Source organism: Parabacteroides sp. AF17-3, from assembly GCF_003635445.1.
GTDB lineage: Bacteria > Bacteroidota > Bacteroidia > Bacteroidales > Tannerellaceae > Parabacteroides > Parabacteroides goldsteinii.
The window spans coordinates 171,305-223,542 of the sequence record NZ_QTMM01000008.1; the positions used below are offsets into that span (position 1 = coordinate 171,305).

The following is a 52,238-nucleotide window of genomic DNA, read 5'->3' on the forward strand; positions in this document are numbered from 1 at the left end:
AGTCAGCGGAACAATGTCTTCCGGACGTTCGCGGAGGGACGGTATTTCTACATGTATTGTGTTGATACGATACAAAAGGTCCTCACGGAACTGCTCTTTCTGTACCATCTCCTGCAAATCGCGGTTGGTGGCACAGACCAGGCGGATATTTACCGGGATAGGGGTGTTGCTTCCTACCCGGACGATGCTGCGGCGCTGGATAGCCGTCAGTAGCTTTGCCTGTAAATGATAGGAGAGGTTCCCGATTTCGTCCAGGAACAGGGTTCCGTTGTTGGCTGCCTCGAACTTACCGGGGCGGTCGGCGCGTGCATCGGTAAAGGCACCTTTCATATGGCCGAACAGTTCGCTTTCAAACAATGTCTCGGTGATGGCGCCCATATCTACAGGGACCATAGCCTCTTTTTTGCGGTTCGACAACATATGTATTTCCCTTGCCAGCATTTCCTTACCAGTTCCGTTCTCTCCGGTGATCAGGATATTGGCATCGGTTTTGGCAACCTTTTCGATCAGGTTGCGGAGTTGCTGCATGGCGTTGCTTTCGCCCCAGAACATACCGCTTTCCTTGGAGATAACCTGCTTGCTGCTTTCATGCGGAACTCCTTTCCGGTTTGCCATCCGGATATCGTAAGCCGTTTTCAGTGTTTCCAGCAGCTTCGCATTATTCCACGGTTTGACAACGAAGTCGGTGGCGCCTTCCTTGATGCCCCTTACTGCCAGGTCTATATCTGCATAGGCGGTGAAGAGTACGACCTGTACGGCTGGGTCTTCCTTCTTTATTTCGGACAGCCAGAAAAGTCCCTCGTTACCGGTGTTGATTCCGGCACTGAAATTCATATCCAGCAGGACTACGTCCACATTCTCGTTATGTAGTGTCGTCTTTATTTTGTTTGGAGTAGAGATGGTTATCACTTTCTCGAAGCAGGTGCCTAACAGCATCTGTACTGCGGTGAGAATCCCCTTGTTATCGTCTACGACCAGTATGGTGCCTTGTTTAGCCATTGTGATATTTAATGTATTTATAATGCAAAGATAGGGCTTCGGTTTTATACTACCTAACCTGTGTCTAAAATTTAGACAGATAAAATATGCGTACAAAACGGATAAATGCAGGTTGTCTAATAATTATACACCACTGTCTAATTTCTTTACACTTCTGAAAAAGAACGGTTTTTACAATTTATTGATAAATAGTGTTTTATCAGGTTTGGCACGCTCTTTGCCCTTTTGTTGGCAGAAAATAACACAAAAATGAAACAGATAATAGTTACATCGATTCTTTCGCTTAGCCTGGCAACAGTTGCCATGGCCCAGGAAAAACGCTGGACAATGGACGAGTGCATGCATTATGCCGTTGAAAACAGTCCGAAAGTCAAGAAACAAACCCATACGAGCGATTCTTATAAAGCAGAGTTGAATTCAGCAGTAGCTTCTTTCTTCCCTTCCATGAGTGCAAGTGTGGGAGCACAGTATAGTTTCGGACGTTCCATTGACCCGGAAACCAACGTCTATAACAATACATCTACATTTAATAACGGATATGGCCTGAGTGTTTCCATACCTATATTTAATGGGGGACAACTGATCAACCAATGGCGTATGGCAAAAGCGAACCGTCAATTGGGTATGAATGATATCCAGAAGGAAAAGGATGATCTGGCAATCAATACGATGCAGGCTTTTATGGATGTCGTATATTATCAGGGAACAGTAAAACTGGCTGCCGAGCAACTGGAAGAGAACAGCCGCATCCTGTATAAGACCCGTCGCCAAGAAGAGCTGGGACTGAAAGGTAAAGCCGATGTCGCCCAGATCGAAGCGCAGGTCGCTGCCAACGACTATAACCTGACGCATCAGCAGAATCTGCTGAATACAGCCATATTGACTTTGAAACAAAATATGAACTTCCCGTCGGATATGGAGTTGGACGTAGATACCATGCTCCTGGATAAATCGTATGCAACCATGTTGGAATCGGTGGAGGAAATTTACGATTATGCATCCGATAATAACCCGACAGCTTTGCAGGCACAACTTCAACTGAAGTCATCTAAAATGCAATATCTGATGGCTAAAGGACGCATGTTGCCCTCCATCTCTTTCTCAGCCGGTGTTTCTACCAATTATTATGAGAACCTGAAAGGAGAACAGGCTCCTGCTGCATTCGGAAGCCAGTTTAAGAACAACCGGGGGGAATACATTTCCTTTAACCTGAGTTTCCCGCTTTTTAATGGCCTGGACCGTCTGACAAATCTGCGCAAGGCCCGCAACAATATGCGTATCGCCCAGGAACAGCAGACCGAGGTGCTCCGCCAGTTGCAGACGGCTATCGAACAGGCTATCCTCGATCGTGAAGGGTACGCCAAGGAAACGATCCAGATGGAAAAGAAAGCCCAGGCGGACGAAATAGCTTACCAGGTGACTCTTCGCAAATTCGAAGAAGGCCTGATGAGCCCGATCGACTTACAGACCAGCGCCAACACTTTACTGCTGTCGAAAGCTGATTTGCTGCAACGGAAGCTGATGTATCTGCTGAAATGCAAGTTGGTTGATTACTATAAAGGTAAACCGTTGATTGAAGGTATAAACTGAGAATAAACAGAAACTGATAATAAAGAAATAAAAACATACAACAATGGATATACAATTAGAAAAGAAAAGAGGCATTCAGAAGAAACATTTACCTTATGTAGGTGGCGGTGTTTTATTCCTGGCATTGGTCGGATGGATCATCTTCGGCGACCATGCATCGACATTGAAAGTGGACGCCCGCGGTATCAGTATCGGTGAGGTTACGAAGGAGCAGTTCAATGATTTCGTTCGTGTAAACGGACAGGTGCAGCCGATAACTGTGGTACAGTTGAGCCCGGAAGAAGGCGGTATCGTTCAGGAGAAAGTAGTGGAAGAAGGTGCCCAGGTGAAGAAGGGCGACGTTATTATCCGCCTTTCCAATTCAAGCCTCGATTTGCAGATATTGGATGCCGAAGCTCAGCTGGCGGAAAAACAAAACTTCCTGCGTAACACACAGGTGGCCATGGAACAGGACAAACTGAACAATCAGTTGGAAAAGGCGCAGCTTGATGTCGACATTGCCCGTTCACGTCGTGCTTATTCACAACAGAAGAAATTGTATGATGAAAACCTGATTGCCAAGGAAGATTATCTGAAAGCTAAAGAAGATTATGAACTGGCAACAAAGAAATATGACCTTGTTGTCGAGCGCCTGCGTCAGGATTCAATTTCCCGTACGATCCAGATGGACGAAATGGAAACCAGTCTGGCCAACATGCGCCGTAACATCCAATTGGTTCATGAACGTAAGGAGCATCTGAATGTCCGTTCACAGATTGACGGCGAACTGGGTTTGCTGGATGTCGTGCTGGGACAGAATGTTTCTGCCGGTTTAAAGATCGGCCAGATCAACGACCTTTCCGACTATAAGGTGGAAGCGATGATCGACGAACATTATATCGACCGTGTTAAGCCGGGACTGGATGCCGACTTCGACCGTCAGGGAACAAGTTTCGCACTGGCTGTACGCAAGGTGTATCCGGAAGTTCGCGACGGTAAATTCCGTACGGACCTGGTGTTTACAGGCGAACGTCCTGACAATATCCGTAGCGGTCAGACTTATTATATCAATCTGGAACTGGGACAGCCGACAGAGAGTATCATCATCCCACGCGGAACATTCTTCCAGAGTACCGGCGGCAGCTGGATCTTCGTACTCGACAAAGATGGCAAGAAAGCCTATCGCCGTAAGATCAAGATCGGCCGTCAGAACCCGCAGTACTATGAAGTAACAGAAGGCCTGGAAGCAGGAGAAAAGGTAATCGTTTCCAGCTATGAAAGCTACAAGGATAACGAGGTGTTGGTTTTGGAATGATATATAGAATAAATGAATCGTGTATAGAAAATAATGTGCCAATGTGGCAATATGCTAATGTGCCAATTTAGAAAAAATTGAGCTATCTGTTTATAGTGACGGGAGTAACTAATTCCCCTCTTGAGAGGGGATAAGGGGTGTGTTAAAGCCAGTTATAGGACGAAACTATAACACCCCCCCTTCCCCCTCTCAAGAGGGGAGCCAGGTACAACCGGTCAATAATCGGATAGTTCACATTTGACAATAATTGAAATAGTTATATCCTAATAATAACTGAATATAAAACATACCACTATGATGAAGAACTTTTACATAGCTATCCGGTCCCTTTCTAAGAAAGGACGGCACAGTGGCATCAAGATATTGTCGTTAGGTGTAGGCCTGGCAATGGGGTTGGTTCTTATCGCGAAAGTATGCTTCGAACTGTCCTACGATGGCTTCTATCCGGCTTCGGACAGGATATATGCCATCCAGGAGAACGTATCGTTCAAAGATAATCCGCTCGATACCTATCCCCATGTCAGCGGAGGCATAGCTCCCGGTATGAAAGCCGAAATTCCCGGAGTAGAAGCCGCCACCCGTGCCCTTAAATTTGGCGACGTTGTGATCCATACGCCCGACAAACGGAAATACGATGCTACCCTGATGTTGGCCGATGATTGCTTTTTTGATGTTCTTCCGCGTGATATGATAGCTGGCAAAGCAAAAGAAACGCTTGGCCGTCCCCTGTATGCACTTGTTTCGGAAAGTGTGGCGAAAAATATCGGTGCTGGTGAAACGGATATTGTCGGTCAGACTTTCGAGATCGAAGCCTATCCCGGTGTCAGCCTGACGATCGGCGGCGTTTTCAAAGACGTTCCGAAGAATACCCATCTTTTCTATGATATGCTGGTTTCGATGGCCTCTTATAAAGAGATTGCCGGATGGACGAACGAAGACGAATGGTTCGGTGGCGACAGCTACAACGCCTATGCCCTTCTGCGACCGGGTGTCAGCATGGAAGATATGGTCAAGCCGATGGACGATATGCTCGACCGCCATGTCGACCCCAATGAACTGAAAGAACAGGGCATTAACTATAAACTGAAACTCTGCCCGCTGGAAGAGGTCTACGGCAAGTCGCCTGAAACGAAGAAGATGGCTGTCATACTGGTCGCCATCGCTTCCGCCATCCTTTTTGCGGCCCTGATGAATTACATACTGCTGGTGATCTCTTCGCTGGTAGTTCGCTCGAAAGATATAGCTATACATAAATGTTACGGAGCATCCGGCTGGAATATCTCCGACATGATATTTTCCGAGACATTCCTTAACCTGCTCATATCTCTGGGCATTTCCGCCCTGTTGATACTGGCTTTCCGCGAGATGGTGGAGGAACTGCTCAACGCTTCCCTGCTGTCGCTCATCTCTTTGGATACGATTCCGATGCTGGTGGCTATTTGCCTTGTCATCTTCCTGCTGGCGGGATTACTGCCGTCGCGCCTGTTTGCCGGTGTACCGGTGGCATCCGTGTTCAGGTCGTATAACGAGTCGAGACGGTCGTGGAAGAAAGTGCTGCTGTTCATCCAGTTTATCGCTGTCGGTTTTCTGATCTGCCTGTTGGTTGTGATCGGGCTGCAATACCAACGGCTGGTGACGGATGATCCCGGCTACTCGTTCGACCGCCTGGCCTATTGTTCTCCGAGTGGTGTGAAAAGCTCGCAACGTCGTGCCCTGATGGATGAACTGGCCAAGCTGCCCGAAGTGGAAGGAGTGGCGTCGTGCGCCAACCTGCCAATCTACAGTGGCTCCGGCGATATGGCTTACCGTCCGGGAACGAATGAAACGATCGTCCACTTCAACGACCTTTACGAGGCGGATGCCGATTATGTGCCCCTGATGGAAATGTCGGTAATCGAAGGAAAAGCTTTCGATCGTTCTTATTCCGATTCTGCGCAGGTGATGATGGTCAGCCGCATGATGGCGGACCAGTTGGCGAAAGCGCTGGACTGGAAAGACGGGGTAATAGGAAAGCTTGTGCCGGTAAGCGGCCATGGTGGAAATTCACAAGATTTTAGGATCGTAGGTGTTTACGATGATATCCGTATCGGTCAGATCGGTCAGGATCTGATGTATCCTTCCGCATTATTCTATGGAAACAGGGCACATCGGAATATCGTCATCAAATTCCATAAGCTGACAGCCGAGAATATGGCGAACGTACATGATGTCATCCAGAAATTCCTGCCGGACAATGAATTTACACTCGCTTCCTACAGTGTCAGCGTGACGAATCTATATAATGCTTCACGCCTCTTCCGCAACTCGGTTATGTGGGGTGGCATCGTGACCCTTATCATTACCCTGATCGGACTGATCGGCTATATCAATGACGAGACGAATCGTCGCGGTAAAGAAATCGCCGTACGTAAGATCAACGGTGCTACCGAGGTGAATATCCTCTCGTTGATGACACGCGATGTGGCCTGGATGGCTCTCCCCGCCATTCTGATCGGAGCCGCCGGGTCTTATTATGCGGGCGAAAAATGGTTACAACAGTTCTCTGAAAAGATACCGATGCATGTCGGCCTGTTCATTCTCTGCTCTGTCTGTATACTGACGGTCATCCTGGCTACGGTTGTCTACCGTTCGTGGATGGTTGCTGTATCGAACCCGGTGGAAAGTTTAAAGTCTGAATAGTAATACATATATAATATGATAAAGAATTTTAGTATGGCATTCCGTTCCCTGTTCAAGAAAGGGAGGAATAATGGAATTAAGATCATTGCTCTGGCTGTCGGATTGGCCATGGGACTAGTATTGATTGCGAAAGTCTGTTTCGAACGGTCGTACGATAACTTTTATCCGGACAACGACCGCATTTACCTGGTCAAGTCAGGCATCAACCGCGAAGGAAAAAAAGATACCTGGGGACAGGTGAGCGGCGCAATCGCCCCCGGCATGAAAGCGGAGATACCCGAAGTGGAGGCAGCCACCCGCTACACCCGTATCGGTTCGCCGGACGAACTGATAATGACGCCCGAAAAACAGTTCTACACGGCAACCCTTTTGCTGACCGATACCAGCTTTTTCGATGTTTTCCCGCGTCCGATACTTATCGGTGACCCGAAAGATGTGCTGGCGCGTCCGAATTATGTCATGATCTCCCGTTCGCTGGCCGAAAAGATGGGCGGCGTTGAAAGCGCAGTCGGCAAAACCTTTGTGCGCGATGTGAACCGTAATTCCGTGCAAACGATCGGCGGCGTGTTTGAAGATATACCTGAAAACAGCCATCTGCAATACGACATGCTGGGTTCGTTGGCGGGTTATTCCGTGCAAAGTACCACCAACTGGGTGGGTAACGACCGTTACGTTGCCTATGTGAAACTACTTCCGGGAACAACTCCCGAGTCGCTCGCCCCCTCTATCCGCCGCATGCAGGAACGCAACCAGGATTTGGAAGGTCTCAAGAAAGCCGGTGTCGATCTGTTTTATACTATATCCCCCTTGCAGGATATCCATAACAACAACGAAGATGTAAAAGATATGAATGCGATGTTGCTTTTTCTGGCTACGATCCTGATCGTCATCGCCGTGCTGAACTATATTCTCGTAGTTATCTCCACCCTGATCGGACGGACAAAAGAGGTGGCGGTACATAAATGCTACGGAGCCTCTGGAAAAGATATTCTCGGAATGATACTTTCCGAATCGTTGCTGCATCTCTTGCTTGCCCTGTTGCTGGGTGCTTTCCTGATCCTTGTTTTCAGAGGTAAGGTGGAAGATTTGCTGTCGGCATCCTTGTCGGCTTTGTTTACGCTGCCCACCGTGACGCTTCTGGCGGGTATCTGCCTGGTTGTATTCGGGGTGACATGCCTTGTCCCGACCTGGCTTTTCCTGCGCATACCGGTTGCATCGGCTTTCCGCAGCGTGAAGGAGTCGAAGCGGTATTGGAAACTGTGCCTGCTTTTCGTGCAGTTTGTCGCCACGGCTTATCTGGTAGCGCTTCTGATCACGATCAGCCGCCAATATGACAAGATGATCACGAGCGATCCGGGGTATGCCTACGAAAACCTGATCTATTGCAATACCACTGGAGTGGGAGCACAGGAACGTGAGCGTGCCATCGACGAACTGCGCCGCCTGCCACAGGTCGATCAAGTCGGATGCAGTACCGAACTGCCTTTCTATTATGCCTCCGGAAATAATGTTTCCCTGCCGGGTGAAGACCGTGAGTTGTTCAATATTGCCGATATGTATTTCGTCTCCGACAATTATTTCAAGATCATGGAAATACCCGTCGTTGAGGGCAAAGCCTTCCAGCTGGGCGAAGCGAATGACGATAAGGTAATGGTCAGCCGTAAGTTTGTCGACCTGATGGAGAAAACGGCCGGCTGGACGGGAAGTCCTCTCGGCAAAGGTGTCATGATTACCGAACATAGCAACGGCACGAAGGTATTCACCATCAGTGGTGTCTACGAAGATTTCCGTATCGGTTCGCTGAAAGGCCCGGATACCCGTGCATCCGTTCTCTTCTACAACACGCCCGACAGTTATAATCCGGCTAAGATCATCCTGATAAATATGCATACCATGTCGTCTGAAAACCTGGCTCAGATAAATGAAATACTGGCCGGTGCCATGCCCGACAAAGTGGTCGAAGCCTCCGTCTATAAGATGGATATTCTCAACCAATACCAGGACGACCGCGACTTCCGCGACTCCATCATGATCAGCGGCCTTGTCACCCTGATCATCGCCCTGATCGGATTGCTGGGATATACAGCCGACGAGACCAACCGCCGCGGCCGCGAGATCGCCATCCGTAAGGTAAATGGCGCGACAGCCATCGATATTCTCCGGATGATCTCAAAGGATATTTCCTATATTGCGATTCCTGCCCTGGCGATAGGAGCCGCCATTGCCTATGTCAGCGCATCTGGCTGGCTGGAAAAATTCGCGGAACGCATCCACCTCAGTGCCTTTATCTTTATCGGTGCCGCCTTGTTCGTCTATGTGATCATCATCGGTTGCGTTTTATTCCGCGCCTGGAGAACGGCCGACGAGAATCCGGTGGAAAGCCTGAAAGCGGATTAAAAACGTAGGAAATGGTAGAAGTAAAACTTCCGGCAACTTGAATCGCTTTCAGGATGCCGGAAGTTTTACATTCGACATATATAAACTTTTCCAACTGCAAAAAAAAGCAAAAAGATAACTCCGTTTGATTATTAATCCTTACATTGCATGCGTTTTATACAAGCAATCATTTTTAAACATAAAATTATGGGTACATTAACTAAGATTCTGGAGTTTTTTCTTGGCAATCTGAATAATTCGGAATATGCTAACTATATGGATCGTTTCAGAGCTCTCTTCCAAGAGGTCGGAAGTGGAGGTGGCGACCGTCCGGAAATCGAATAATATATTTTGGGGTGACAGAGACTCTTTATAGTCACCGATATTAGTTTAAGTTTTAGTTAAACATGTGCATCCGGCCTGTGAAGGTCGGATGTTTTTTCTGCCGCAAAGTGTCTAATAAATAGACATGACTGTCTAAATATTAGACACTGCCGTAAAAAAGACAAAACAGTATAATGTTGAAAACTAGCTTTTTATTAAGTTTGGCACGTAATTTGAATTATATAGAGAAAAGAGAGTGGATTTTAAAGAGGAATATAAAGTATAAATGTAGAATTAAATAAATAACATTATGATTAAGATTGAAGGATTAAGTAAGCACTTCCGTACAGAAGAAGTAGAAACAATCGCATTGAACAATATTTCGATGGAAGTGAAGGATGGTGAATTTGTAGCTATCATGGGACCTTCCGGTTGCGGTAAATCAACCTTGTTGAATATCCTGGGTTTGCTTGATAATCCGACTGGCGGTAATTACTATCTGGTTGATAAAGAAGTGGGCCATCTGAAAGAAAAAGAACGTACACAGGTTCGTAAAGGGAATATCGGTTTCGTATTCCAGAGCTTCAACCTGATCGACGAACTCAATGTATACGAAAATGTGGAACTGCCGCTGACCTACCTGAAGGTAAAGGCTTCCGAACGTAAACAGATGGTAAACGATATTCTGAAACGTATGAACATCAGCCATCGTGCCGCTCACTTCCCACAGCAGTTATCCGGAGGTCAGCAACAGCGTGTTGCCATTGCCCGTGCCGTTGTCTCCAACCCGAAGATCATCCTTGCCGATGAGCCGACCGGTAACCTGGATTCAAAGAACGGTGCCGAAGTAATGCAGCTGCTTACCGAACTGAACAAAGAAGGGACAACCATCGTCATGGTAACCCACTCCAAGCATGACGCAAGTTTTGCACACCGCATCATCAACCTGTTCGACGGTAGCATCGTGTCATCAGTGAGCGAATTTATTTGATGAATTAGATTTTACACATGGACATATAGCTAAATTAAGAATGTAAGCAAACACGAACATATCCTACCTGTGAAGGCGGGATATGTTTTTATTCTCGCCAACTGTAGAACAATTAAACCATTAAAAAGATGAACAACCTATTAAATATAAAGTCTTTCCTGAAATTCCTGGGTAAGAATAAAGCATATACGGTGATCGATGTGTTCGGACTGTCTGTTTCACTGATGTTCGTCATTCTGATCTCTATTTATACGGTACAGGAGTTGTCGGTCGATAAATTTCAGGAACATGGAGACCGCATTTATGCGGTAGCTTATGAAGAAGGAGTAGTGACAGGCGTTCCGGTGGCTTACCGGTTGCAGGAACGTTACCCGGAGATAGAAAGGGTTTGTCCGGTTATCAGCAACAATTTCAATTCGATGATCGTTTGGGCAAATGATAAAAAGATGAATGCCAATTTATGTTTTGCCGATTCTTCCTTCTTCAATTTCTTTTCGTTTAAACTTTTGAGTGGCGACAAGAATCGGGTGTTGCAGGCCCGTAACAATGCTGTCATTTCCCGGACATTTGCCAACAAATTGTTTGGCACGGACGACCCGGTAGGGCAAAGCATCCGTATCAGTGACTCAACATCAGTGATGGTGACAGGTGTGATGGAAGATATCAAAAATTCGGCAATCCCTTATACCGACCTGCTGCTGCGGATCGAAGGCGTCACCGAGTTTAACGGCTCGTTGGGCATGGACCGCTATAATAATGCCGGTGCTACGACCGCTTTTCTGATGATGAAACCGGGGGCCGACCTGCGTCCTAAGACAGATGATATTGCTACCTATATGAAGGAGTTCTTCTGGCCGTATAAGATGGAACTGTGGAAAAAGGTAATACTCATCCCCATGAATGAATTGTATTTTTCACCGATAAAGGGAAACGGAAATTCGGGGGATAGACGTTTTGTCATTGTTCTGATGTCGGTGGGTATACTGATCCTGATATTTGCCGTGTTCAATTATATCAACCTGACGGTGGCACAGGCGGGCCAACGGGCAAAAGAGATGGCTACACGCCGTTTGCTGGGTTCGTCGCGCGGTGAATTGTTCATGCGACTGATGGTGGAATCGACGTCGCTGACGGTTATTTCATTCATACTCGGCTTGCTGTTTGCCATGGCTGTTACCTCTTATGCCAACAACCTGCTGCAATCCGATATAAGTCTGGCCGATGCCTGTACGCCTCTCTGGATCGGTACGGCGATTGTGGTCGTTTTATTGATAGGTGGTTTGTCGGGACTGTTACCGGCCATTATGATTTCTTCGGCCAAGCCGATCGATGTGGTGCGCGGAACTTTCCGCCGACAGACGAAGATGGTGTTCAGTAAGGTTTTTATCACGTTCCAGAATACGATCACGATTGCCATGATCGCAGCTTCTATTGTGATGATTCTCCAGATCAACCATCTGATCAATGCTCCTTTGGGATATAATACAACGAATATATTGGAAACCTCCAATAATTTTGAGAATGTAACGGATCGTACAGCTGCTTTAGACCGGGTGCGTCAGATGCCGTTTGTCAAACGGATAGGGCTGGCGAGCGGGATGCCTTTCAGCGGTAGTAACAATATGACCGGTACGTATGAAGACAAAACACTCAGTTTCCAGCAATTTATTATGGATAGCGTCACATTTAATATCCTGGGACTGGAGATTATCCGCGATAACCACCTGGCCGAAAATAGTTGGTACCTGACCGAAAAAGCAATGATGGATATGGAGTTGCCTATGGATGCGCCGGCTTTTAAATGGGGAGAAAACAGTACCCCGATTGCCGGTGTGATCCGCAACTTCCAGCCCCGCGGCAATATAACCCGTGAGAACCAGCCGTCTATGCTTCGCATCAATAAACCGGAAGAAATGTATCCCTGGTCTATTATCATCGAAATAGATGGAAACCCGTACACGGCTTATGAACAGATCCGTAAGGCCTACGAACAGACATCCGGCCTGAATTTCGAAGGCAAATTCATCGACCAACAGATTCAGGAATCGTTTGAAGCGCAGCAGCGCATGGCAAAGATTGTCTCTATCTTTGCCGGTATCGCCATCCTGATCTCTTTGCTCGGGTTATTGGCTATGTCGACCTACTTTATCCAGCAGCGTTCGCAGGAAGTGGCAGTCCGTAAAGTATTCGGTTCGGACAATAAAAGCATCCTGTTACGCCTGGTCAGTGCCTTCCTGATCTATGTTGTCGTAGCTTTTGTGATCGCAACGCCCATCATTTGGTATGCGATGAACCAGTGGTTGTCTGACTATTCATACAGGATCGACCTGAATCCGCTTATCTTTATTGTTTCCGGCCTGTTCTGCCTGGTTATTTCATTTGCTGCCGTATTTGTCCAGAGCTTCAGGGCAGCCAATGCCAATCCGGTGAATAGTATTGCTAATAAATAACGATACGAGTATTATAAATTTAAAGGCGGAAGTTATTCATAAGAATGACTCTCCGTCTTTAGTTGTTTAAGAATAGCATGGATTTCTTAATTATACAGGTTTATATGCTACCTTTGTGCGGTAGTTAAACGGGTGCTTATCTATTTTCAAAACATATATGTTTCGTTGACAAAGCATATATGTTTTGCAATCAAAACTCCTTAGTTTTGTTTTCAAAAGATACTACCTTTCAGTTTATGTTATTGAAAGGTAGGAGATTCTTGCGGCTGGTGTCTGAAACGTCTAATGTGAATACTTTTGGGGGGCGGATAGGATGTAAAAAAACTGGACAGGACTGTCTAATTATTAGACATATCTTGAAGTTTTGTTGTTTTGTATTTTGTTGATATCTAATGTTTTATTGTTTTGGCACGTATTTTGGTTGTTGGAATGTGTAAATAACTGAAATAACAAAAAATAGTATATCAATGAGAACGATATTGCGAAACTTTCTGAATGTACTGCGCCGTTTCAAGATGGCGTCTTTCCTGAATATAGTAGGGTTGTCGGTGGCTTTTACCGCTTTTCTGGTGATTATGATGCAGGTTCAATATGAGCGGACTTTCGACCGGTGTTATCCGACCGCTTCACGTATTTGCCGGGTGGACGTGCATCATGGAGAAGAGGATATTTATGCCTCGATACTGCCTCGTGCACTGGCGGATGCTGTTTTTGCTTCATCCCCTCATATAGAAAGCAGTGTACTGCTAAGTCCCTCCGGTGTAAAAGCTTATGTGACCGTGGGAGAAGAGGGGAATGAGAAAGGTTTTAAAGAATCGATCATCTCCTGTTATTCGGATTTTGTACATGTTTTCGAACCGTCTATACTGGAGGGGACTGCTTCCTGCCTGGAAGATCCGGAAAAGGTAATCATACCGGAAAGCATGGCCAAACGGATGTTTGGTAAGGAACCAGCCGTGGGAAAAAGCATTTATTGTAAGGATGAAATATGGTATATAGACCAGAAGAACTTCACCGTCGGTGGCGTCTATAAAGATTTTCCGGAGAATGCACAGATGAAAAATAGCATTTATATTCGTATGAAGGAAGATTGGGGGAAAGATGACTGGTATTCCCAGAACTTTATGGGATATATCCTGCTGGATTCGCCCGAATCGAGACAGGAGGTGGAAGATAACTTCAATAAGACATTCGACTTTTCTAAATATGGAACCCAGGATAAGACCTTCCTGCATCTGATTCCTGTCACGGACATTTATTATACGGCCGGCCAGTATGAAGATATGATCAAAGCCGGAAATATCGGTACGATGCGGTTGTTGGTATTGATCGCTTTGCTGATCATTATCATTGCCGGAATCAATTTTACGAATTTCAGTACGTCACTGGCACCGATGCGCATCAAAAGTATCAATACGCAGAAGGTGTTGGGCAGTTCGACTGCCAGCCTGCGGATCAGCCTGATGATCGAAGCGATTGCCATTTGTCTGTTTTCCTGTCTGCTTTCTTTCTTGCTGACCTGGATGCTGAACAGGTCGGGAGTTCTTACCTTTGTGGAGGCGGACACGAATATGCTGCATTATATACCTTTATTATTTATGATGTTGGGAATGGCTGTTTTGCTGGGAGTGATAGCGGGACTGTATCCGGCGTGGTATATGACCTCTTTCCAGCCGGCATTGGTCCTGAAAGGGAGTTTCGGGTTATCGGTTTCGGGACGGAAATTGCGTATGGTCCTGATCGGTTTCCAGTACGTTGTCTCGATCGGTTTGATTATCGGCTCCTTCTTCATACAACTTCAGAATAATTATATGCGTTCCTACAAGCTGGGATTTGATAAGGATCAGGTTGCAATGGCAGTTTTAAGTACCGAGATGGTCGAAAAGTCAGGCGATCTGTTGATGAACCGGCTGAAAGAACATGTCGCCATCGAAGATGTAGGCTTTGCCAGCGATGAAGTGGGAGCATCGAATAACTATTCCGCAAATAATTTCGTTTGTAACGATAAAGAGTTCAATACTGAAATAGTATATACCTCGTGGAACTTTCTCGATGTCGTAGGGATTCCGATTATCAGCGGACATAATTTCAACCGCTCGGATGCAGAGAGTGATTCTACTTATGCCTGTATTTTTACCCGCCGGGTACAGGAACTGGCTCCTGATATGGAACCGGGGCATCTGTTGAAGAAAAGTTGGATGGGGATAGGCCGTGTTGCCGGTTTTGTCGATAACATAAAGATTTCATCGCTACGCTCAATAACCCGGCCGCTGGTTTTTATAGTAACCAAAAAACAGGTAACGCCTGTCTGCTATATCCGTCTGGCTGCCGGAGCCGATGTGGAAGATGCCGTCGCCCATATCCACCGGGTAATAGCTGATATCGATCCGGCATATCCTTTCGAGGTGGAGTTTTACGATACGGTATTCAATAATCTGTATCATAAGGAACAGTATCTGAAAAAGATGGTCACTTTGTTCAGCCTGCTGGCTATCGTGCTGTCGATCGTGGGTGTCTTTGGACTGGTTGTTTTTGAAACGCAATACCGGCGTAAAGAGATCGGAGTGCGTAAAGTGTTCGGTGCTACGGTAGGGGAGGTTTTGAATATGTTCAACAGGTCTTATCTGCGTATTGTCTCAATCTGTTTTGTGATCGCTGTCCCGTTTGCTTATTACGGCGTATATAAATGGCTGGAAAACTTTTCCGATAGGACCCCGATCTATTGGTGGGTGTTTGTGTTGGCTTTCGGCATTGTGGCCGGTATAACCATGCTGACGGTTACATTCCAGAACTGGAAAGCGGCAAATGAGAATCCGGTGAACAGTGTAAAAAGTGAATAATTAATCTAATTTGTCTAATTATTTTACACCAGTGTCTAAAATTTAGACACATCTGATAACACCTTGATTCGTCAAGGTGTTATTTATTAGATGATTACATGTTTGGCATGCGTTTTGAACCTATTCGGGTAAAAATAAATATATAATGAAAACAATTCTTCGAAATTTCATCAGTGTATTACGTCGTTTTAAGATGGCGACGCTTCTTAATATTTTAGGGCTTTCAGTGGCTTTTTCTGCATTTATGATTATTATGATGCAGGTTGATTATGATCAGAATTTTGACACTTTTCATAATGAAGCCGATAATATCTACCGGGTGGAGCTACAGTGGGGTAAGGAAACGCCTCAGGCTATTGTAAGCCGGCCCCTGATGGATGTGTTTTTCAACTTCTCACCGCATATCGTTGCCGGAGCCATTAGCTATCCTATCTATAGTGAGACGGTTTTTATTGTAGATAAGGACGGGAAACAGGATAGTTATATGGAACCGAATATGACTATTTATCCTTCCTTTACCGATGTGTTTACTTTTGATATGTTGGAAGGAACGAAGGATGCCCTGAAGGACCCGGAAAAGATCTTGATTTCGGAAAGTCAGGCTAAAAAGATATTCGGTACGGAATCGGCTGTCGGCCGGAGAATGAAAGCGAAAGATACCAGAGGGCGGTTGGCCGGTCTTTTTACCATACCTGAGATGGATTATACGGTGGGAGGTGTCTATAAGGATTTTCCGGTAAACGGTATCCTCCAGAATGCAGTCTATGTGAAACTGGATGATAAGGAGGGTTTGAATGATTGGGGAAGTTCTAATTATTATGCTTATATCCGTCTGGATAGCCCCGAAGCCGCAAAGGATTTGACAAACGATTTTCTGGATTATTATAAAAAGCACGAGATAGGGAAAAATATGCCGTGGTCTACCGATGACCTGAATTTGCGGCTGACTCCTTTGACGGAGCTTCATTATGTAACGGATGTTCTTTATGACATGGTTCCTAAGACTAGCCGCCAGACGATATTGGTTCTGATTGCCATCGCATTTGTTATTATGCTTATTGCCGGTATCAATTTTACCAATTTCAGTACGGCTTTGACTCCGATGCGTATGAAAAGTATCAATACGCAAAAGGTGCTGGGTAGTTCTAATGCAACATTACAGTTCTCCTTATTGATGGAAGCGGTTTGTATCAGTGTTGTGGCTTTCTTGTTGGCATTATGGATTGTCCGTATGACGGCAAGCAGTCCCATAGCCGGCCTGATCAATGCGGATATTTCTTTTTCCGCTCATCCGGTGTTGATTTCGTTGACGGCTCTGCTGTCTGTGCTGGTCGGAGTGCTGGCCGGGATTTATCCGTCTTATTATATGACATCCTTCTCGCCGGCGCTGGTGCTGAAAGGTAATTTCGGACTTTCTCCCAAAGGAAGGGTATTGAGGAACGTACTGATCAGTGTGCAGTTCATTTCTTCATTTGTTTTGATTATGGGCGCTATGTTCATGTATTTGCAAAATAACTTTATGCGAACCAGTTCGTTGGGATACGACAAAGATCAAATCATCGTGACAGACCTGACGGCTACAGTCTTAAACAGTAAAGACGCTTTCACGAATCGTATGAAATCGTTCTCCGGTATTGAGGATGTGACCTGTGCGGAGTTTCTGCTGGCCAGCCAGGATCAGTATATGACTTGGGGACGTGAACTGAATGGTAAAAATATTCAGTATCAGGTGATGCCGGTCGATCCTTCTTTCCTGAAGGTACTGAATATTGCAGTAAGTGACGGACGGGATTTCCGGGAAGAAGATACTTTGACGGAGCATGGTGCCTATATATTTAATGAACGTGCGCGAAAGACTTACGACATTCAGCTGGGGGATAAGATCGGTGATATGGAGGTGATTGGTTTTGTTCCGGATATCAAGTTCGCTTCTTTCCGTACGGAGGTGGTTCCGATGGCATTCTTAGTGCGTGGTAAAAGTTATTCGGGAGGTGCGGCGTTTGCATATATCAAGGTAAAAGCCGGTTCGGATATGGGAGCAGCCATGGCGCATGTCAAGAATGTAATGAGTGAGATTCATCCGGATTATCCTTTCGACATTACTTTCTTTGATAAAGTGTTGAATAATTTATATGAAAAAGAAACGAGTCTGGGAGCATTGATCACATTATTCAGTCTGATAGCCGTCTTTATCTCGATGGTGGGTGTCTTTGGTCTGGTAGTATTCGACAGCCAGTATCGCAGAAAGGAAATAGGTGTCCGCAAGGTGATGGGATCTTCCGTGTCGCAGATTCTGATTATGTTTAACAAAACGTATGTCCGTATCCTGTTGATATGCTTTGTGTTGGCCGCTCCGTTGACCTGGTATGCCATTCATGCCTGGTTGGAGAACTTTGCTTACCGTACTCCGATCTATTGGTGGGTATTCATACTGGCTTTCCTGCTGGTGTCGGCTGTGACGATCGTCACTGTTACCTTCCAGAACTGGCGGGCGGCAAGCGAAAATCCGGTGATAAGCATAAAAACAGAATAGCAATCATGCAACATTCTTGAAATTATTACGTATTTATTAAAAAGTTGTTTGGTGAACAACCTTAAATCGAAGTAATAATTCAATTGATATGAAAACTATTTTAAGAAACTTTGTCAGCGTGCTTCGCCGTTTCAAAATGGCGATGTTGCTGAATGTATTTGGATTAAGTATCGCTTTTGCAGCTTTTATGGTGATTATGATGCAGGTGAATTACGACTACACGTTCGATTCCTGCCAGCCGGAAGCTGATGCAATCTACCGCATGGACATGGACTTTCAGGGAAAAGCGAGTGCCGTCTTCAGCCGTCCTTTTGCAAGAGGCTTTACAGAGTCATCGCCCCATATTAAGGCCGGCATGATTATGGCGTCGTGGAATTCCGAACTTTTTTATAGTGTCGAACGGCAAGGGGAGAGGCTGAATTTCCAGGACCCGGTCGTGAATGCTTCGCCCGGGATTACCCGTGTCTTTCATTTCGATATGGTGGAAGGAGATGAAACGGCATTGGATCAGCCGGAAACTGCCATCATTCCCGAAAGTATGGCGCGTCGCTTGTTCGGAGATGAGTCGGCTATAGGAAAACGGCTGATGAATGTAGAGACGGGAAGTACGGTAGCAACAATAAGCGGCGTCTTTAAAGATTTCCCCCTTAACTCTTCCATCCGGAATATTATCTACCGGCAGATGCACCCGAAAGAAAACTACGATACTTGGAGTAATCAGAATTATTTCTTCTTTTTCCGAATGGATGATCCAGCCAATACGAAGGATGTGAAAGAAAACTTTATGAAGAATTTTGATGCATCCCAACAGTTCGGTAAGGATTTTGACTGGGAGAAAGATGGTATTGACCTGCGTATCACACCGCTTCCCGAGCTACATTTCCTGGAAAATGTCTCTTTCGACTCAATGCCGAAGGCCAGCCGTCAGACGGTGCGTGTTTTGTTTGCTATAGCTTTTGTTATCTTACTGATTGCGGGTATCAACTTTACCAATTTCAGTACGGCACTGACACCGATGCGTATTAAAAGTATCAATACGCAAAAAGTGTTGGGAAGTCCGGATAGTGTGCTTCGTTTGAGTTTGCTGGCGGAGGCGATTATCGTCAGTGCAGTGGCTTATCTGATTTCGCTGGGGATATTGTTTATAGCCGGTAAGACTTTTATAGCCTCTTTGGTGGATGCCGACATGGCTTTTTCGGCACAGTCGGGAGTTATTACTACTACGGCGGTTATTGCTGTGGCTGTCGGTGTGTTGGCTGGCCTTTATCCGGCCTGTTATATTACCTCTTTCCCGCCGGCACTGGTACTGAAAGGCAGTTTCGGACTGTCTCCAAAAGGGAGGTTGCTCAGAAGTACATTGGTCAGTATCCAGTTTATTGCTTCATTTATTCTGATTATCAGTTCCCTGTTCATGTTTTTGCAGAACCGGTTTATGCAGAATACACCGCTTGGATATGACAAGGACGAATTGATCGTGATGGAGCTGAACGGTAAGGTGAATAAGAGCCAGGATGTATTGGCGAGTGAGGTAAAAACATTCTCCGGGATTGAAGATATCACTTTTGCCGAACAAGTTTTATCGAGCCGGGACTTCTATATGGGATGGGGACGCGAGTATAAAGATAAGGATATTAACTTTCAATGTATCCCGGTGTCTCCTTCTTTCCTTCGTGTGATGGGGATTAAAGTGACCGACGGACGCGATTTTCGCCCGGAAGATGACTTGAAAGATACGGGATGCTATATATTTAATGAGAAAGCCCGTGAGATGTACGATCTGGAACTGGGGGATAAGATTGACGGTGGCGAGATTATTGGTTTTATGCCTAATATCAAGTTTGCTTCTTTCCGCAACGAAGTTTCACCAATGACTTTCTATGTCTGGGGAAAATACTATTGGGGAGGGGAAGTCGACAGTAAATATTATGCAGCAGCCTATGTCAGGGTAAAGGCCGGCAGTGATTTGCGTGCGGCAATGAAACATATTCAGGCTTCATTAAAGAAGATCGATCCGGTTTATCCTTTTAAAGTCTCTTTTTATGACGAGATATTACAACGTACCTATGTAAAGGAACTGAAGATCAGTAACCTGATCACCCTGTTCAGTGTCATTGCGATCTTAATATCCATAGTGGGAGTCTTCGGACTGGTGGTGTTTGAGAGTGAATACAGACGTAAAGAGGTGGCTGTCCGCAAAGTATTAGGATCGTCCACTCCGCAAATATTGGTACTGTTCAACAGGAGTTATCTGATTATTCTGGTTATTTGTTTTATCTTGTCGGCTCCTGTGGCTTTCTATGGCGTATATCGCTGGTTGGAGAACTTTGCTTACCGTACTCCGATGTACTGGTGGGTATTTCTGGCAGCCTTTATTATTGTTTCGATCATTACTTTTATAACCGTAACTTTCCAGAACTGGCATGTCGCTAATTCAAATCCGGTGGAGAGTATAAAGTCGGAGTGACCGGAAAGTTATTTTCCTTTATAAATGTCTAATAATTTGACAGCATTGTCTAATTATTAGACATTCATTTTTAAGGCGTGATCCAAATGTTTTTGATTGACAAAGAGTTATCGTTTTGGCATGTTATTTGAACGAATTGGATAAAAAGAGGTCAATATGAAAACGATATTACGAAACTTTATCAGTGTACTCCGCCGTTTCAGGATGGCGACTTTGTTGAATATTCTGGGATTAAGTATTGCTTTCGCTGCATTTATGGTGATCATGATGCAGGTAAGTTATGATTATACGTTCGATTCCTGCCAGCCGGAATCAGAAGCGATCTATCGGATGGATATGCAATATCAGGGAGAACAGGTAGCCATTATGAGCCGTCCTTTGGCGAGGGCTTTTACAGAATCGTCGCCGCATATCAAAGCAGGAACCCTTATGACATCGTGGACTTCCGACGGGTTTTACAGTGTCGAACGGAGCGGTGAGATACAAAACTTTCAGGATCCGATAGCGACAGTGACCCCCGACTTTACCCGTGTTTTCCATTTCGATATGGTGGAAGGCGATGAAACGGCGCTGGAGCAACCGAAGTCGGCCATGATTCCCGAAAGCATCGCTAATCGCCTGTTCGGTAATGAATCGGCTATCGGTAAACAGTTGATGGGCGGGACATCGGGAAAAGTAGTTGCGATCGTCAACGGTGTTTTTAAAGATTTTCCCCGTAATTCATCTGTCCGCAATATCATTTACCTCCAGATGGATCCGAAGGAAAATTATGATGAGTGGGGTAACAGTAATTATTATTTCTTTTTCCGTATGGATGATCCGGCAAATGCGGAAGATGTGAAGGAAAACTTCAAAAAGAATTTCGATAAGACAAAAATGGCCGGTTCCGATCTGGATTGGGAAAGGGATAAGATCGACCTGCATATCACTCCGCTTACCCAATTACATTTCCTGACCAACGCTTCTTACGATTCGATGCCGAAAGCCAGTCGTCAGACAGTACAGGTACTGTTTGCCATCGCTTTCATAATCCTGCTGATTGCCGGTATCAATTTTACGAACTTCAGCACGGCATTGACGCCGATGCGCATTAAGAGCATCAATACGCAGAAGGTGCTCGGTAGTCCGGATAGCCTGCTACGGCTGAGTTTATTGGGAGAGGCTGTCATTATCAGTTTCGTGGCATTCCTGATTTCGCTGGTCGTATTGCATCTGGCTGAAAACTCGTTTATTGCTTCTCTGGTGGATGCCGATATGTCTTTGGGGATACAATGGAAAATTATCGGTGTCACAGGGATCATTGCCTTATTGGTCGGTGCGCTGGCAGGGGGTTATCCGGCTTGTTACATCACCTCTTTTCCACCGGCCCTGGTGCTAAAAGGGAGTTTTGGATTGTCGCCTAAAGGACGTGTGCTGCGGAGTACGCTGGTCAGTATTCAGTTTATTGCATCCTTTATCCTGATCATCGGTTCTCTGTTCATGTTCCTGCAAAACCATTATATGCAAAGTGCGCCGCTTGGATATGATAAGGACGAACTGATTGTTGTCGAGCTGAACAGTAAGATTAATAAAAACCTGAGTGTGCTGGAAAGTGAGATAAAAACATTTTCAGGAATAGAAGCTATCACGTGTGCCGACCAGATATTGTCGAGCCGGGACTATTATATGGGCTGGGGACGGAATTATAACGATAAACCTATCGATTTCCAATGTATCCCTGTTTCTCCGAGTTTTCTGCATGTCATGGGAATAAATGTGATCGATGGCCGTGATTTCCGGCCGGAAGATGATCTGAAAGATAAAGGAACGTATATATTTAATGAAAAGGCACGCGATATGTATGATCTTGTGGTGGGTGAATCGGTCGAAGGGGAAGAGATTGCCGGAATTATTCCTAATATCAAGTTCGCTTCTTTCCGTAACGAAGTGTCGCCAATGGCATTTTATATCGGCGGAAAGTATTGGAAGGGAAATGACGGAATCCGGTATTACAGTGCAGCTTATATCAAAGTAAAGGCAGGTAGCGACCTGTGGGCTGCCATGGAACATGTAAAAGCATCGTTGAGCAAGATCGATCCGGTCTATCCGTTTAAAGTCTCTTTTTACAATGAGGTGTTGCAACATACGTACGACAAGGAGTTGAAGATAAGTAACCTGATAACCTTGTTCAGTCTGATAGCCATATTTATCTCTGTTGTCGGTGTTTTTGGGTTGGTTGTTTTCGAAAGTGAGTATAAGCGCAAGGAAGTGGCGGTACGGAAAGTATTGGGTTCTTCTACTTCGGAGATACTGTTTATGTTCAACAAAAGTTATCTGTTGATCCTGTTGATCTGTTTTGTGCTGTCGGCTCCGGTTGCATTCTATGGCGTATATCGCTGGTTGGAGAACTTTGCTTACCGTACTCCGATCTATTGGTGGGTATTTCCGGTAGCCTTTGTTATTGTTTCGGCCATTACTTTTATAACCGTTACTTACCAGAACTGGCAAGTAGCAAATTCGAATCCGGTGGAAAGTATAAAGTCGGAGTAATCCGGCTTTAGAATGGATGCCATAAAAACAAACTGATATGAAGACAATATTACGAAACTTTTTCAGCGTGCTGCGCCGTTTCAGTCTGGCCGCTTTCCTGAATGTTGCGGGGTTGGCTGTTGCTTTTGCAACCTTTATCATTATTATGATACAGATCAGCTTCGAACGTAATTTCGATCGTTGTCATCCGACGGCCGACCGTATTTACCGGGTGGAATTAAGTGGCGAGGTGGTAGAGGCAGAGGCCGGGACATTTTCCCGTATCCTTCCGCGAGGATTGATCGAGGCTGTTATAGGATCATCTCCCCATATCGAGGCTGGTAGCCTGATTTTCCCTTATAGTCCGGCCATCTATTTTACGGTGACGGAGAACGGCGAACGGGAAGGCTATCATGAATTGATTCAGACTTGCCATCCGGCACTGACCCATGTATTCGATTTTCCGATCATCGAAGGAGATATCGATTGCCTGAACGATCCTGAAAAACTGATTTTACCGGAAAGCATGGCTCGTAAGATATTTGGAAAACAGTCGGCTGTAGGTAAAGCATTACATGCCGAAGAGCAAATAATGAGCAAGAATGTAAGGGATTTTACTGTCGGAGCCGTTTATAAAGACTTCCCGGAAAATACGCAGATTCGTAACCTTATTTATACGGGTATCGATAATACTATGCGTGAGAATTTCGGATCCAGTAGTTTTATATGTTTCCTTTTACTGGATAATCCGGAATCGGCCCGGCTTGTTACGGACAACTTCAATGCGAACTTCGACTTTTCCAAGTTGGGGAGTGGGAAGGTACAGATAAAGTTGACGCTTCTTACGGACATTTATTATATGAATGAAAGCCAGGATGGTACGATTTTCCGCAGCGGTAATAAAGAAGTGACCTGGTTGCTTTTTTTTATTGCCTTACTGATCATTATAGTGGCTGCCATCAATTTTACGAATTTCAATACTTCGTTGACACCGATGCGTATCAGGAGTATCAATACCCAGAAAGTGTTAGGCAGTCCGGATTGCGTATTACGTCGGGCTTTATTGGCCGAAGCTGCTATTACCAGTCTGGTGGCCTGGCTGGCGAGCCTGTTCATTGTGCATGTGCTGGCTTCGACCGGTACCATGCCGTTTATAGAGGCTGATTTGAGTATAATAGATAACCTGCCGATTGTCTTGTTGACCGGTGTTATTGCATTGGTTACCGGCATACTGGCCGGGTTATATCCTTCCTGGTACGTGACCTCCTTTCCTCCGGCCCTGGTGCTGAAAGGAAGTTTTGGGCTTTCACCGTCGGGACGCAAATTACGTACGGTGTTGATAGGTATCCAATATGTGGTATCTATTTTATTAATTATCAGTGCTTGTTTTGTTCATTTGCAGAATAAATATATGCGTGGTTATTCGCTGGGATTTGACAAAGATCAGATCGCGATCGTTCCTTTGAGCAGTGACCTGTATATTAAATCTCATGAGACCTATGTTAATCGCCTGAAGGAATTTTCTGGTATCGAAGATGTGGCTTTTTCTCTGGAGAAGGTCGGTTCGCAGGATGGTTACAGTACGAACAGCGGTTCTGTCAAGGAAAATGATTTCCACTTCTTTATGATCTTTGTTTCCGCAAATTTCCTGCGTGTGATGGGAATCCCGGTAGAAGAGGGGCGTGACTTTTATCCGGCCGATGAAATGGCTGAAACTCCTTCTTACATTTTTAATTGTACGGCAAAACAGGAAGTAGGTATGGAAGTGGGGGATAAAATGGATTCGTGGGCTTCGGGTGATATTGTCGGGTTGACAGGCAATGTCAAGTTTACTTCGCTTCGAGAGGGAGAAAGTAATATCGGTTTTGTGACAGGGAAACTGCCTTATCCGCTAACTACTTCTTATATACGCCTGAAAGCCGGGGCAGATGTCGATGCAACCGTTTCACATATTTATAAAACACTGGCTGATATAGATCCGGCTTATCCGGTCGAGATCGAGTTTTATGATGCTGTGTTCAACGAATTATATCATAAGGAAGAGAATTTGCGTAGCCTGATCACGGTATTCAGCCTTTTGGCGATCATTATTTCGCTTGTGGGTGTCTTTAATCTGGTGGTATTCGATACACAATATCGCCGGAAAGAGATCGGTCTCCGAAAGGTACATGGTGCGACTATCGGTGAAGTTTTGAAGATGCTGAACAGTTCCTATATTTATATTGTCCTGATTTGCTTTGTGCTGGCAGTACCGGTTGGTTATTATGGGATCAACAAGTGGCTGGAGAGTTTTGCCTATAAGACACCGATGTTTTGGTGGGTCTATCCGCTGGCTTTGCTTATTGTACTGACTATTACTGTCGGTACGGTGACTTACCAAAGCTGGCAGGCTGCTAATGCTAATCCGGTGGATAGTTTGAAGTCGGAATAACAGCGTTTTACATAGAATCTGTTTCAATGTCTAATAATTTGACAGCATTGTCTAATTATTAGACATTGTTCTTTTCTGACGGTTGGGCTAATATTCTGTTATTCTGTGCGTTGTTGCTTTGGCATGCAATTTGAATTACCAAAGTAAACATAAATAGTAATGAAGACAATACTAAGAAACTTTTTAAGCGTACTGCGTAGGTTCAAGATGGCAACCTTTTTGAATGTGGCGGGATTGGCAGTTGCATTTGCAGCCTTTATCGTTATTCTGATACAGGTAAATTATGAACGTAGTTTTGATCGTTGTCATCCGACGGCGGAAAGAGTTTTCAGAGTGGAGTTGGAAACTCCCGGTACATTCGGTCTTATTTTACCCCGTGGATTTGTAGAAACTGTTATTCAGTCATCTCCGCATATTGAGGCCGGATCGTTGATCTATCCTTATAATTCGGCTATTTATTTTTCCGTTATGGAGAATGGAGAGAAGATTGGTTACCGCGAACCGGTATATACTTGTAACCCTGAGATTACCCGTGTCTTTGATTTCCCGATATTGGAAGGGGATATCGATTGTTTGAAAGATCCCGATAAACTTATTTTACCTGAAAGTATAGCTCGGAAAATTTTTGGAGACCAACCGGCTGTAGGTAAAATGTTGCATGCCGAAGAGAATGTTGAGACCAAAGATAACCGTGAATATACCGTTGGTGCCGTTTATAAAGATTTCCCCGGGAACACCCAGATGAGGAATCTGATCTATACGGCTATCGGACCGACTTTTCAGCGGGATAATTTTGGGGCGAGTAATTTTGCCTGTTATGTGTTGCTGGATAAAGCGGAATCTGCACAGGATGTGGTTGATAACTTCAATGCAAATTTTGATTTTACTAAAATAGGAAAGAAAGATCAACAGCTTAAACTTACCCCTCTCACTGCTATTTATTATCTGAATGAAAGCCAGGACGGAATGATTTTCCGCAGTGGAAATAACGAAGTGACTTTGTTGTTATTTTTTATCGCCTTATTGATCATTATCGTAGCTGCTATCAATTTTACCAACTTCAGTACAGCCCTGACACCTCTTCGTATTAAGAGTATCAACACCCAAAAGGTTCTGGGCAGTTCTGATAGATTATTACGAAACGCTTTGCTGGCGGAGGCTGCTATTGTCAGTCTTATAGCCTGGTCGATCAGTTTGGTTCTGGTCTGGATGCTCGGCAGGACAACCGCTTTACCTTTTGTGGAAGCTGATTTGAGTATCTTGAAGAATCTGCCGATTGTTTTGATTACGGGTGGAGTGGCATTGATAACCGGAGTAGTTGCCGGATTATATCCTTCCTGGTATGTGACCTCTTTTCCACCGGCACTGGTGCTGAAAGGCAGTTTCGGACTTTCTCCGTCCGGTCGTAAACTGCGTACCATTCTGGTCTGTGTACAATTTATAGTTTCCATCCTGTTGATTATCGGGGCTAGCTTTGTACAGTTACAAAATGATTATATGCGTAGTTTCTCGCTTGGTTTCGATAAGGATCAGATTGCTATTGTGGAATTAAGCGGAGAACTTTATAATAAACATCATGAGACATATGTAAATCGGTTGAAGGAGTTTCCGGATATCGAGGATGTTGCTTTTGCCATGGAGAAAGTGGCTTCAAAGGATGGTTACAGTACCAATGGAGCCGTTTTGAAGCAAAAGGAGTTTCATTTTTTCATGATCATGACTTCTCCCAATTTCCTTCGGGTGATGGGTATTCCTGTTGAAGAGGGGCGCGATTTCTCTTTGTCCGATGAGTTATCGGAAGAACCTGTTTATATATTTAATGAGACAGCTAAACTGGCGGTAAATATGGAACAGGGAGATATTCTTCAGTCATGGATTCCCGGCCGTATTATCGGATTTACCGGAAATGTGAAGTTTACCTCTCTTCGCAACGGTGAGAACAATATTGCTTTTGTGGTGTCAAAGATGCCTTATCCGATGTCTGTCTCTTATATTCGTCTGAAAGCGGGATCCGATGTGCATGCTGCTGTTAATCATATCCGTAAGACATTGGCGGATCTTGATCCGGCCTATCCGTTTGATGTGCAGTTTTATGATACGATCTTTAATCATTTGTATCATAAGGAAGAGAATTTGCGTAGCCTGATTACTGTTTTCAGCATATTGGCAATAATCATATCGCTTGTGGGAGTATTCGGATTAGTCGTATTCGATACACAGTATCGCCGGAAAGAAATCGGTGTGCGTAAGGTACATGGGGCGACTAACAGTGAAATTCTGAAAATGCTTAACCGTTCATATATTTATATTGTACTGGTATGTTTTGCCCTGGCTACGCCGATCGGTTACTATGGCATTAAGAAATGGCTGGAAAGTTTTGCCTATAAGACACCGATGTACTGGTGGGTATATCTGGCCGCATTGACAATTGTACTGGTCATTACCATAGGTACAGTCACATTCCAGAGTTGGCGGGCGGCAAATGCCAATCCGGTAGATAGTTTGAAGGCACAATAAGTATTTCAACTAAACAGATTTACTATCATGTTTTTTGAAATGAACTGTCATACTATCATTTATTTGTGTAATATGTTGTATATATGCGTGTTGTCTTCTGATAGTTACCGTTTTTAACTGTCACTTATCTATCATGCAACTATCATAGCCTACTTGAAAAGACGGATAGATAAGTACTTCTTTTCAGTAAGTATACTGTTTAAAATCAGATGGATAGTAATATAAGTTGCTTGACACCCGGGTCTTGATATGCTCGACACCCGGGTGTAAGCATCGTTGAGATGGGGGTGTGAAACAGGTCGAAATGGGCATGCCGGCAACAAAAAATAGGTATTCGGATGAAAATAAGTCATAGGTTTGAGATAAAAAGGTAGTAGGGCGACGAATTATAAGAGGTGGTATCGAACGGTTACAGGTACTTTTTATGAATTGAAATGACTGTTCTTTGGTTAAAATCTCGTTAAAATGATGGTTGTATGTTAGATTAGTGATAGTTAAAAGCGGTAACTGTCATAGGTTAATGTGCATGTATATAGAGATTTACACGAGTGAATGATAGTATGATAGTTGATTCGTAGAAAACCTGACACTGTAAACGCAAAAAAAGGATATCCCATATGGAATATCCTTTCTTCTACTGATATATAATAAATATAATGTCAGTCAATTAGTTTCTGGGAAGTGCTTCTTTCACTACCATTGCCCGGCCTTCGTATTCTGCACCGTTCAATTCGTTGATAGCTTTGAAGGCTTCTGCATTTTCCGGCATTTCAACAAAAGCAAAACCTTTTGATCTTCTGGTGTCGCGGTCTACAATAAGTTTTACAGAATCAACTGTTCCGAACTCTTCCATTACATCTCTCAAATCTGATTCCTTAACATTGTAGCTAAGGTTACCAATATACATGTTCATAAATATAAAAATAAAAAATTAATAATATAACAATAAAACTTTAGGAAGGTCTTTATCAGAGATGGAAATACTCAATGTTTATAACTGAGGAGATACATGTGAAAGTAAGATCGAAATAAATCTCTTATTGTTTCTGATGCAAAGTAACGGAAACAATTTGGATAATGAACTATATATCTTGTTTATTATTCAATAATATATTATTATTATGAAATAAGGTCATTAATTAGTAATATGCCGTTATTCCGTTTTGTATAAGTTTATCCGGCATTAGTTCCATCCTCTCGTTTTTTCTATCGGAAAAATATACGGGTAAAGCGGGTATATATTCGTAATATTGCAGTAGAAATATTAAATATGATATAGCATGAATAACCTTGAACGATCCAGGCACAGGAGGCCTGTTCTAAGTACCTTGATCTTGTTACTTTCGATTGTAACAATGAGCGCACAAACAACGACCTTGCATCCGGTTGCTTCCAACGACTGTGGTGTGGACGGCAAACAGCCGTTTCTGGTAAAAGGCGATAATTATACCATGCCCGATGAAACGGGAGGAAGTATGACGGCAAGAACCTGCAATTTCGGAGGGTCTGTTATCTATGCTTTCGACCGTTTGGATATACAGGCGGATTACCAGTTGGAGGTAGTCTATCTGGCGGATAGCGAGCGGCGGCAACGGATCGTAGCCGATGGAAACGAGGTGCAGGCTCCTGTCGTTCTTGAAAAAGGGAAGGAACAGCGTTATCGTATCGACCTGCCGAAAAAGGCATTTGCGTATGGACAGCTGGTACTGGTTTTCGAAGTATTGAAAGGACCGAATGCCATTGTTTCGGAATTGAATCTTTATTCATCCAATCCAAAGAAACCGATTCCGTTTGAAGGGGATAAAAAGCTGGCGCTGGCACAGACACAAAGTTACCGGGTGGATACGACCGTGAATGTGGAAGAACATCTTCCGGTTTATACAACTGTTCCGTACAGTGTGCCGGGCGTGTATAATCTGGTTCTGTCATTGAACGGAACCTGGCAGTTTAATCCGTCTCCGAAAGCTGATTTTTATACCCGTAAGGCCGATACGGACGGCTGGCATCCGATTGTTGTACCCGGACAATGGTCGATGCAGGGATTCAAAGTCGATTCTGCCGGTTTTGGAGGTTATCAGACTCTTTTTACGTTGCCGGCGGACTGGAAAGGCAAGCAGGTGAAGTTGCGTTTCGACGGTGTATCCAGCGAATGTATTGTCTGGCTGAACGGAAAAGAGATAGGGACCCATATGGGGGGTATGACTGCGTTTGAGTTGGATGCTACCACAGCTTTGCAACCGGGAGAAAACAGATTAGCACTGAAGGTCCGTAGCGAATCGCTGGCAGATATGCTGGGAAGCCTGACGCAGTATGCCGCTCATCAACTGGGAGGTATTACGCGCAAAGTCACGCTTTTTGCCGTACCCGATGTGCATATTTCCGATCTCCGTATCGTGACGGAGTTGGATGAACAATATAAGGATGCTGAACTCAAAGTGTATCTGGCTGTGACAAATGCCGGAAAGGAGACGGAGAAGAATATAGCAGCGCGTCTTTCTATCGGCGGCCTTCCCGTTGTTCTCGATCAGGTAATTCCGGAACTGTCTCCGGGCCAAACCTGGACCGGATGGTTAACCGGAAAAGTGGCCGATCCCCGGAAATGGGATAATGAACATCCTTATTTATATACGATGAAAATAGAATTGGGAAATGCGGACGTAACCACTGAACAGATAGAGAAACGTTTCGGTTTCCGTGAAGTAGAAGTGCAGGGCAACCGTCTGTTGGTAAACGGCAAGCCGGTAAAGTTGAGAGGCGTCTGCCGTCATGAAGCGCATCCGCTTACCGGTCGTGTCATGACTCCGGATCTGGAACGAAAAGATGTGGAATTATATCGTGCCGCCAACTGTAACTTTATCCGTACGTCACATTATCCTCCTTGCGAAGAATTACTTGAAATCTGTGATGAACTGGGAATGTTCGTCGAAGTGGAAGCACCTGTTTGCTGGATTGGTCATCATGCGAATGAGAACTGGAAAGTACTCGATTACCAGGATAGTACATATTATCCGTATGTCTTGCAGGCAAATATGGAGACGATTCATTTCTACCGGAATCATCCGTCCGTTATCTTCTGGTCGATTGCCAACGAATCGTATTGGAACAAAGAGTTTGCCCAGGTTGAGGTATATGTGAAGAAAGCCGATCCGACTCGTCCGCATACTTTCCATGACCAGGCATACGGCGGTTTCAATAACCAGGGAAGTACGGCTCCCATTTCCAATATTCATTATCCCGGACCGGATGGATATAAGGTTGCCGCCAAGAGTGACCGTCCGATGGTGTATGGGGAATATTGCCACCTGAATGTTTACAACCGCAGCGAGTTGGTGACCGATCCCGGTGTGCGTAGCGACTGGGCGCTGGCACTGTCTCCGACCTGGGAAAATATGTATAAGACGGATGGTGTGCTGGGCGGTTCTATCTGGTCGGGTATCGACGATATTTTCCAATTGCCGAATGGGGATGCTGTGGGTTACGGTCCGTGGGGACCGATAGACGGATGGCGTCGTCCGAAACCGGAATATTGGGATATGAAAAAGATATATAGTCCGATTCGTGTGCAAACGGACCGGTTGTCGCCTGCTAAAGAGTTGGTTATTCATTTGGAAAACAGATATACCTATACTGATTTCAATGAATTGCAGCTCAACTGGAAATATGGGGATGAACAGGGAGTTTCCTTTGCCTCGATTAAGCCGGGAGAGAGCGGTCAGATACGTATTCCGATTATGAATCCGGATCAGGCAAACGAGCTGTATCTTTCTTTTACCGATCCGCGCGGTTTCATTGCCGACGAGTATATCATCCCGGTAGGTAAACAGGTTCAGAATGAATTACCGGAGTTGCAGCCGCTTACGACACAACTGAAGAAAGCAAGTGACCGTTATCGCATTACCGGCAAAAACTTTATTTGTGAAGTGAGTCGCACGACCGGACAAATCCTGTCGTTGAAACAGGGAAAGCAGGAGATACTGAACGGCGGTCCGTGGCTGATGGCGCTTCCTCTGAATGGCGGCGGTTGTTATCCGAACCATAATGCAAATACTCCTTTATTTAATGATATTTGTACGGAATGGACTCCGACGGAAATCGATGCGGCAAAAGTCGGTGACGATGTAGTTGTCACGGTGAAAGGAAGCTATAAAGAATTTGAAGGAAGCTATAAACTGACTGTCAATGCGGCCGGAAAACTTTCTGTCAGCTATTCATTTAATGCGCTGGCTGACGTAAATCCCCGCCAATGGGGATTGGTTTTTGAGGCTCCGGCAGCCTTCAACAAAACATTCTGGCGTCGCGATGGCCTGTGGAGTGTTTATCCGGAAGACCATATCAGTCGTCCGGTAGGAGAGGCAGACCTGTTTTATTCCGGTTTACCCTCGCATCTCAATCCGCGGGTGGAACCTACCTGGTCGTGGAGCCTTGATTACAATGAATTGGGAAGCAACGATTTCCGCTCTACCCGTCGTAATATCTGGTACGCCGGCCTAACCAATGCCGCAGGCAATAAGGTAACCGCCGTTTCAGATGGCAAACAGCACTGGCGTTCATGGCTGGAAAAAGACCGTATCCGTTTCCTGGTGGCAGATTTCGTCACTGCCGGCAACGAAATGTTCCTGAGTAGCTATTATGCTCCGTTCAGAAAACCGTTAAAGGCAGGGGATAATATTAGTGGTGCGATTGTATTGCATACGAACTGATTTGAAATATTCAGGGAGAGGAGGTAAAATAGTAAGACTTCCGTAAACTATATTGACTTGGATTGCTTATATTTGCATAGAAATGTTTAATCGTATTGCCTTATGAAAGATAGTTATATCCGCTTTGACTGGGCCATCAAACGTCTTTTGCGTCAGAAAGCTAATTTCGGAGTGCTGGAAGGCTTCCTTTCCGTGTTGTTGGACGAAAAGGTTGAAATCATCGAGTTGTTGGAAAGTGAAAGTAACCAGCAAACCATTGACGATAAATTCAACAGAGTAGATATCAAGGCTAAAAACAGCAAGGGTGATATCATCATTGTGGAAGTACAGAATACACGTGAACTCTATTATCTTGAACGCATCCTTTATGGTGTGGCTAAGGCGATTACAGAACATATCTCTTTGGGAGAACGTTATTGCGAAGTGAAAAAAATATACTCCATAAGTATTCTATATTTTGATATAGGAAAAGGGGACGATTACCTGTATCATGGGCAGAATATTTTCACGGGGGTACATACGGGTGACCGTTTGGAAGTGACTACCAAAGAGAAAAATGCAATTGTGCATAAGCTTCCGGCAGAAATTTTTCCGGAATACTACCTGATTCGTGTGAACGAGTTTAATCAAGTAGCTGTGACCCCGTTGGAAGAATGGATAGAGTATCTGAAAACAGGGTGTATCCGCTCTGATACAACGGCTCCCGGTCTGGAAGAGGCGCGTGAGAAACTACGTTATTATAATATGACTCCCGAAGAACGTCATGCTTACGATGAACACCTGAATGCCATTATGATACAAAATGATGTTCTGGATGGTGCAAAGCTGGAAGGTCTCATGGAAGGTCGTATGGAAGGGCGTGTAGAAGGACGTATGGAAGGGTTAGCCGAAGGTCGCGTAGAAGGTGAAGTCCGAAAGCAAAATGAGATTGCTGCAAATATGAAAAAGTTAGGTTTAGATATTCAACTTATTTTGGAGGCTACTGGTCTAACGCTTGAAGAAATAGAGAAACTGTAATAATCTTGTAAGATTATTTTTTACCCCAATATCCATGCATATAAAGATATTGGGGTTTTTTTATGTGTTTACGTGAATAGTATAGCATTTATCGAATGATTGTCCATCTTTTATCTTGTATAGTCTATTTGTTCTTTTAAAGAAAAACTCTTATTTTGCGGAGTAAATACGTATATAACAATACCATGAGAAGACTTACCTTATTACTAGCGTCTATCGGCTTAGTCATGACAGCCTATAGTCAACCGAACGTAACCCCAAAAGAATGGGGCAATAATGAATATGCCGGAATATGGAAACTGTCAGTAGGCACACCCGAAAAGATCAACCTGCTGAGCGAACTCGATATAACTCCGAAGAAAGAAGCCTTGCAGCAGATGGCGGAAGGTCGGTTACCTATATCACCGACTGATGTAAAAACAGAAGTAAGGGATGGCAAAACGTATATCAGTTTCCCGTTGGAAAAAGGGGAGAAGATATTCGGTCTGGGGCTTAACTTCAAAACTGTCGAACAACGGGGCCGTATCATGCGGCTGCACATGGATCATTACACCGGAAGCGATAACGGCCGTACCCATGCACCGGTTCCTTTCTTCGTCTCTTCCCGCGGCTATGGTGTATTGATCAATTCCGCCCGCTATATAGATTTATGGGTAGGAACGGCCGTTCGCAAGGGACCGAATGCTCCGGAGGAACAAGACCGTAATACAGATCCGACCTGGCCTGCACAACCTTATTCCGACAATATCGAAGTTCTGGTTCCCGCACAGGGGGTGGAATTGGTTTTCTTTGCGGGGCCAACCATGCAGGATGTTGTTCGCCGTTATAATCTGTATAATGGTGGTGGCGCCTTGCCTCCGCGTTGGGGACTGGGTTTCTGGCATCGTACACCGACTTTGTTTACCGATAACGATGTAAAGAAAGAGGTGGATGAATTTGAGAAACGCGGATTTCCTCTTTCCGTGATCGGCCTTGAACCGGGATGGCATAGCAAAGCCTATCCTTGTACCTACGAATGGGATAAAACCCGCTTCCCGGATGCTCCCGGCTTTGCCAAAGAGATGCTCGACCGGAATATACGATTGAACCTCTGGATGAATCCGTATGTATCCAAACATAGTGAAGTATACAATAAAATAAAACCCTATACCGGTTCTCATACGGTCTGGCTGGGTGAGGTTCCCGACTACTCCATGCCTGAAGCCTGTAAAATCATGACCGATCACTTCCGTAAACATCAGGTCGACCTGGGAATAAGCGGATATAAGATGGATGAGAATGACGGATATGATTCCTGGTTGTGGCCTGACGTAGCTACGTTTCCTTCCGGTATCCCGGCGGAACAGTTGCGTAACCTGTATGGTTCGCTGATGCAACAGGCAACGGTAAAGATGTATCGTGAAAAGAATCTGCGTACTTATGGGCAGGTGCGTGCCGGTAATGCGGGAACGAATGCTTATCCTTATGTCCTGTATAATGACTATTACGACCATCGCGGTTTTATCACCGCTTTGATAAACAGTTCTTTTATCGGCGTGTTATGGACACCGGAAGTTCGTTCCTCCAAAACATCGGAAGAATGGCTTCGACGGATGCAGACCGTTTGTTTTTCGCCTATTGCACAGTTGAATGCCTGGGCGGACGGGACGAAACCATGGACTTTTGCAGATGTAGAAGATGATATTCGTGAGATCGCTTTGTTGCGTATTCAGTTGATACCTTATTTATATACCGCTTTTGCCGATTATGCTTTTTATGGAACACCTCCGGTACGTGCCATGAATCTGGAAGAAGGTTATTCTGTCGAAGCACAGACGGAAGAAGGTAAGCTGGATGCAACTGAGAACCCGTATGCGATGGCTGTACGCCGGGAAGTGAAAGACCAGTTTATGGTCGGCGAGAATATCCTGGTCGCCCCATTGTTTGCCGGAGAGAAAGAACGTAAAGTCGTTCTCCCGCAAGGTAAATGGTATGATTTTTATACCGGAAAGTTTGCCGGTGAGGGAGAGGTCATAACTGTTATCCCGGCTGACCGCCATATTCCTGTATATGTAAAAGACGGCGGTATTATCCCACTCTGGCCTGCCATGTCGAAATTCGGAGATCGGAAATATCCGCTGGAAGTACGGCATTATGGAAACAAACCGGGCACATATTCTCTCTATGATGATGACGGAAGTTCCTATAACTACGAAAAGGGAGAGTTTACCCGCATCGACCTGACCGTTACGGTTGATAAGAAAGGAAAGAAAAAAGGGAAAGCCGTTCAACCGAAAGGAAAAAAGATTTGGTCATTCAGTGAATATAATTTCAAGTTTATGACGGAATAAGCAAATACTCTTTCCATATCACAGATGTATTTCTTTTGTTTCACAGTTGGATTCCGTTTGTATCACAGTTGAGTTTCTTTTGTTTCACAGCTGTGATATGAATAAAGAATTGGAGTTTATCCACACATGCTGGCGGGTAAATCATACTGTGACCGGGCTAATTGACTGTATCAGAAACATAATTTTATATGAAACTAAGCAAAACAATTTCACTAACACTACTTTCTTTAACTCTGGGAAGCTATCTGCACGCACAGGATATTCAATCGTTGGCAGGAACCTGGCAGTTCAGTCTCGACCCTGCCGATCAGGGGATGAAAGAAAACTGGCAAGACCGTTCGTTTGATAAAACGATTGCCTTACCGGGAACAACCGATGAAGCGCAATATGGCGAGAAGACGTCCGGTTCCGATTTCGGTATTCTTACCCGTGCTTATAAATACTACGGTCCGGCCTGGTATTCGAGAGAAATTGAAATTCCATCCGAATGGAACGGAAAACGCATTCGGATGGAACTGGAACGCGTCTTATGGGAGTCACGTGTTTTTGTGGATGGAAAGGAGGTGTCCGTGCAGGATGCTTTGTCTACTCCCCATTACCATGATCTCGGTTATCTATCCCCTGGTAAGCATCGTTTGACTATTCGTATCAATAATGATCTGATCTATAATATTGGCGATAAAGGTCATGTCTATACGGAATATACGCAAAGTATTTGGAACGGAGCTGTCGGACGTCTGCAACTGAAGGCAATCGAACCGGTTCATTTTTCTAATCCACAGGTATTTACCAAGGTTTCTCCCTGTTCCCTGCAACTGATGGATACCTTGATGAATACTTCCCCTAAAAAGGTCGATGCACATATAACCTGGCAACTGACCGAGCGTGGGAGTGGAACGGTAGTTTTTACGGAAACAACCGAACAGCCGCTGCAGAAGGGAGCGAACGTACTGAATTTTAAAGCATCTATGCCGCAGGGTATCAAGCTATGGAATGATGTCACTCCCCATTTGTATCAGTTGAAAGTTACCATACGGGATAAAAAGAAAATATACGATACCCGTGAAATTGAGTTCGGTTTCCGGGAAGTGACAACATCCAAATCAAAAATTCTTATCAACGGAAAACCTGTTTTTCTGCGTGGTAATCTCGATTGCGTGCATTTTCCGCTGACGGGTTATCCGTCTTGTAAGGTAGAAGATTGGGAAAAGATTTTCCGTATTTATAAAGACTATGGTCTGAACCATGTCCGTTTTCATTCCTGGTGTCCTCCGGAAGCAGCTTTTATCGCGGCTGACCGGATCGGTATTTATATCCAGGCAGAAACGATTTGGATCGACTGGTGGATGTCTGTCGAGCAGAAAGAACGAAAAGAGATGGATACCAAAGGCCATCCGCAGGGATTGGGTAAGAATCCTTCGGCCGACCGGTATGTGCAGCATGAATTAACCCGTATGATCGATGCTTACGGCAACCATCCGTCTTTCATTATGCAATGTATCGGTAACGAGTTGGGTAACTCTGATTTCGACGTGATGGAGTCGTGGATGAAACCCTTGAAAGAAAAAGACTCGCGCCGCCTGTATGCAACTTCAACGGCTCGTAAGATCATGCCGCTCGATCAATATATGGTCACTCATTATATGGACGGACTGGGCGGAACCCGCGGTCTTCGGGGCGGTGCTTCTACCGCCTGGGACTTTGAAGATGTGTATTCACGTTCGGACATCCCTATTCTTTCGCATGAGATCGGGCAATGGCCGGTTTATCCGAAATGGGAGGAGATAAAGAAATATACAGGTGTACTGAAAGCCCGTAACTTCGAAGAGTTCCGCGAACAGGCACGCAAAAACAGGATCGAGGAACAGAATGAGGAATTTGTCGCAGCTTCCGGTGCCCTGAACCAGATCATGTACAAATATGAAATAGAATCCTTCCTTCGTACGCCTTCCTGTGCCGGTATCCAGTTGCTTAGCATGCAGGATTATCAGGGGCAGGGCGAAGCGTTGATCGGTTGGCTGGATGTTTTTTATGACAGCAAAGGCATTACAACGCCTGAACAGTTCCGTGCGCACCATGATACGACAGTTCCTTTGTTACGTATGCCTAAATATGTATGGGAAAACAACGAACCTTTTACGGCTGAAATGCAGTTGGCACATTACGGAACCGAAGATTTGCAGGAGGGGCTTTACTGGAAGATTAAAGATGAAAACAGTAATCTGGTCGCTTCCGGAAAGACTGCATCCCGCCGTTGGCCCGTAGGTACTTCCGAACTGGGAGGTAAAATAAATTGTGATATTTCTTCTATCTCTGCCGCTCAAAAACTGACGGTTGAAGTCGGTTTGCAGGGACGGCCCATAGTTAACCGTTGGAATATCTGGGTTTATCCGTCTGCAAAATCTTCGGGCAAACCTGTTGTGGCGGAAGATGTGTATGTCACCGACCGGATGGATGCCGAATGCCTGAAACGTTTGGAAAAAGGAGAGAAGGTTCTTTTGCAGGCGTCTGCTTTAGGGACGGAAGAAACCTGCGATAAGATTAGTTTTTACCCTTTGTATTGGTCGCTGACTTTTTTCCCCGGCCAGGGTAAGAATACGATCGGTATGATTGTTCGCGATAAACATCCGTTGTTTGCACAGTTCCCGACCGATTCACATAGCGACTGGCAGTGGCAATCCGTTTATAAAGATGCCCGTGCCTTCTATATAAACGACTATCCGGAAAGTTATAAGCCGATTGCGCAGCCGGTCGATGATTTTCATCGGAATAATAAGCTGGCCTCTATCTTTGAGTTGAAAGTGGGAAAAGGGAAATTGCTTGTTTGCGGTTTTGACCTGAAAGATGAAAAGAATCCGGCTGCACGCCAGTTGAAGAATAGCATCCTGCATTATATGAGTTCGGACGATTTTAATCCTTCGTATGAAAAGGATATTGCCTCTTTGCGGAAAATACTGACTTATGTCGAACCTCTGAAGAGCACTGTTACCGGTGAGTTTAGCAATGCTTTGTTGTATATAGACTGTGCAGCTCCGGATAAAACCTTTGCCAATAAGAAGACAACATACGAGATAACTCCCGACTGGCAGGCAAAGGAGATGGAGTTGACGATCCAATGTCCTCCGGGAATCATTGGTTCCTTATATGTTTGTTTTGCCGATAAGGATAAGAAAGGACGCACGGGACATCTTGTCTTCGAAGGTCGTGACTACGAATTGGTAAAACAAGAGAATGAAGAGTCATGGATTAAACTTCATATTATGCGTGAAGATTCGAACGACGGAATACTTCGTTTGAAAGCAAAGCTGAAGAATGGTCCTGATCTGGTTATTTCGAAAGTGGCTATCGTGGAGGAATGATCGTTCAATAAAGACTGTCGGTTTTTTGTAAAATTAGGGAATCTTTTTGCAGAATCCGATATGGATATAAAGAAAAGAGGAAGTATGTTGCTTTTATATATTTCCTCTTTTTATCTTTGTATATGAGTGAAAAAAACAGATATTATGAAGAAAAACTTATTATTAGCATTAAGTGTGTGGTTACTGACATCCTGCAATGCCGGAATTGATCTTCCGGTTAGACCGTCGGATAGCGATTTACAATTCTCCGATCTGGCAAAGACCTGGGATGAGGGAATGCCATTAGGAAATGCGACTGTTGGTGCCCTGGTTTGGCAGCGGGATTCGGCTTTACGCTTATCCCTGGACAGGACTGACCTTTGGGATTTGCGTCCGATGGATAGTATCTCCGGTCCGAATAACCGGTTTGCCTGGGTTCGTGAACAAGTGAAGAAAAAGGATTATCTTCCGGTTCAGCAGAAATACGACCATCCGTATGATCGTCAACCGGCTCCGTCCAAAATACCGGGGGCGGCGCTGGAATTTTCTTTGGTAGAACTGGGCTCTCCTTCCGATGTCCGTCTTTATCTGAATGACGCGCTTTGTGAAGCGACGTGGGATAATGGAACTACATTGAAAACTTTTGTCCATGCCACCGAACCGGTCGGTTGGTTTGTTTTCGAGAATTTACCCTTGTCGATAACTCCTACCTTAATTTCTCCCAAATACAGTACAGGGGGAGATAAAGCCGGTAATTCTGTAGAAGGGCAGGATTTGCGTCGTCTAGGTTATAAACAAGGTACTATTGATGAAGATGCGAATCAGATAGCCTATCATCAGGAAGGCTGGAATGGTTTTTCGTATGATGTGAATGTTCGTTGGGAGCAGAAAGGAAAGACGCTGTATGGTGTCTGGAGTGTGACTTCTTCATTGGAATCCGATAAGGCAACTGAAAAGACACAGGAAGCCATGACACGCGGAGTGAATCAGGATTATCAGTATCACCTGAATTTCTGGAAGAACTATTGGGCACAGTCATCCGTCACACTTCCGGATCCTGTTTTGCAGAAACAATATGATAATGAAATGTATAAATATGGTTCTGCCACCCGCGAAAACTCTTATCCTATCTCTTTGCAGGCTGTATGGACTGCCGATAACGGTAAACTCCCGCCCTGGAAAGGCGATTATCATCATGACCTGAATACTCAACTCAGTTACTGGCCGACTTATACCGGCAACCACCTGACGGAAGGTTTGGGTTATCTGAATACGCTTTGGAATCAGCGGGATGTCTATAAGGAATATACCCGCCAGTATTTTGAAACGGATGGTATGAATGTCCCCGGTGTATGTACGTTGTTAGGTGTTCCGATGGGTGGATGGATTCAATATTCCATGTCGCAGACGGCCGGAGCCTGGCTGGCACAGCATTTTTATCTTCACTGGAAATATTCGATGGACCGTGATTTCCTGAAAGACCGTGCTTATCCTTTCCTGAAAGACGTGGCTACATACCTGGAACAAATATCCGTGGTGGATGCTCAGGGTGTTCGTAAACTGACCATGAGTTCCAGTCCTGAGATATACGATAACTCGATCAACGCCTGGTTTAAGGATATGACAAACTATGATCTGGCTTTGATGAAGTTCGCTTTCAGTGCCGCATCTGAACTTGCCGGGGAATTAGAGATTCCGGAAGAGGCTGCTCATTGGAAAAAACTGAATGAACAACTACCGGAACTGGATGTGGATAAGGAGGGTGCCTTGACGTTTGCCAAAGGTTTCTCATACGATCAATCCCACCGCCATTTCTCTCATGCGATGGCTATCCATCCATTGGGTTTGCTGGATTGGAACCAGGGTGAAAAGTCACAACAGATCATTAAAGCTACGATAAAGAAGTTGCAGGATTATGGTCCCGACTACTGGACCGGTTATTCATACAGTTGGTTTGGTAATATGAAAGCCCGTGCATTTGACGGTGATGGTGCCGCCCGGGAATTGCGTACATTTGCTGAATGTTTCTGCTTGCGTAATACATTCCATGCCAACGGCGACCAGACAAAAACAGGAAAATCCAAATTCACATACCGTCCGTTTACCCTGGAAGGTAACTTTGCCTTCGCTGCCGGTATCCAGGAAATGCTTTTGCAAAGCCATACCGGAATCATCCGTGTGTTCCCGGCGATCCCTTCCGACTGGTCGAATGTCTCTTTTGATAACCTTCGTGCCATGGGTGCTTTCCTTATCTCTGCCGAAAAACAAAACGGAAAGATCACCAAACTTCGCATCTATCCTGAACAGGGCGGAACATTACGTCTCGCATCTCCGTTCGGAACAGATGAAGCAGTAGTAACGGGTAATGCCGGAGATGTTACGAACGAGGATGGTATATTATCGTTTGAAACCCGTAAAGGTGAATGGGTGGATATAAAGCCGGCAGACCATCGTATTGAATAGTTCTTTGGAATAAATAGAACAGAAAGTGTATGGACCGGGCTGAGATTGAATGTCGTCTGACAAATCAATCACTCGCCCCGGTCCATACATTTTTTTGTTACATATTGTCTGGATTACATTTTTACATTTGGGATATTTTCTATAACTTGCCGTGATTTTTAATACTAAATCTGATTTGACTTAAACGAAAAATTAAGAATGTACAATAATTAAAACAATCATTTTATGAAATTCCAGAAAACACTATTCGGATGTTTAGTTGGCGTAGCTTTGTCTATGAATGTAAACGCCCAAGAAGTACAAGGATTCGTTCATGAACGTTCTACTGATTATGAATGGCCTACAGATCAACAGGTCTTGGATAAACTTGATAAATGGCAGGACCAGAAATTCGGTGTATTATTCCATTGGGGACTTTATTCGGTTCCGGGTATTGTAGAGTCATGGTCTATTTGTTCAGAGGATGTAGACTGGATTTCCCGTAAAAAGGATATGACGTACGATGAATACAAGAAGTGGTATTGGGGATTGAAGGAATCACTGAACCCGACACAGTTCAATCCGGACAAATGGGCTGATATTATGAAGGATGCCGGAATGAAATATATGATTTTTACAACCAAACACCATGATGGTTTCTGTATGTTTGATTCAAAATATACAGATTTTTCTATTGCAAACGGTCCTTTTGCCAATAACCCCAAAAAAGATGTAGCCCGTTATGTCTTTGACGCATTCCGTCAGAAGGATTTCATGATCGGGTGTTATTTCTCCAAACCGGACTGGCATTGCGAATGGTTTTGGAATCCTTATTTTGCAACTCCCAACCGCCGCCAGAATTATAAGATAGACCGTCATCCGGACTGGTGGAAAAATTACCAGGAATTTACCTATAACCAGATGGATGAACTGATGACTAATTATGGCAACTTCGATATCCTTTGGCTGGATGGCGGCTGGGTGACCGGTGGAGATGTCCATCTGGATAAATTATTGAACAAGGTACGTACTTCTACTCAACCGGGGTTGATTTCTGTGGATCGTACTATCCGTGGAAGAAATGAAAATTATCAAACTCCGGAACGTAGTATTCCTGAGACTCAGTTGAATAATCCCTGGGAAAGTTGTATTACTTTGAGCAACGACTGGGGATGGGTTCCTAATGCTCCTTATAAATCACCGACGAAAGTTATCGGTCTGCTGGCTGAAATCACGGCTAAAGGCGGATGTCTGCTGCTGGGTGTCGGTCCTACGCCACAGGGTACTATTGAAGATGCTGTTGCAGAACGTTTGCATGTGATCGGTGACTGGCTGAGAGCCAATGGAAAGGCTATTTACAACACTCGTATCACTCCGGTTTATAATGATGGAAATGTTTGGTTTACAGCAGACAAGGACGGTAAAACATTATATGCTGTTTATGCTTTGCCGGAAGGAGAGAATTTGCCTGAAACAATTGAATGGACAGGGAACATTCCGACAGGAAAAATGAAAATGCTGAAAGGTAACAAAACAGTGAAATATACCAGCAAGGACGGTAAGGTAAAAGTTATTCTTCCGAAAGGGTTGAAAAACGAACCGGTTGCTTTGCAGTTCACTTTGAAGAGATAATAAATGAAATAAAATAACACATGTTATATGAGTAAAACAACTTCTTTAATTATCGGGCTTATCGCCTTTGCAGGACATGCAATGGCACAACAACCGTTATACAAACAGGCTAAGGCTCCTGTTGAAGACAGAGTAAAAGATCTTATAGAGCGTATGACGGTTGAAGAAAAAGTCGGTCAGTTATGTTGTCCGCTGGGTTGGGAAATGTATACCAAAACGGCTAACGGCGTTGTTGCTTCCGACCTTTATAAAGAACGGATGAAGACGATGCCTATCGGTTCATTCTGGGCAGTCCTTCGAGCCGATCCCTGGACACAAAAAACGTTGGAGACAGGATTGAATCCGGAACTGTCAGCTAAAGCATTAAATGCCTTACAAAAATATGCTGTAGAAGAAACCCGCCTGGGAATCCCTGTCCTATTTGCAGAAGAATGTCCGCACGGACATATGGCAATTGGTACCACTGTCTTCCCGACATCTTTGTCGCAGGCAAGTACCTGGAATGCAGAGTTAATGCATCGGATGGGAGAGGCTATTGCCCTGGAAGCACGTTCACAGGGGGCCAATATCGGTTATGGTCCGGTGCTGGATATTGCCCGTGAACCCCGTTGGTCACGTATGGAAGAGACTTTCGGTGAAGATCCTGTGCTGACAACTCATCTGGGAGTTGCCTTTATGAAAGGTATGCAGGGTAAATCGCAGAATGACGGAAAGCATTTGTATTCTACCTTGAAACATTTTGCCGCTTATGGCATTCCTGAAGCCGGACATAACGGTGCACGTGCCAATGTCGGTATGCGTCAGTTATTTTCCGATTATCTGCCTCCTTTCAAGAAAGCAGTGGAAGAAGGAGTCGCAACAATTATGACTTCCTATAATACTATCGATGGCGTTCCCTGTACTTCTAATAAATATTTATTGACGGATGTTCTCCGTGATCAATGGGGTTTTAAAGGGTTCGTTTATTCGGATTTAACAAGTATCGAAGGTATTGTAGGGGCAAGAGTGGCGAAAGATAATAAGGAAGCTGCCGTTTTGGCTTTAAAAGCTGGTCTTGATATGGACCTGGGAGGAAATGCTTATGGAAAGAATCTTCAGAAAGCCTTGGAAGAAGGTGCCATCACCATGGATGACCTCAACAGAGCGGTCGCTAATGTCCTCCGTCTGAAATTCCGCATGGGGTTGTTTGAGAATCCGTATGTTTCACCGGAACAGGCCAAACAGGTGGTACGTTCAAAAGCTCACAAGGAACTGGCTCGCGAAGTTGCCCGTGAAGGGATTGTTTTATTAAAAAATGAAGGTGTATTGCCTCTGAAGAAAAATATCGGAAATATCGCTGTGATCGGTCCGAATGCAGATATGATGTATAACCAGTTGGGTGACTATACGGCTCCTCAGGAACGTGAAGAGATTGTTACGGTACTGGATGGCATACGAAAAGCCGTCTCTCCTTCTACAAAAGTAAATTACGTAAAAGGTTGTGCAATCCGTGATGTAACGACCAGTAATATCCCGGCGGCGGTGGAAGCTGCCCGTGCTGCCGATGCGGTTGTTTTGGTTGTTGGTGGTTCGAGTGCCCGCGATTTCAAGACAAAATATATAGGTACAGGTGCAGCAGATGTTTCTAACGACGGAAACCAACTCCTGTCAGATATGGATTGTGGCGAAGGATATGACCGTAGCACATTGCGTTTGCTGGGCGATCAGGAAAAACTCCTGGAGGCGGTAGCTGCCACAGGTAAACCATTGGTTGTTATTTATATCCAGGGACGTACATTAAATATGAACCTGGCTTCGGAAAAGGCACAGGCGTTGCTTACTGCTTGGTATCCGGGTGAACAGGGTGGGGCAGCTATAGCAGATGTTTTGTTTGGCGATTATAATCCTGCCGGGCGTTTGCCTGTATCCGTACCCCGTAGCGAAGGTCAGTTACCCTTATTCTATTCACAGGGAAAACAGCGTGCCTATGTCGAAGAAGAAGGAACGCCTCTTTATGCATTTGGCTATGGATTAAGCTACACTAAGTTTGATTACAGTCAATTGGAGTTGCAGAAAGGTAATGGAAAAAATGTCTTGCAAACAGTCAGTTGTACGGTTACCAATACCGGAGACTGTGACGGGGAGGAAGTTGTCCAGCTTTACATCTGTGATAAAGTAGCCTCTGTTTCCCAGTCCCCAATCCTGTTAAAGGCTTTCGAACGTATCTCCCTGAAGAAAGGCGAAAGCAAGAAAGTTACTTTCACATTGGGTGAAGAAGAACTGTCTCTTTATAATATGGAAATGAAACAGGTGGTAGAACCGGGAGACTTCAAAGTCATGGTTGGAGCAGCTTCAGATGATATCCGGTTGGAAGGAGAGTTTACATTGTAATAGAAGTTTCTATATCTAAAAGAAAAGGCTGGATTCGATGTGAGTCCAGCCTTTTTTGTGTTATATACTAAGTATATATTCAATATCTTTGATTACATTTTTTCCTATAGTTCCTAAATTGGAACATTTTTGGAGAATCCGTTCCGTATTTAAAAGTTCTTACCACAAGCATTATACTTACTGATAATGAGATCATAACTTACTTTGTAATCGTAAATCTTTTATGAATTAAAGCATTGTATAAAGTAGTTTTCACTAAACATTATTATTATGGAAAACAAGAAAATGTGTGTTTGGAAACGAGGGGGATACTTTTTTATTGCGACTTTATTAGGAGCGGGTCCTTTCTCAAGTCATGTTTATGCCGGAACTGATCATGATCAGTTCAACTCGGTCACTACCGAGTTGAACTGATCATGATCAGTTCAACTCGGTCACTACCGAGTTGAACTATGGTTTAAATCAGAAAAAAGGAAAAAAAGTTACAGGAACGATTATCGATGAAACCGGCGAACCTGTTATTGGAGCTAATGTAGTACAAAAAGGTACTACTAATGGAAGTATAACAGATATAGACGGGCGATTCTCATTGGAAATTCCGGAAGATGCTATTCTGGAAATATCTTATATCGGTTATCTGACCCAGTCTATTCCGGTAGGGAATAAATCTTCTTTACAAATCACTCTCCGGGAAGATACTCAAAAATTGGATGAGGTGATTGTTGTTGGATATGGTTCTACTAGTGTCCGGAAAAATACGGCCGCCTTGGCTACAGTAGATAACACGAAGGTGCTCGAAGTTCCTTTTTCGGACATGGGATCGAGTTTGCAAGGACGTGTACCAGGTGTAATTGTACAGCAGGGATCGGCTGAGCCGGGGCAGAATGGAGCCAGTGTTTCTATACGTGGTAATGGAGATCCATTATATGTGATTGACGGATTTGTTTCTTCGAGCGGCCGTTTTATGGCACTGAATAAATCGGATATCGAATCGATGACCGTATTGAAAGATGCAGCCTCTACTGCTGTTTATGGTATGAATGCCGGTAATGGTGTAGTTGTAGTCACTACTAAACAGGGGAAAGCCGGAAAGTTGAGTGTAAATTATCAGGCTAATTTCGCATTCAATACACCGTCTTATCCGGCAGAGCGTTTGAATGCATATGAATATGCAACGGCCATTAATAAATTGAACCAATCTTTAGGTAATGGCCTCAATTCATTCAGAACACAAGAAGAAATGGCAGAGATTGAAGCGAATCTAGGTTCATACACAAACTGGGAAAATGCATTATTACGTAATTATACACCTCAGAATGAACATACGGTATCTATTAGTGGAGGTAATGATAAGCTGAAATATTTTGGTAGTCTGAATTATCTGGGACAGAAAGGTATTTATAAATCGGATAAGTTGAACTATGATCGTTATAATTACCGGACCAATGTAAGCAGTAATTTCGATGAAATAGGTTTAACAGTCGGTTTGAATGTCAATGGAACGGTAAAAGACGAACTATATCCCAGCGCCAGTGCATATACTCTCTATTCCCGCCTGAAGGACAGGACACCTTTTGAGAAACCATATAATGAAGACGGCACAGTTTCCAATCAATTTGATAACCCTGCGTTACAACTGGATGGTCCGGGTGAAATCAAATATCGTACCGTTTATAATCAATTAGCTGTCAATCTGGAGTGGGCAGTACCTTGGGTAAAAGGCTTGAAGTTCGGTTTTGACGGAAATTATAATATCGAGAGTCAGGACAGGGCTGACTGGTATGAAAATGCCACCTATTATGATGTGGATGGGAATGCCACCTTTGAAGATCCTTCCAATATCAGTATGACTCGTTCTTCTTATCAGCACAACCGATATGATTTCAATGTGCGTGCCGATTATAAGAACACCTTTAATGAAAAACATAATGTACTGGTAACTTTAGTGCACAACCGTCAGTATTATCATGGGACATCTCTTTCTGCCAGTTCGAATACCTTCTATCTGTCGACGATACATCAGATACAAAACGGAGATGCTGCCAGTATTACGGCAAGCAACAAAGAAAGTAAACAGACCTCGATGGGATATGTAGGCCGTCTTCGTTATGACTATGACAACCGGTATATGGCAGAGTTCTCCGGACGTTACGATGGCTCGGACTGTTTTCCGAAAGGGAACCGGTTCGGTTTCTTCCCTTCCGGTTCTTTGGGATGGGCTATTTCGGAAGAAGAGTTCTTTTCGCCGGTAAAGGATTTAGGTATATTCGATTACTTCAAAGTGCGCGGCTCATACGGTGAAATCGGTTTGAACGGAGCAAAACATGACGATTATGCTTATTTGACAACTTTCAATTATAATTCTAATGCATATGTAATCGGTGGAAGCATGGTCAATTCGATTACGCCGGGGGCTACTCCCAGTATAAATATGACCTGGTACACCCGTGATAAAACAGACGTTGGTATTGATTTTTCTACGTTGGGGAACAAACTGGAAGGTTCGTTCGACTGGTTTTATGAACGGACAAAGGGATATCTGGTGGCACCGAAATATGAATATACGGATCCGATCGGTTATGACCTGCCTTTGATTGTTTCCAAGGCAGAAGACCGTTCTGAAGGATTGGATGGTTTTGTAAAATATACGGATAAGATTGGGCAAGTTAATTTCTCTGCCGGTTTCAACTTTACCTGGTATCGCTCGATTAAGGCAATAACCAATGAAGATAAAGTAACTTTGTCAAATCCTTATACTCGTGAACAAGGATATAAGCAAGGTTATCTGGGAACAGGCTTCGTCGGGACACAGTTTTATATGACTCCGGAAGATGTATTGAATAATCCGAAACGTATTAATTCGAAAGACCTGCGCCCCGGTGATTTATGGTATGCCGATGTGAATGGTGATGGTCAGATTACAGGGCAGGATCAGCGTAAATACGGAAACAATGCAAGTCCGCGTTTTGTATTTGGTATCGACTTGTCGGCAAACTGGAAAGGTTTAAATGTTTTGGCAAATATCCAGGGAACCGGTCGTAGACAGACTTATATGAGTGCTGTAGCTATGGGAAAAGAAGGTGAACGAAGGCTGGACTTTACTTATCAGCTCGATACCTGGTCACCGACTAACACCGATGCTACATTCCCTCGTCCGGGTAATACGTCGTTGAATGAAAATAATAACTATGTCGATTCTGATTTTTGGGCTCGCAATTCAAATTATGTGCGTTTGAAATCGTTGACAGTCTCATATGATTTGAAATATGCAGCTTTGAGAAGCTTGTCGTGGTTACAGAATCTGACGGTCTTTGCTTCTGGTGTGAACTTATTCGCTATCGGTCCTTCTGTGAAATATGCTGACCCTGAAGCTTCGAACTTCGACGGATATGCTTATCCGATGATGCGTACTTATTCCCTTGGATTCCAATTAGGATTTTAATAACAGATAAAAGAGTAAATTATGAAAAGAATATATATAGGCCTTGTTGTTTTAGGCCTTGCATTGACAAATACTTCATGTTCGGACTTTCTTGATACGAGACCGTATGATAAGATCATTGGGGATGATACATGGACGAGTGAAACGTTGGCAGAATCATTTGTGTATTCCATCTACTCGAGTGTACTACAAAAAAGTTTGTGGCTAGGAGCATACGGACATCGTTATTCCTGCCATGCTGAAAGTTCAACAAAGAATGCTATGACAGGTACGCTGAACAGTTCTTACTGGTCGAGGGACCGTGCAGAAGGGGTGACCGCAGATGATAATTATGAATGGTTGGATTACAGTGTTCTTTGGCGTATTCACACAGCAATGGAAGAGATTACCGCAAGTGAAATATTCTCAGAAGAATTTAAAACCCGTACTATCGGGGAATTGAAATTTTTACGTGCAGCTCATTATTTCTTGTTTGCCCGTCAATATGGAGGACTACAGATTATTGACCGTGTGTTGTCTGTAGAGGATGATTTGCAAATACCACGTTCTTCAGTTAAGGAGACATATGATTTTATCATAAAGGATTTGGAAGAAGCGACCCAGGCATTACCGGCAACCGGAAAAGTAGCCAGAGGACGTGTCAGCAGTATGGCTGCCCATGCTTTGTTGATGCGTGTAGCAAATCAAGCGGCGGCTTATGCCGATGGTGGTTCTGCCCAAAGCCAATATTATGATAAAGTGATTGCGGCAGGTACGGCTTTAGGATTGGATGCCGATGGTAGCCAGTTAAGTCCTTATTATGATATGTTCCGTTCGTACGAAACGGCAGTTACAGCACAGGAACAAATTCTGGTTGTGGAACGTCTTAAATTAAATTCATCCCTACATGATACTCCTATGCAATATCAGGGTTTATGGCATGCCGGTAATATATCGGAATATGCTAAAAAGAATTTTCCGATCCATGCAACGATGAATTATTGGGGAATGGATGGTGGTTCATGGCCTACGCAGGATTTAGTAGACGATTATCTGGTAGAAGAAACAGACGGATCGATCAAGTATTGGGAAGATGCATCATATGTACAGACAGGGACAAACGTCGATGAAAAGATGTATTTTAGTAAGGATAAGAAAAGAGATTTACGCTTCTATACAACGATTTTATATGATAGCTGTCTGTATTTCAATGGTCAGGAACGTATTTTCTTCCGTCGTGACGGAAACTGTTCCAACTCTAACAGTCCGATCAATGCAGGAGCGGAAGATGAATACGGACGTAGGGCAGGAGATTTGGATAACTATAATTCTTCAACCGGTTATGCCATGTTGAAATATCATTATGACCCTGTTGTTTCTTTACCTGACCCAGGTTCACAAAAACTGGATTATTGTTATTCCGTATTACGTTATGGCGAGGCTTATTTAAATATGGCAGAGGCTTATCTGATGAAAGGAGATTTTGCGAATGCCCGTAAATATATGATCCCGACGATGGTAAAACATGGAGGGTTCAGCCCGGAAAAAGCTGCGGCATATCTCAATACGAAAAGCGGAAACGGCTGGAACGATCCTTTATTCGAAGCCTATAAACGTGAACGTAATGTTGAAATGGTGTATGAATGCAATGACCGCTATTGGTCTCTTTTGCGATGGGGAATGCGTCAGAGTGGCGGTGTCGGTAACGGGGCCTATGCAACGAGTGGTTTCGTTATCCCTGAATTGGTTGGACCATTACGTGGTATACGTATCTCTCGTGACGGACAGAAGTATGAATTTTTTGAAGTAAATAATGCGATAGGAGAAGCCCGGTTCTCCCCGAAACGCTATTTAGTACCGTTGAACCGTAGCTTCTGCTTGAAATCCGGTGTTGTACAGAATGCGGGATGGGAATGATCTTATTAATAGTAAATAAAAAGACAAATACAATGAAAAGATATTTTAATATATTGGTCGGATGCTTATTGATATTCTCTATGAATAGTTGTTTATATCACAATCTGGAGGATTTAGAGAACTCATCGGATAAAAAAATGACGAATGTCGATTATTCATATCGTTTTTTATATAACGATACGATTCAGAAAGGAACTGCCAATCAGGAAATTCTTGAAGGACGCGTTTGTGAAGTGATTTTTAGTAAATCGATAGAGAATGTGGAAGAAAACGGAATAACTGGTTTTAAAACGACTCTGACTCATACTCTGAATAGTATTCAGAAAGCGGGACCATCCGGTTCCGTTACGAAGGAAATGCTGTATAAGATGTTCGAAGAACAGATCGCACAGGATGGTTTATCGAAGCTCTGGGTATATGTCTCCATTTCGGATGCCGCTATCATTTCACCGTTGGAGGGAGCGCCTACGTTAGGAGCCCCCGGTGATTTTACAAAAGATCGTTATTACCGGGTGACTGCAGCAGATGGTTCCACACAGGATTATATATTGAAAACTGTAAAAGCTTTCTGATTATCTGTTTTTCATAAAGAGTAAAAAAAAGGGCTGTCTAACAAGTTTAGTCAGCCCTTTTTGTGTCAAAAATATAGGGATCTTTTATTCTTACATAGTCTTAGTAGAACTACAGCCTTTTTTATAATAATCGTGACAATTATTAGTAAATATTATCTGTTAGCTTATATTAAAACCAGTTGATTATGATTCAAAATTTAAGAATACATCATACTATTTTACTTCCGCGTAATCAGATGAATATCAATTCTAAATTTGTCTTTACAAAATTCTTGATTATTTGATAAAAACTTATCCTGTTATCCATAAAGTATATGGAGAATACGGATTTTATTTCCTAAAAAAAGTATACAAAACGGAATCGCTGTTGAATCGGATAAAATAAATTATGCTCTGTATATATCAGATATACAGAGCATAATTGTTTGTGGTGAACAAATACATGTGCTCTTCTTAACCATAGTTCTACTAAGACTATGTAAGAATAAAAGATCCCTATATTT

At 44.2% G+C, this 52,238-nt stretch carries 25 protein-coding genes and 3 pseudogenes (1 of these 28 cut by a window edge); 26 read left to right on the top strand and 2 right to left on the bottom strand.

Going from position 1 to position 52,238, the window contains the following annotated elements; genetic code table 11:
- Positions 1–999, bottom strand: the 5' portion of a protein-coding gene (locus DWW91_RS12750) for a sigma-54 dependent transcriptional regulator (protein WP_010803552.1). Its footprint begins 354 nt before the window's first position; only the first 999 of its 1,353 coding nucleotides appear in the window; the start codon lies at positions 997–999; its stop codon lies beyond the left edge, outside the window.
- A 249-nt stretch (positions 1,000–1,248) separates the two neighbouring features.
- Between DWW91_RS12750 and DWW91_RS12755 the strand changes: the two genes are divergently transcribed.
- From DWW91_RS12755 to DWW91_RS12810, 16 genes and pseudogenes are all read left to right on the top strand, one after another.
- The gene (locus DWW91_RS12755) at positions 1,249–2,589 is read left to right on the top strand and encodes a TolC family protein (RefSeq protein ID WP_048314704.1); all 1,341 of its coding nucleotides are present in this window, start codon (positions 1,249–1,251) and stop codon (positions 2,587–2,589) included.
- Between the two features lie 43 nt (positions 2,590–2,632).
- Positions 2,633–3,883 (top strand): efflux RND transporter periplasmic adaptor subunit, encoded by a 1,251-nt coding sequence (locus DWW91_RS12760; RefSeq protein WP_007653317.1) that lies wholly within the window; start codon positions 2,633–2,635, stop codon positions 3,881–3,883.
- A 294-nt stretch (positions 3,884–4,177) separates the two neighbouring features.
- Complete coding sequence (locus tag DWW91_RS12765) at positions 4,178–6,562, top strand: ABC transporter permease (protein WP_010803550.1); 2,385 nt, start codon at positions 4,178–4,180, stop codon at positions 6,560–6,562.
- A gap of 33 nt (positions 6,563–6,595) precedes the next feature.
- Positions 6,596–7,285 (top strand): annotated as a pseudogene (locus DWW91_RS28390) (ABC transporter permease); the annotation flags it as partial.
- A 132-nt stretch (positions 7,286–7,417) separates the two neighbouring features.
- Positions 7,418–7,759: pseudogene (locus DWW91_RS28395) on the top strand (FtsX-like permease family protein); the annotation flags it as partial.
- Positions 7,760–7,927: 168 nt separating this feature from the next.
- Positions 7,928–8,365, top strand: a pseudogene (locus DWW91_RS28400) (ABC transporter permease); the annotation flags it as partial.
- A 225-nt stretch (positions 8,366–8,590) separates the two neighbouring features.
- Positions 8,591–8,959, top strand: a complete 369-nt coding sequence (locus tag DWW91_RS28405; protein ID WP_370449579.1) for an ABC transporter permease — start codon at positions 8,591–8,593, stop codon at positions 8,957–8,959.
- Between the two features lie 186 nt (positions 8,960–9,145).
- Entirely contained in the window at positions 9,146–9,283 is a 138-nt protein-coding gene (locus tag DWW91_RS27650; RefSeq protein WP_158599447.1) for a hypothetical protein, read from the top strand.
- Between the two features lie 289 nt (positions 9,284–9,572).
- On the top strand, positions 9,573–10,253 hold the full coding sequence (locus DWW91_RS12775; RefSeq protein ID WP_007653323.1) for an ABC transporter ATP-binding protein: 681 nt from the start codon (positions 9,573–9,575) through the stop codon (positions 10,251–10,253).
- A gap of 128 nt (positions 10,254–10,381) precedes the next feature.
- A complete protein-coding gene (locus DWW91_RS12780; protein WP_046146824.1) occupies positions 10,382–12,703 on the top strand; it encodes an ABC transporter permease in 2,322 nt (773 codons plus the stop codon).
- Between the two features lie 467 nt (positions 12,704–13,170).
- Complete coding sequence (locus DWW91_RS12785; protein WP_122327941.1) at positions 13,171–15,543, top strand: ABC transporter permease; 2,373 nt, start codon at positions 13,171–13,173, stop codon at positions 15,541–15,543.
- Between the two features lie 145 nt (positions 15,544–15,688).
- Positions 15,689–18,076 carry an ABC transporter permease gene (locus tag DWW91_RS12790; RefSeq protein ID WP_007653329.1) on the top strand — a complete coding sequence of 796 codons (2,388 nt, stop codon included), beginning with the start codon at positions 15,689–15,691 and terminating at the stop codon, positions 18,074–18,076.
- Positions 18,077–18,164: 88 nt separating this feature from the next.
- Entirely contained in the window at positions 18,165–20,540 is a 2,376-nt protein-coding gene (locus DWW91_RS12795; RefSeq protein ID WP_122327942.1) for an FtsX-like permease family protein, read from the top strand.
- Positions 20,541–20,696: 156 nt separating this feature from the next.
- Complete coding sequence (locus DWW91_RS12800; protein WP_122327943.1) at positions 20,697–23,069, top strand: ABC transporter permease; 2,373 nt, start codon at positions 20,697–20,699, stop codon at positions 23,067–23,069.
- Between the two features lie 37 nt (positions 23,070–23,106).
- The gene (locus DWW91_RS12805; protein ID WP_122327944.1) at positions 23,107–25,479 is read left to right on the top strand and encodes an ABC transporter permease; all 2,373 of its coding nucleotides are present in this window, start codon (positions 23,107–23,109) and stop codon (positions 25,477–25,479) included.
- Positions 25,480–25,638: 159 nt separating this feature from the next.
- Entirely contained in the window at positions 25,639–27,996 is a 2,358-nt protein-coding gene (locus DWW91_RS12810; RefSeq protein ID WP_122327945.1) for an ABC transporter permease, read from the top strand.
- A gap of 667 nt (positions 27,997–28,663) precedes the next feature.
- Here the strand turns inward: DWW91_RS12810 and DWW91_RS12815 are convergent.
- On the bottom strand, positions 28,664–28,909 hold the full coding sequence (locus DWW91_RS12815; protein ID WP_007653338.1) for an RNA-binding protein: 246 nt from the start codon (positions 28,907–28,909) through the stop codon (positions 28,664–28,666).
- 367 nt (positions 28,910–29,276) lie between these two features.
- On the opposite strand from DWW91_RS12815, the gene DWW91_RS12820 reads away from it, so the two are divergent.
- The 10 genes from DWW91_RS12820 to DWW91_RS12865 all read left to right on the top strand — a co-directional run bounded on the left by DWW91_RS12820 (position 29,277) and on the right by DWW91_RS12865 (position 51,735).
- On the top strand, positions 29,277–32,696 hold the full coding sequence (locus tag DWW91_RS12820; protein ID WP_122327946.1) for a glycoside hydrolase family 2 protein: 3,420 nt from the start codon (positions 29,277–29,279) through the stop codon (positions 32,694–32,696).
- Between the two features lie 102 nt (positions 32,697–32,798).
- Positions 32,799–33,713, top strand: a complete 915-nt coding sequence (locus DWW91_RS12825; RefSeq protein ID WP_122327947.1) for an Rpn family recombination-promoting nuclease/putative transposase — start codon at positions 32,799–32,801, stop codon at positions 33,711–33,713.
- Positions 33,714–33,898: 185 nt separating this feature from the next.
- Complete coding sequence (locus DWW91_RS12830; protein ID WP_233584480.1) at positions 33,899–36,043, top strand: TIM-barrel domain-containing protein; 2,145 nt, start codon at positions 33,899–33,901, stop codon at positions 36,041–36,043.
- Between the two features lie 188 nt (positions 36,044–36,231).
- Positions 36,232–39,402: a glycoside hydrolase family 2 protein gene (locus DWW91_RS12835; protein ID WP_122327949.1), complete on the top strand. Its 3,171-nt coding sequence runs from the start codon at positions 36,232–36,234 to the stop codon at positions 39,400–39,402.
- 144 nt (positions 39,403–39,546) lie between these two features.
- Complete coding sequence (locus DWW91_RS12840) at positions 39,547–41,844, top strand: glycoside hydrolase family 95-like protein (protein WP_122327950.1); 2,298 nt, start codon at positions 39,547–39,549, stop codon at positions 41,842–41,844.
- A gap of 225 nt (positions 41,845–42,069) precedes the next feature.
- Positions 42,070–43,455: an alpha-L-fucosidase gene (locus DWW91_RS12845; protein WP_007653355.1), complete on the top strand. Its 1,386-nt coding sequence runs from the start codon at positions 42,070–42,072 to the stop codon at positions 43,453–43,455.
- A gap of 27 nt (positions 43,456–43,482) precedes the next feature.
- Positions 43,483–45,825: a glycoside hydrolase family 3 N-terminal domain-containing protein gene (locus DWW91_RS12850; protein WP_122327951.1), complete on the top strand. Its 2,343-nt coding sequence runs from the start codon at positions 43,483–43,485 to the stop codon at positions 45,823–45,825.
- 445 nt (positions 45,826–46,270) lie between these two features.
- The gene (locus DWW91_RS12855; RefSeq protein WP_122327952.1) at positions 46,271–49,267 is read left to right on the top strand and encodes a TonB-dependent receptor; all 2,997 of its coding nucleotides are present in this window, start codon (positions 46,271–46,273) and stop codon (positions 49,265–49,267) included.
- A 21-nt stretch (positions 49,268–49,288) separates the two neighbouring features.
- A complete protein-coding gene (locus DWW91_RS12860; protein ID WP_122327953.1) occupies positions 49,289–51,163 on the top strand; it encodes a RagB/SusD family nutrient uptake outer membrane protein in 1,875 nt (624 codons plus the stop codon).
- A gap of 32 nt (positions 51,164–51,195) precedes the next feature.
- Complete coding sequence (locus DWW91_RS12865) at positions 51,196–51,735, top strand: hypothetical protein (RefSeq protein ID WP_007653362.1); 540 nt, start codon at positions 51,196–51,198, stop codon at positions 51,733–51,735.
- Positions 51,736–52,238: the final 503 nt, after the last annotated feature.

Bases quoted from the DNA above. Each gene is read 5' to 3' on its own strand.
- DWW91_RS12755 (WP_048314704.1), top strand. From the start codon at position 1,249: ATGAAACAGATAATAGTTACATCGATTCTTTCGCTTAGCCTGGCAACA.
- DWW91_RS12760 (WP_007653317.1), top strand. From the start codon at position 2,633: ATGGATATACAATTAGAAAAGAAAAGAGGCATTCAGAAGAAACATTTA.
- DWW91_RS12765 (WP_010803550.1), top strand. From the start codon at position 4,178: ATGATGAAGAACTTTTACATAGCTATCCGGTCCCTTTCTAAGAAAGGA.
- DWW91_RS28405 (WP_370449579.1), top strand. From the start codon at position 8,591: ATGATCAGCGGCCTTGTCACCCTGATCATCGCCCTGATCGGATTGCTG.
- DWW91_RS27650 (WP_158599447.1), top strand. From the start codon at position 9,146: ATGGGTACATTAACTAAGATTCTGGAGTTTTTTCTTGGCAATCTGAAT.
- DWW91_RS12775 (WP_007653323.1), top strand. From the start codon at position 9,573: ATGATTAAGATTGAAGGATTAAGTAAGCACTTCCGTACAGAAGAAGTA.
- DWW91_RS12780 (WP_046146824.1), top strand. From the start codon at position 10,382: ATGAACAACCTATTAAATATAAAGTCTTTCCTGAAATTCCTGGGTAAG.
- DWW91_RS12785 (WP_122327941.1), top strand. From the start codon at position 13,171: ATGAGAACGATATTGCGAAACTTTCTGAATGTACTGCGCCGTTTCAAG.
- DWW91_RS12790 (WP_007653329.1), top strand. From the start codon at position 15,689: ATGAAAACAATTCTTCGAAATTTCATCAGTGTATTACGTCGTTTTAAG.
- DWW91_RS12795 (WP_122327942.1), top strand. From the start codon at position 18,165: ATGAAAACTATTTTAAGAAACTTTGTCAGCGTGCTTCGCCGTTTCAAA.
- DWW91_RS12800 (WP_122327943.1), top strand. From the start codon at position 20,697: ATGAAAACGATATTACGAAACTTTATCAGTGTACTCCGCCGTTTCAGG.
- DWW91_RS12805 (WP_122327944.1), top strand. From the start codon at position 23,107: ATGAAGACAATATTACGAAACTTTTTCAGCGTGCTGCGCCGTTTCAGT.
- DWW91_RS12810 (WP_122327945.1), top strand. From the start codon at position 25,639: ATGAAGACAATACTAAGAAACTTTTTAAGCGTACTGCGTAGGTTCAAG.
- DWW91_RS12815 (WP_007653338.1), bottom strand. From the start codon at position 28,909: ATGAACATGTATATTGGTAACCTTAGCTACAATGTTAAGGAATCAGAT.
- DWW91_RS12820 (WP_122327946.1), top strand. From the start codon at position 29,277: ATGAATAACCTTGAACGATCCAGGCACAGGAGGCCTGTTCTAAGTACC.
- DWW91_RS12825 (WP_122327947.1), top strand. From the start codon at position 32,799: ATGAAAGATAGTTATATCCGCTTTGACTGGGCCATCAAACGTCTTTTG.
- DWW91_RS12830 (WP_233584480.1), top strand. From the start codon at position 33,899: ATGAGAAGACTTACCTTATTACTAGCGTCTATCGGCTTAGTCATGACA.
- DWW91_RS12835 (WP_122327949.1), top strand. From the start codon at position 36,232: ATGAAACTAAGCAAAACAATTTCACTAACACTACTTTCTTTAACTCTG.
- DWW91_RS12840 (WP_122327950.1), top strand. From the start codon at position 39,547: ATGAAGAAAAACTTATTATTAGCATTAAGTGTGTGGTTACTGACATCC.
- DWW91_RS12845 (WP_007653355.1), top strand. From the start codon at position 42,070: ATGAAATTCCAGAAAACACTATTCGGATGTTTAGTTGGCGTAGCTTTG.
- DWW91_RS12850 (WP_122327951.1), top strand. From the start codon at position 43,483: ATGAGTAAAACAACTTCTTTAATTATCGGGCTTATCGCCTTTGCAGGA.
- DWW91_RS12860 (WP_122327953.1), top strand. From the start codon at position 49,289: ATGAAAAGAATATATATAGGCCTTGTTGTTTTAGGCCTTGCATTGACA.
- DWW91_RS12865 (WP_007653362.1), top strand. From the start codon at position 51,196: ATGAAAAGATATTTTAATATATTGGTCGGATGCTTATTGATATTCTCT.